The 55,623-nt window shown below is 64.6% G+C and carries 52 protein-coding genes and 3 tRNA genes (1 of these 55 only partly in view); 23 read left to right on the top strand and 32 right to left on the bottom strand.

Annotation, left to right across the window (positions count from 1 at the left end; all coding sequences use genetic code 11):
• From murC to ftsW, 3 genes are all read right to left on the bottom strand, one after another.
• Window positions 1-1,018, bottom strand: the 5' portion of a protein-coding gene (murC, locus tag GBJ34_RS00300) for a UDP-N-acetylmuramate--L-alanine ligase (RefSeq protein WP_151717255.1). Its footprint begins 395 nt before the window's first position; 1,018 of the gene's 1,413 nt are visible here — the first part of the coding sequence; its start codon is at window positions 1,016-1,018; its stop codon lies beyond the left edge, outside the window.
• 85 nt (window positions 1,019-1,103) lie between these two features.
• The gene (locus GBJ34_RS00295) at window positions 1,104-2,198 is read right to left on the bottom strand and encodes a UDP-N-acetylglucosamine--N-acetylmuramyl-(pentapeptide) pyrophosphoryl-undecaprenol N-acetylglucosamine transferase (RefSeq protein WP_151717254.1); all 1,095 of its coding nucleotides are present in this window, start codon (window positions 2,196-2,198) and stop codon (window positions 1,104-1,106) included.
• A gap of 2 nt (window positions 2,199-2,200) precedes the next feature.
• Window positions 2,201-3,367 carry a putative lipid II flippase FtsW gene (gene ftsW / locus GBJ34_RS00290; protein WP_151717253.1) on the bottom strand — a complete coding sequence of 389 codons (1,167 nt, stop codon included), beginning with the start codon at window positions 3,365-3,367 and terminating at the stop codon, window positions 2,201-2,203.
• 347 nt (window positions 3,368-3,714) lie between these two features.
• Between ftsW and murD the strand changes: the two genes are divergently transcribed.
• Complete coding sequence (murD, locus tag GBJ34_RS00285) at window positions 3,715-5,121, top strand: UDP-N-acetylmuramoyl-L-alanine--D-glutamate ligase (RefSeq protein WP_151717252.1); 1,407 nt, start codon at window positions 3,715-3,717, stop codon at window positions 5,119-5,121.
• 122 nt (window positions 5,122-5,243) lie between these two features.
• Here the strand turns inward: murD and GBJ34_RS00280 are convergent, their stop codons facing one another.
• The 10 genes from GBJ34_RS00280 to GBJ34_RS00235 form a co-directional block, all read right to left on the bottom strand.
• Window positions 5,244-5,918, bottom strand: coding sequence for a DUF2161 family putative PD-(D/E)XK-type phosphodiesterase (locus tag GBJ34_RS00280; RefSeq protein ID WP_151717251.1), 675 nt, complete (start codon window positions 5,916-5,918; stop codon window positions 5,244-5,246).
• A 6-nt stretch (window positions 5,919-5,924) separates the two neighbouring features.
• Window positions 5,925-7,007, bottom strand: a complete 1,083-nt coding sequence (gene mraY / locus GBJ34_RS00275; RefSeq protein WP_151717250.1) for a phospho-N-acetylmuramoyl-pentapeptide-transferase — start codon at window positions 7,005-7,007, stop codon at window positions 5,925-5,927.
• The gene (locus GBJ34_RS00270) at window positions 7,007-8,473 is read right to left on the bottom strand and encodes a UDP-N-acetylmuramoyl-tripeptide--D-alanyl-D-alanine ligase (protein ID WP_151717249.1); all 1,467 of its coding nucleotides are present in this window, start codon (window positions 8,471-8,473) and stop codon (window positions 7,007-7,009) included. Before GBJ34_RS00270 ends, mraY begins: the two co-directional genes overlap by 1 nt.
• Before the next feature lies 1 nt (window position 8,474).
• A complete protein-coding gene (locus GBJ34_RS00265) occupies window positions 8,475-9,953 on the bottom strand; it encodes a UDP-N-acetylmuramoyl-L-alanyl-D-glutamate--2,6-diaminopimelate ligase (RefSeq protein WP_151717248.1) in 1,479 nt (492 codons plus the stop codon).
• 80 nt (window positions 9,954-10,033) lie between these two features.
• A complete protein-coding gene (locus GBJ34_RS00260; protein ID WP_226340993.1) occupies window positions 10,034-11,872 on the bottom strand; it encodes a peptidoglycan D,D-transpeptidase FtsI family protein in 1,839 nt (612 codons plus the stop codon).
• On the bottom strand, window positions 11,869-12,222 hold the full coding sequence (ftsL, locus tag GBJ34_RS00255; RefSeq protein ID WP_151717247.1) for a cell division protein FtsL: 354 nt from the start codon (window positions 12,220-12,222) through the stop codon (window positions 11,869-11,871). The genes GBJ34_RS00260 and ftsL overlap by 4 nt, the downstream gene beginning before the upstream one ends.
• Window positions 12,222-13,202, bottom strand: a complete 981-nt coding sequence (gene rsmH / locus GBJ34_RS00250) for a 16S rRNA (cytosine(1402)-N(4))-methyltransferase RsmH (protein ID WP_151717246.1) — start codon at window positions 13,200-13,202, stop codon at window positions 12,222-12,224. Before rsmH ends, ftsL begins: the two co-directional genes overlap by 1 nt.
• Window positions 13,203-13,205: 3 nt before the next feature.
• Window positions 13,206-13,730 carry a division/cell wall cluster transcriptional repressor MraZ gene (gene mraZ / locus GBJ34_RS00245; RefSeq protein ID WP_151717245.1) on the bottom strand — a complete coding sequence of 175 codons (525 nt, stop codon included), beginning with the start codon at window positions 13,728-13,730 and terminating at the stop codon, window positions 13,206-13,208.
• Between the two features lie 403 nt (window positions 13,731-14,133).
• Window positions 14,134-14,382 carry a hypothetical protein gene (locus tag GBJ34_RS00240; RefSeq protein ID WP_151717244.1) on the bottom strand — a complete coding sequence of 83 codons (249 nt, stop codon included), beginning with the start codon at window positions 14,380-14,382 and terminating at the stop codon, window positions 14,134-14,136.
• Window positions 14,383-14,556: 174 nt separating this feature from the next.
• A complete protein-coding gene (locus tag GBJ34_RS00235) occupies window positions 14,557-15,654 on the bottom strand; it encodes an Mrp/NBP35 family ATP-binding protein (protein ID WP_151717243.1) in 1,098 nt (365 codons plus the stop codon).
• Window positions 15,655-15,908: 254 nt separating this feature from the next.
• Between GBJ34_RS00235 and GBJ34_RS00230 the strand changes: the two genes are divergently transcribed.
• Window positions 15,909-16,124, top strand: a complete 216-nt coding sequence (locus GBJ34_RS00230; protein ID WP_151717242.1) for a DUF1127 domain-containing protein — start codon at window positions 15,909-15,911, stop codon at window positions 16,122-16,124.
• Between the two features lie 613 nt (window positions 16,125-16,737).
• Complete coding sequence (locus GBJ34_RS00225; RefSeq protein ID WP_151717241.1) at window positions 16,738-17,880, top strand: benzoate/H(+) symporter BenE family transporter; 1,143 nt, start codon at window positions 16,738-16,740, stop codon at window positions 17,878-17,880.
• Between the two features lie 181 nt (window positions 17,881-18,061).
• On the opposite strand, the gene GBJ34_RS00220 is transcribed toward GBJ34_RS00225, so the two are convergent.
• Window positions 18,062-20,491 carry an ATP-dependent helicase gene (locus GBJ34_RS00220; protein ID WP_151717240.1) on the bottom strand — a complete coding sequence of 810 codons (2,430 nt, stop codon included), beginning with the start codon at window positions 20,489-20,491 and terminating at the stop codon, window positions 18,062-18,064.
• A gap of 345 nt (window positions 20,492-20,836) precedes the next feature.
• Between GBJ34_RS00220 and GBJ34_RS00215 the strand changes: the two genes are divergently transcribed.
• The 6 genes from GBJ34_RS00215 (at window position 20,837) to GBJ34_RS00190 (ending at window position 27,367) form a co-directional block, all read left to right on the top strand.
• On the top strand, window positions 20,837-24,277 hold the full coding sequence (locus GBJ34_RS00215) for a pyruvate carboxylase (RefSeq protein ID WP_151717239.1): 3,441 nt from the start codon (window positions 20,837-20,839) through the stop codon (window positions 24,275-24,277).
• A 559-nt stretch (window positions 24,278-24,836) separates the two neighbouring features.
• Window positions 24,837-24,911: transfer RNA gene (locus GBJ34_RS00210), tRNA-Gly, on the top strand.
• Between the two features lie 31 nt (window positions 24,912-24,942).
• A tRNA-Gly gene (locus GBJ34_RS00205) sits at window positions 24,943-25,017 on the top strand.
• Window positions 25,018-25,137: 120 nt separating this feature from the next.
• Window positions 25,138-25,725 (top strand): imidazoleglycerol-phosphate dehydratase HisB, encoded by a 588-nt coding sequence (gene hisB / locus GBJ34_RS00200; RefSeq protein ID WP_151717238.1) that lies wholly within the window; start codon window positions 25,138-25,140, stop codon window positions 25,723-25,725.
• A gap of 75 nt (window positions 25,726-25,800) precedes the next feature.
• The gene (hisH, locus tag GBJ34_RS00195) at window positions 25,801-26,442 is read left to right on the top strand and encodes an imidazole glycerol phosphate synthase subunit HisH (RefSeq protein WP_151717237.1); all 642 of its coding nucleotides are present in this window, start codon (window positions 25,801-25,803) and stop codon (window positions 26,440-26,442) included.
• A 13-nt stretch (window positions 26,443-26,455) separates the two neighbouring features.
• Complete coding sequence (locus tag GBJ34_RS00190) at window positions 26,456-27,367, top strand: glutaminase (protein WP_151717236.1); 912 nt, start codon at window positions 26,456-26,458, stop codon at window positions 27,365-27,367.
• Here the strand turns inward: GBJ34_RS00190 and GBJ34_RS00185 are convergent.
• Together GBJ34_RS00185 and GBJ34_RS00180 are read right to left on the bottom strand one after the other, a co-directional pair.
• A complete protein-coding gene (locus GBJ34_RS00185; RefSeq protein ID WP_151717235.1) occupies window positions 27,364-28,233 on the bottom strand; it encodes a DMT family transporter in 870 nt (289 codons plus the stop codon). The two genes, GBJ34_RS00190 and GBJ34_RS00185, sit on opposite strands and share 4 nt — an antisense overlap.
• 111 nt (window positions 28,234-28,344) lie before the next feature.
• Entirely contained in the window at window positions 28,345-28,734 is a 390-nt protein-coding gene (locus GBJ34_RS00180) for a DUF2147 domain-containing protein (RefSeq protein WP_151717234.1), read from the bottom strand.
• Between the two features lie 164 nt (window positions 28,735-28,898).
• Between GBJ34_RS00180 and hisA the strand changes: the two genes are divergently transcribed.
• The 3 genes from hisA (at window position 28,899) to GBJ34_RS00165 (ending at window position 30,797) form a co-directional block, all read left to right on the top strand.
• Window positions 28,899-29,618 (top strand): 1-(5-phosphoribosyl)-5-[(5-phosphoribosylamino)methylideneamino]imidazole-4-carboxamide isomerase, encoded by a 720-nt coding sequence (gene hisA, locus GBJ34_RS00175; RefSeq protein WP_151717233.1) that lies wholly within the window; start codon window positions 28,899-28,901, stop codon window positions 29,616-29,618.
• A gap of 94 nt (window positions 29,619-29,712) precedes the next feature.
• Window positions 29,713-30,474: an imidazole glycerol phosphate synthase subunit HisF gene (hisF, locus tag GBJ34_RS00170; protein ID WP_151717232.1), complete on the top strand. Its 762-nt coding sequence runs from the start codon at window positions 29,713-29,715 to the stop codon at window positions 30,472-30,474.
• 11 nt (window positions 30,475-30,485) lie between these two features.
• Window positions 30,486-30,797: a phosphoribosyl-ATP diphosphatase gene (locus GBJ34_RS00165; protein ID WP_151717231.1), complete on the top strand. Its 312-nt coding sequence runs from the start codon at window positions 30,486-30,488 to the stop codon at window positions 30,795-30,797.
• Between the two features lie 65 nt (window positions 30,798-30,862).
• Here GBJ34_RS00165 and GBJ34_RS00160 read toward each other — a convergent pair whose 3' ends face one another.
• Window positions 30,863-31,279, bottom strand: coding sequence for a CoA-binding protein (locus tag GBJ34_RS00160; RefSeq protein WP_151717230.1), 417 nt, complete (start codon window positions 31,277-31,279; stop codon window positions 30,863-30,865).
• 207 nt (window positions 31,280-31,486) lie between these two features.
• A complete protein-coding gene (gene rlmB / locus GBJ34_RS00155; RefSeq protein WP_151717229.1) occupies window positions 31,487-32,275 on the bottom strand; it encodes a 23S rRNA (guanosine(2251)-2'-O)-methyltransferase RlmB in 789 nt (262 codons plus the stop codon).
• 120 nt (window positions 32,276-32,395) lie between these two features.
• Here rlmB and GBJ34_RS00150 point away from each other — a divergent pair.
• Both GBJ34_RS00150 and GBJ34_RS00145 read left to right on the top strand, forming a co-directional pair.
• Window positions 32,396-32,479, top strand: a tRNA-Tyr gene (locus tag GBJ34_RS00150).
• A gap of 116 nt (window positions 32,480-32,595) precedes the next feature.
• Complete coding sequence (locus GBJ34_RS00145) at window positions 32,596-33,393, top strand: arginine deiminase family protein (protein WP_151717228.1); 798 nt, start codon at window positions 32,596-32,598, stop codon at window positions 33,391-33,393.
• 79 nt (window positions 33,394-33,472) lie between these two features.
• On the opposite strand, the gene GBJ34_RS00140 is transcribed toward GBJ34_RS00145, so the two are convergent.
• Window positions 33,473-35,263, bottom strand: coding sequence for a monovalent cation:proton antiporter-2 (CPA2) family protein (locus tag GBJ34_RS00140; protein WP_151717227.1), 1,791 nt, complete (start codon window positions 35,261-35,263; stop codon window positions 33,473-33,475).
• Between the two features lie 3 nt (window positions 35,264-35,266).
• Complete coding sequence (locus GBJ34_RS00135) at window positions 35,267-35,530, bottom strand: hypothetical protein (RefSeq protein WP_226340992.1); 264 nt, start codon at window positions 35,528-35,530, stop codon at window positions 35,267-35,269.
• Window positions 35,531-35,666: 136 nt separating this feature from the next.
• Here GBJ34_RS00135 and GBJ34_RS00130 point away from each other — a divergent pair, with 136 nt between their 5' ends.
• The 3 genes from GBJ34_RS00130 to GBJ34_RS00120 all read left to right on the top strand — a co-directional run bounded on the left by GBJ34_RS00130 (window position 35,667) and on the right by GBJ34_RS00120 (window position 39,826).
• Complete coding sequence (locus tag GBJ34_RS00130; protein ID WP_151717225.1) at window positions 35,667-36,701, top strand: hypothetical protein; 1,035 nt, start codon at window positions 35,667-35,669, stop codon at window positions 36,699-36,701.
• 88 nt (window positions 36,702-36,789) lie between these two features.
• Window positions 36,790-38,409, top strand: a complete 1,620-nt coding sequence (locus GBJ34_RS21125) for a calcium-binding protein (protein WP_151717224.1) — start codon at window positions 36,790-36,792, stop codon at window positions 38,407-38,409.
• A gap of 118 nt (window positions 38,410-38,527) precedes the next feature.
• The gene (locus GBJ34_RS00120; protein WP_151717223.1) at window positions 38,528-39,826 is read left to right on the top strand and encodes an O-acetylhomoserine aminocarboxypropyltransferase/cysteine synthase family protein; all 1,299 of its coding nucleotides are present in this window, start codon (window positions 38,528-38,530) and stop codon (window positions 39,824-39,826) included.
• 79 nt (window positions 39,827-39,905) lie between these two features.
• Here the strand turns inward: GBJ34_RS00120 and GBJ34_RS00115 are convergent, their stop codons facing one another.
• From GBJ34_RS00115 to GBJ34_RS00105, 3 genes are all read right to left on the bottom strand, one after another.
• The gene (locus tag GBJ34_RS00115) at window positions 39,906-41,474 is read right to left on the bottom strand and encodes a trimethylamine methyltransferase family protein (protein ID WP_151717222.1); all 1,569 of its coding nucleotides are present in this window, start codon (window positions 41,472-41,474) and stop codon (window positions 39,906-39,908) included.
• A gap of 132 nt (window positions 41,475-41,606) precedes the next feature.
• Window positions 41,607-42,299: an HAD family hydrolase gene (locus GBJ34_RS00110; RefSeq protein ID WP_151717221.1), complete on the bottom strand. Its 693-nt coding sequence runs from the start codon at window positions 42,297-42,299 to the stop codon at window positions 41,607-41,609.
• 115 nt (window positions 42,300-42,414) lie between these two features.
• Window positions 42,415-42,693, bottom strand: a complete 279-nt coding sequence (locus tag GBJ34_RS00105; RefSeq protein ID WP_151717220.1) for a DUF3572 domain-containing protein — start codon at window positions 42,691-42,693, stop codon at window positions 42,415-42,417.
• A 135-nt stretch (window positions 42,694-42,828) separates the two neighbouring features.
• Here GBJ34_RS00105 and GBJ34_RS00100 point away from each other — a divergent pair, with 135 nt between their 5' ends.
• On the top strand, window positions 42,829-44,220 hold the full coding sequence (locus GBJ34_RS00100; protein ID WP_151717219.1) for a diguanylate cyclase: 1,392 nt from the start codon (window positions 42,829-42,831) through the stop codon (window positions 44,218-44,220).
• Window positions 44,221-44,247: 27 nt separating this feature from the next.
• Here the strand turns inward: GBJ34_RS00100 and GBJ34_RS00095 are convergent, their stop codons facing one another.
• The 4 genes from GBJ34_RS00095 to GBJ34_RS00080 form a co-directional block, all read right to left on the bottom strand.
• Window positions 44,248-44,757, bottom strand: a complete 510-nt coding sequence (locus GBJ34_RS00095; protein WP_151717218.1) for a periplasmic heavy metal sensor — start codon at window positions 44,755-44,757, stop codon at window positions 44,248-44,250.
• Between the two features lie 3 nt (window positions 44,758-44,760).
• Window positions 44,761-45,165, bottom strand: coding sequence for a hypothetical protein (locus GBJ34_RS00090; protein WP_151717217.1), 405 nt, complete (start codon window positions 45,163-45,165; stop codon window positions 44,761-44,763).
• Between the two features lie 75 nt (window positions 45,166-45,240).
• A complete protein-coding gene (locus GBJ34_RS00085) occupies window positions 45,241-45,846 on the bottom strand; it encodes an RNA polymerase sigma factor (RefSeq protein WP_151717216.1) in 606 nt (201 codons plus the stop codon).
• A gap of 168 nt (window positions 45,847-46,014) precedes the next feature.
• Window positions 46,015-46,692 (bottom strand): EF-hand domain-containing protein, encoded by a 678-nt coding sequence (locus GBJ34_RS00080; protein WP_151717215.1) that lies wholly within the window; start codon window positions 46,690-46,692, stop codon window positions 46,015-46,017.
• Between the two features lie 221 nt (window positions 46,693-46,913).
• Here GBJ34_RS00080 and GBJ34_RS00075 point away from each other — a divergent pair, with 221 nt between their 5' ends.
• A complete protein-coding gene (locus GBJ34_RS00075; RefSeq protein ID WP_151717214.1) occupies window positions 46,914-47,333 on the top strand; it encodes a DUF983 domain-containing protein in 420 nt (139 codons plus the stop codon).
• Window positions 47,323-47,985 (top strand): NUDIX hydrolase, encoded by a 663-nt coding sequence (locus GBJ34_RS00070; protein ID WP_192931062.1) that lies wholly within the window; start codon window positions 47,323-47,325, stop codon window positions 47,983-47,985. The genes GBJ34_RS00075 and GBJ34_RS00070 overlap by 11 nt, the downstream gene beginning before the upstream one ends.
• A gap of 41 nt (window positions 47,986-48,026) precedes the next feature.
• Here GBJ34_RS00070 and GBJ34_RS00065 read toward each other — a convergent pair whose 3' ends face one another.
• The 4 genes from GBJ34_RS00065 to pth all read right to left on the bottom strand — a co-directional run bounded on the left by GBJ34_RS00065 (window position 48,027) and on the right by pth (window position 51,132).
• Entirely contained in the window at window positions 48,027-48,563 is a 537-nt protein-coding gene (locus GBJ34_RS00065) for a lipocalin family protein (protein ID WP_226340991.1), read from the bottom strand.
• Window positions 48,551-49,000 (bottom strand): hypothetical protein, encoded by a 450-nt coding sequence (locus GBJ34_RS00060; protein WP_151717212.1) that lies wholly within the window; start codon window positions 48,998-49,000, stop codon window positions 48,551-48,553. The genes GBJ34_RS00065 and GBJ34_RS00060 overlap by 13 nt, the downstream gene beginning before the upstream one ends.
• 273 nt (window positions 49,001-49,273) lie before the next feature.
• Window positions 49,274-50,305 carry an aldo/keto reductase gene (locus tag GBJ34_RS00055; protein WP_151717211.1) on the bottom strand — a complete coding sequence of 344 codons (1,032 nt, stop codon included), beginning with the start codon at window positions 50,303-50,305 and terminating at the stop codon, window positions 49,274-49,276.
• Between the two features lie 71 nt (window positions 50,306-50,376).
• Window positions 50,377-51,132: an aminoacyl-tRNA hydrolase gene (pth, locus tag GBJ34_RS00050; RefSeq protein ID WP_151717210.1), complete on the bottom strand. Its 756-nt coding sequence runs from the start codon at window positions 51,130-51,132 to the stop codon at window positions 50,377-50,379.
• 146 nt (window positions 51,133-51,278) lie between these two features.
• Here pth and GBJ34_RS00045 point away from each other — a divergent pair, with 146 nt between their 5' ends.
• The gene (locus GBJ34_RS00045) at window positions 51,279-51,593 is read left to right on the top strand and encodes an antibiotic biosynthesis monooxygenase family protein (RefSeq protein WP_151717209.1); all 315 of its coding nucleotides are present in this window, start codon (window positions 51,279-51,281) and stop codon (window positions 51,591-51,593) included.
• 71 nt (window positions 51,594-51,664) lie between these two features.
• On the opposite strand, the gene metG is transcribed toward GBJ34_RS00045, so the two are convergent.
• The gene (gene metG, locus GBJ34_RS00040) at window positions 51,665-53,383 is read right to left on the bottom strand and encodes a methionine--tRNA ligase (RefSeq protein WP_151717208.1); all 1,719 of its coding nucleotides are present in this window, start codon (window positions 53,381-53,383) and stop codon (window positions 51,665-51,667) included.
• Between the two features lie 171 nt (window positions 53,384-53,554).
• On the opposite strand from metG, the gene GBJ34_RS00035 reads away from it, so the two are divergent.
• Both GBJ34_RS00035 and nhaA read left to right on the top strand, forming a co-directional pair.
• Window positions 53,555-53,872 (top strand): DUF2834 domain-containing protein, encoded by a 318-nt coding sequence (locus GBJ34_RS00035; RefSeq protein WP_151717207.1) that lies wholly within the window; start codon window positions 53,555-53,557, stop codon window positions 53,870-53,872.
• Window positions 53,873-54,098: 226 nt separating this feature from the next.
• Entirely contained in the window at window positions 54,099-55,280 is a 1,182-nt protein-coding gene (gene nhaA / locus GBJ34_RS00030; protein ID WP_151717206.1) for a Na+/H+ antiporter NhaA, read from the top strand.
• Window positions 55,281-55,623: the final 343 nt, after the last annotated feature.

The following is a 55,623-nucleotide window of genomic DNA, read 5'->3' as shown; positions in this document are numbered from 1 at the left end:
CATAATCGTCGATGATGGTCACGCCATTCACCTCGGCCACTTTGGTGAAACGCCGGTTCACGCCGCCAAATTGCGCCAGCGCCTCGCGGATCTCTTCCTTCTTCATCCCCAGATGGCGCGCCACCGCCACCGCCGACAATGCGTTTGAGACATTGTGATCGCCCGGCATCGGCAGGGTGCAGCCCTCGATCTTCGCGTCATCCCCCTCACTTTGCAGCAGGATGTCGAAATGCGCGACACCGCCCGCATAGCGCAGGTTCACCGCCCGCACATCGGCCTGGGCGTTGAAGCCAAAGGTCGCGACGCGCCGGTCGGTCAGGCGGCCGACCAGCGTCTGCACCTCGGGGTGATCGGTGCAGCAGACCGCCAGCCCGTAAAACGGGATGTTGGAGACGAAATCGAGAAAGCCTTTGCGCAGCGCGTCAAAGCTGCCCCAGTGTTCCATATGTTCGGGGTCGATATTGGTGACGATGGCGATGGTCGCGGGCAGCCGGTTGAAGCTGCCATCAGATTCGTCCGCCTCGACCACCATCCATTCCCCGGCCCCGGCGCGGGCGTTCGACCCATAGGCATGGATCACACCGCCATTGATCACGGTCGGGTCAAACCCGCCCTTGTCCAAGAGGGTTGCAACCATCGTCGTGGTCGTGGTCTTGCCATGGGTTCCCGCGATGGCGATGTTGGAGCGCAGGCGCATCAGTTCCGCCAGCATCTCGGCCCGGCGCACCACGGGCAGCTTGCGGCGGCGCGCCTCTTCCAGTTCGGGGTTGCCCTTCTTGATGGCCGATGAAATCACCACCACCGCCGCCTCGCCGATATTGGCGGCGCTTTGGCCCTCAAAGAACTGCGCGCCGAGGTTGACCAGCCGGTCGGTGATCTTGGAGGCCTTGGAATCCGAGCCCTGCACACGATAGCCAAGCGTGATCAGCACCTCGGCAATGCCCGACATGCCGATGCCGCCGATGCCCACGAAATGGATGGGGCCAAGTTCGAGGGGCAGTTTGGTCGCGGCGTTCATCTGGTTCTTTCCGGGTCAAGTCGCCGGGCCGGGTCAGGTCAAATCAAGACGGGCGGCCGGGCCGTGTCAGGCAACGGGGTCAAGGTCAATCTTCATGCGCCAGACGCTGCACCAGCGCCACCAGACGCTCGGTCGCGTCGGGGCGCCCTTGTGCCAGGGCATTGGCAGCCATCCGCCCGGCAGCCTCCGGGTGCGACAGCACCGCGGCGATGTGCGCCGAGAGCGTCGCGGGGTCAAGGGCAGATTCAGGGATCAGGATCGCCGCATCGGCGGAAACCAGCCCGCGGGCATTGGCCGTCTGGTGATCGCCAAGGGCCGCCGCAAAGGGGATAAGGATCGCGGGCCGCCCGATCACCGAGATATCGGCGATGGAGGACGCGCCAGAGCGCGAGACCACCAGCTGCGCCTCGGACAGACGGCGCGGGATATCGGCAAAGAACGGCTCGACCTCGGCATGGATGCCGGCATTTGCATAGGTCTCGACCACGCGGTCCAGATCCTCGGCCCGCGCCTGATGGGCCACGCGCAGATTGCGGCGCAGCCCTTCGGGCAGGGCGGCGATCGCCTCGGGCACCACATCCGACAGGATGCGCGCCCCCTGGCTGCCGCCGATGACCACAAGGCTCATCGGATAGTCGCCCGGCATGATATAGGGTGCCCCGGCGCGGTCCAGCACGGCCTGACGCACCGGATTGCCGGTATGGATCCCCTCCACCCCCGAAGGCAGGGCGGTGGGCCAGATGCTGCAAGCGACCAGATTGACCCTGCGGGCAAAACTCTGGTTCACCCGGCCCAGAATGCCGTTCTGTTCATGGATCATGCGCGGGCGGCGCAACAGCGTCGCCGCCGCAATGGCCGGGATCGACGGATAGCCGCCAAAGCCCACCACAACCGCTGGCCGGTCACGCAGCATCGCAAGCGCGGCAGAGGCCACGCCGCCGATGATGCGGAACGGCACCAGCAATTTCGCCAGCGCGCCCCCCCGCGCGAAAGTGGCCGAAGACACTTCCTCGATCTCCACCGCTGCCGGAAAGCCCCCGGCATAGCGGGCGCCGCGTGCATCGGTCGACAGCTTCACCCGCCAGCCAAGTGCCAGCATCGCCTCGGCCAAGGCCTGTGCCGGGAACATATGCCCGCCGGTGCCCCCGGCTGCAATCAACAGAAGCGGCGGCTTTGCCATTCTCAGCGCCCCCGCCGGAACAGGATATCCTGCAATTCGCCCTGCGGACGGCTCCGCGTCAACGCCAGCAGCATCCCAACGGTGATGCCCGCAGCAATGACCGACGAGCCGCCATAGCTGACGAAAGGCAGCGTCATGCCCTTGGCGGGCAGCAGGCGCACGGCCACACCCATATTGATCATGGCCTGCACACCAAAGATGCAGGCAAGACCCGAACCCGCCAGCCGCACGAAGGGATCACGCTCTTTCATCAGGCGGAACATCGACCGCACCACGACCACGCCGTAAAGACCCAGGATCATCAGCACGAGGATCAGCCCGTATTCCTCGGCGGCGACCGCGATGATGAAATCGGTATGGGCATCGGGCAGGGTCCATTTCACCTGCCCCTCGCCCACGCCGACACCGAAGAAGCCGCCTTCCTGGATGGCGTTGGTGGCATAGCCCAATTGCGAGCGCGGATCGACATCGGCGGCCAGAAAGCCGTCGATCCGGCGCGCCAGGTGTTCCGACATGCCGTAAAGCATGAAGCCCGCAGCGCCGACCAGCCCGAGAATGGTCACGATCAGCGTCATCGGCGCGCCAGCCACGAAATAGACCACGCACCAGCCAAAAACGATCAGCATGGATTGGCCGAAATCGGGCTGGATCGCCAGCAGCACGACCACGACGATCGCCAGCGCGAAAGAGATGATCCGGCCGGGCGGGCCGCCGATCTCTTGCGCCGAGGCCATCAGCCAGGCGGTGACGATGATGAAGCCGGGTTTCAGAAATTCGGATGGCTGGAACGAGGCAAAGCCCAGCGAATACCAGCGGATCGCCCCCTTGCCGAAATCGGTGCCAAGGAAGGGCAGGAAGGCCAGTGCCACCAATGATACCGCAAAGCCAAGAATGCCTAGGCGGCGCACGGCCTCGGGCGGCAGCATGGAAACACCCAGCATCGCCGCCAGCGCAAGCACACCGAAGAAGGCCTGCCGCTCCACATAGTGGAAGGGGTCAAGGTTGTTGCGCGTGGCCAGCGGGACCGAGGCCGCAAGCCCCAAAAGGATGCCGATGCCGAACAGCACCAGCACCGCTGTCAGCGACCATTTGTCGATGGTGCGCCACCATTTGGGGAAAACCGGCTCCGATACCCGTTCGGGCATCGAGCCATAGACCATCTCAGTCATGGAAACCGCCTGATTTGCCTGCTTGCCTCTGGCCCATGTGATCCCCGAAACGGGGCCCCGAACCTTTCCATTCAGCTTAACGGCAAAATCCCGGTCTGACCAGCGGGAAGTCCGACAGGCATTTGACCTTGCAGTGACCGGCCCTTGCCCTTGCACGAATGCCCCGCCAAAGGCCCTGCCGATTGCAGCACCCGGCAATGACAGCGCGCCCGCAGCCGCAGATCGATCAAGCCACTGTTCCCCCCTTCCCCCCTCTTCTATTCTCAAATATCCCGGGGGCGCGGGGGCTGGCCCCCGCATTGCGACGGCGGGCCGCAAAGCGCGGCCAGCAAATCTAGGGGGCGGTCATGATTGCGGTTCAGGGATATTCCGGTCGGCGGGTTGCGGTTCTTGGCCTGGGTCGGTCGGGCCTTGCTACCGCGCGCGCGCTTGTGGCGGGCGGGGCCGAGACGGTTCTGTGGGATGACAGCGCCGAGGCGCGCCTCAAGGCCGAGGCGGAAGGGTTCACCTGCACCGACCTGATGAAACACGGCGCGCTGGAAGATGTGGCCTGCCTTGTCACTTCGCCCGGCATTCCACATCTTTACCCCGCGCCCAACCGCGTGATTGCCCGCGCGCTGGAACTTGGCATCCCCGTCGACAATGATATCGGCCTGTTCTTCCAGAGCTTTGCCACCCCGAACTGGGACAATTTCGAAACCGCCCCCCGCGTGGTCTGCATCACCGGGTCGAACGGCAAATCGACCACCACCGCACTGATCCATCACATCCTGCTGGAATGCGGACGGCCCAGCCAGATGGCGGGCAATATCGGGCGCGGCGTGCTGGATATCGACCCGCCCGAGGATGGCGCGGTCGTGGTGCTGGAACTGTCCTCCTACCAGACCGAGCTTGCCCGCGCGTTGACCCCCGATATCGCGGTCTTCACCAATCTCTCGCCCGATCATCTGGATCGCCATAACGGGATGGGCGGCTATTTCGCGGCCAAGCGGCGGCTGTTCGCCGAGGGCGGGCCGGATCGCTGTGTGGTCGGCGTCGATGAGGTCGAGGGGCAGTTTCTCGCCAATCAGTTGGGCCAGTCGCCGCAGGATGACCGGGTGATCCGCATCTCGTCGGGGTCAAAGCTGGAAAATTTCGGCTGGTCGGTCTTTGCCCGCAAGGGGTTTCTGGCGGAATGGCGCAAAGGTCGGCAGATGGCCGCGATCGACCTGCGCGAGATCAAGGGCCTGCCCGGCGCGCATAATCACCAGAATGCCTGCGCGGCCTATGCCGCCTGCCGCAGCCTTGGCCTTGCCCCGAAACAGATCGAAGCGGCGTTGCATTCCTTTGGCGGCCTGCCTCATCGCAGCCAACTGGTCGGCGAGCGGGGCGGCGTGCGCTTCGTCAATGACAGCAAGGCGACCAATGTCGATGCCGCCGCCAAGGCCCTGCAAGCCTTCCCCAAGATCCGCTGGATCGCCGGGGGCATGGGCAAGGAGGGCGGGATCGCGGACCTTGCGCCGCATCTGGGATCGGTGGTGAAGGCCTATCTGATCGGCTTTTCCGCCCGCGACTTCGCCCTGCAGATGGGCGAGACCCCGCATGAGATTTGCGAGACGATGGAGGCGGCCGTGACCCGCGCCGCAGCCGAGGCCGAACCCGGCGAAGTGGTGCTGCTGGCACCTGCCGCCGCGAGCTTTGACCAATATCCGAATTTCGAGAAGCGCGGTGAGGATTTCACCGCCCGCGTGCAGGCATTGCTGTCGGGGGCTTGATCCGTAACGGCCAGAGCATCGGCCCCGACAAGGGATAACGGGTCACAGCCCGACCGGCGCGCAATCTGACCGGATCATGGCCTTATCAGATCACAGCCTGACCAGATCATGGCCTGTTCAGATCACAGGGCCGCCAATGCCTCAGCATGGTCCAGAAGCGCGGCCTGACCCTTCGGGGTCAGGACATAGACGCCCTTCGCGGCGCGCTCGAACCAGCCGTAATGGTCGGCGCGCAGCATGACGCCCGCGCGTGCGACGCCGGTCGCAGTCACCAGAACACGCGGCGCGGCGGGGCCATCGCCCAAGGCGCGCAACAGCCGCAGCGCATCCTGCCGATAGGCGGTCATGCGGGCGATGCCGGTGGTGCCGCCGGTATTGGGGTCCCCCACCCGACGCTGGAACTCGCGCAGCAAACGGCCTGCCCGGGCGGTCTGGCGGCGCGGCAAGTAGGGGCCGGGGTCCAGATGCGCCTCCACCCCCTCTTCGCCCACGGCCAGCAGACCAAGACCCAGACGACGGCAAAGCGCGATCATGTCGCGGTAGCGATGCGCCCAGCCCTTCTTGCCGGGCGCAGGCACCGCCAGATAGACCGCATCGAACAGGGTCTGGCGCTGCACCCCCTGCATGACCAAAGCCAGCGTGAAGCCCGTCTTCATCTCCACGATGATCGGGGCCTCATCGCCCCGCACCGCCATCAGGTCGCAGGCGCCGATCTCGGCCTTCACCTCGAACCCCTGCCCCTCCAGATAGGCTTTCAGGGGGGGATAAAGATCAGCCTCGCGCCGTTTGACCGCCATCGGGGATCAGCGCACCTTCAGCGTGGCCAGACCGATCAGCGCAAGGATCAGGGCGATGATCCAGAAGCGGATCACGATCTGCGGCTCGGCCCAGCCCTTTTTCTCGAAATGGTGGTGGATGGGGGCCATCAGGAAGACGCGGCGCCCGGTGCGCTTGAAGTAAGCCACCTGAATGATCACCGACAGCGCCTCGACCACGAACAGGCCGCCAACGATCGCCAGCACGATCTCATGCTTGGTGCAGACCGCGATGGCACCAAGCGCACCACCAAGGGCAAGGCTGCCGGTATCGCCCATGAACACGGCGGCAGGTGGCGCGTTATACCACAGGAACCCTAGGCCGCCGCCGATCAGGGCTGCGGTGAAAACCAGCAACTCGCCTGTGCCCGGCACCGAATGCACGCCCAGATAATCGGCGAAATTCACGTTGCCCACGGCATAGGAAATCACGCCAAAGGCCCCCGCCGCGATCATGACCGGGCCGATGGCCAGACCATCCAGACCATCGGTCAGGTTCACCGCATTCGCAGCCCCCACCACGACAATCATGCCGAAGGGCACGAAGAACCAGCCCAGATTGATCAACGCATCCTTGAACAAGGGCAGCGCCAGTTGATTGGTCAGCGCCGCCGGATGGAATTGCGCCGCCGCATATGAGGCCAATGCCGCAATCAACAGGCCAAGCGCCATCCGCACCCGCCCCGAGACCCCCTTGGTATTCTGCTTGGTGACCTTGGCGTAATCATCGGCAAAGCCGATCAGACCGAAGCCCAGCGTGACCAGCAGAACGATCCACACATAGGGCGTATCCAGCCGCGCCCAAAGCACGGTCGACACCACCAAGGCCGACAGGATCAGCAAGCCCCCCATGGTGGGCGTGCCCGCCTTGGAAAAATGCGAGGCCGGGCCATCGTCGCGGATCGGCTGTCCCTTGCCCTGCTTGCGGCGCAACAGATTGATGAGCGGCCGCCCGAAAAGGAAGCCGAAGATCAACGCGGTAAAGAAGGCCGCACCAGCGCGGAAGGTGATGTAGCGGAACAGGTTGAACAGGTCGCCGCCATCGGAGAACTGCGTCAGGATATACAGCATTACTCTGCCCCTTTGCCTTCTTGTTGGGGGCCTTCCAGCCCCGTTTCGCGCCCGCCCGGGCGCGCCATTTTGCGCAATGCATCAACCAGCAGGCTGACCTTGATCCCCTTGGAGCCCTTGACCAGCACCACGTCGCCCGCATCGACCAGCGCCGGCAGGCGCGGCAGCAGATCGGTCGCGGCCTCCACCCATTCGCCCCGGATGCTGGCGGGCAGCACCTTGTGCAGCGCCTTCATGCGCGGGCCCACGCAATGCACCAGCGTCAGCTTCGCCATGGCGGGGTGATCGGCAATGGCTGCGTGCAGCGCAAGTTCGGTTTCGCCCATTTCCAGCATATCGCCCAGAATGGCGATGCGGCGGCCCTTGCTGATGCGGCCGATATTGTCTTTCGGCTGCAGGATCGACAGCACGTCCAGGCTGGCCGCCATCGAGGCGGGATTGGCGTTATAGGCGTCGTCGATCAGATCGAACCCGGTCTCGTCCACCGGATCGGTGATGATCCGTTCCCGCTGGCCACGACCCACGAAAGGTTTCCAGCGGCCCAGATCCTGCGCCGCAAGCGCCGGATCCAGCCCTAGGGCTGCCGCCACCGCAAGCACCGCCAAGGCGTTGACCGCGAAATGCCGCCCCGGCGATTGCACCCGCAAAAGCCGGATACCCTGCGGGGTTGCAGCCTGAACAACGCTCGCCTCCTCGCCCCATTGGGCGGTGGCGATGTGCCAATCTGCATCCTTGTCGGCAAAGGTCACGGTCTTGACGCCCGCCTTTGCCGCGCGGGCCAGCAGGATATCGCTGACCGGCAGACCGGCGGGCAGGATGGCGGTGCCATTCGCCCGCAAACCGTCGATGATCGCGGCCTTTTCCGCCGCAATCCCTTCCAGGCCGTCAAAGGCAAACAGATGGGCCGCCGCGACCGTGGTGATGACCGCCACATCCAGATCAGCCATGCGCGCCAGTGGCGAAATCTCGCCCGGGTGGTTCATGCCGATCTCGATCACCGCGAAATCGGTGTCTTTGGGCATCCGCGCCAGCGTCAGCGGCACGCCCCAATGATTGTTGTAGCTGGCCTCGGCAGCATGAACACGGCCCTGCCCCGACAGCATGGAGCGCAACATTTCCTTGGTGGAGGTCTTGCCGACCGACCCGGTGACCCCGATCACCCGCGCCGATGTCCGGGCCCGGGCGGCGCGGCCCATGGCCTCCAGCCCCTGCAAGACATCGGGCACGATCAACAGCGGCGCATCCGGTGCCACGCCATCGGGCACGCGTGACACAAGGGCAGCCGCCGCCCCGGCCGCCAGCGCCTGCGCCACGAAATCATGCCCGTCGCGCACGTCTTTCAGCGCGACAAACAGATCGCCGGGCTGCAATGCGCGGGTGTCGATGGATACGCCGGTTGCCGCCCATGCGACCGGGCTGTGCCCACCGGTTGCCGCAACTGCCTCATCCGAGGTCCACAATGCCATCTCAGATCACCCCATCCAGCGCCGCCACCGCGATAGAGGCCTGTTCCACATCGTCAAAGGGGAAAATATCGCCCTTGATGACCTGCCCGGACTCATGCCCCTTGCCCGCGATCAGCAGCGCGTCGCCCGGTTGCAGGGCGTCCACGCCACGCAGGATTGCCTCGGCCCGGTCGCCGACCTCATTGGCCTCGGGGCAGGTCGCCATCACCTCGGCCCGGATCGCGGCCGGGTCTTCGCTGCGCGGATTGTCATCGGTCACGAACAGCACATCGGCATGGGCCGCAGCCGCAGCCCCCATCAGCGGGCGTTTGGTCCGATCCCGGTCACCGCCTGCACCAAAGATCACGATTACCCGGCCCATCACATGCGGGCGCAGCGCCTTCAGCGCGGTGGCGAGCGCATCGGGCGTATGGGCGTAATCGACAAAAACCGATGCGCCATTGCTCCGGGTCGCGGCCAGTTGCATCCGCCCGCGCACGCCCGACAATTGCGGCAAGACTGCAAAGACATCGCCGGGTGCCGTCCCCGCGCCGATCACCAGCCCCGCCGCCAGCGCGACATTTTCGGCCTGGAAACCGCCGATCAGGTTCAGCCGCACCTGATGCGCCTTGCCCTGCCAGAGATAGCGCACGTCCTGCCCTGTCGCGTCAAAACGCTGGCCCGCGATTTGCAGATCGCAGCCCGCATCATGGCCCACGGTAATCACCCGCTGCCCCTGCGCTGCGGCAATGCGGGCCACTTCGGCCCCTTTGGGGTCATTCATATTGATGACCGCCGCCGCATCAGGCGGCAGCACACGGTCAAACAACCCCATCTTGGCCGCGAAATAGGCCTCGAACGTGCCGTGATAATCCAGATGGTCTTGCGTGAAATTGGTGAAGCCCGCCGCTTTCAGCCGCACCCCATCCAGCCGGAACTGATCCAACCCATGCGAGGATGCCTCCATCGCGGCATGGGTGACCCCCGCCGCAGCGGCATCGGCCAGCATATGGTGCAGGGTGATCGGATCGGGCGTGGTATGGGCCGAGGGCGCGGCCCAGGCCCCTTCCACACCAGTCGTGCCGATATTGATCGCGGCATGTCCCAAGGCCATCCAGATCTGCCGGGTGAAGGTCGCCACGGATGTCTTGCCATTGGTGCCGGTGACCGCAACCATGGTTTCAGGCTGCGCGCCGAACCACAGGGAGGCAGCCATGGCCAAGGCCGCGCGCGGCTCTTCCGCCACCACCACCGCGACCTCGGGCGGAATGGTCTCTCCCGCAAGGCGCAGCCCTTCGGCATCGGTCAAGACCGCGACCGCCCCCATGCGCAGCGCAAAGGGGATGAACTCGGCCCCATGCATCTTGCTGCCCGGCATGGCCGCAAACAGGAAGCCGGGCTTCACCGCCCGGCTGTCCACCGCAAGCCCGGTGAGGCGGACCTCGCGGCCAGATTTGGCCGTAAGCCCCAGTTCGGCAAGCGTCGCCACGCGTTCGGCCATCTGTCCCATCCCGCGCCCGTCCTGGCGCTTTCACTCATTCCAGGCGGGCCCCGGCCCGCCCTTCTACCCAAGGGGCCGGATCAGTTGGCCCGGCTGACGGCTGTTACCCCATTCGCGGCGGGAAGTGCAATCTCGGGCCGGACCCCCAGCAGCGGTGCCACCCGGCGCACCACTTCGGCGGCGACCGGAACGGCCGTATAACCTGCGGTCCGGCGCGGCTCTGGCCCGGCGGTATCGACCGGCTCGTCCAGCGTCACCACCAACACATAGCGCGGGTCATCGGCCGGGAACATCGAGGCGAAGGTATTGATCACCTTGTCTTTGTAATAGCCGCCCGTGCGCTTGGGCTTGTCGGCGGTGCCGGTCTTGCCCGCAATCGAATAACCCTTGATCCGCGCATAGGAGGCTGTGCCGTGATCGACCACGCCACGCAACATGGCGACGGAATCATGCGCGACCCGTTCCGACAGAAGCCGGGTGCCCTCGGGCGCGGAATTGCGACGCAGCAGCGTCGGCTGCACCGCGATTCCCCCATTCGCAATGGTGGAATAGGCGGCGGCCAAATGCATCGGGCTGGCGCTCATCCCGTGGCCATAAGAGGCGGTGATGGTCACGATATCGGGCCATCTGGCCGGGATCAGCGGGCGCGAGCTGCGGGCCTCGACCATTTCCAGCGGGGTCGGTTCAAAGAAGCCCAGCGATTTCAGAAAAGCCTGTTGCTTGAGTCCCCCGATCATCAGCGCGATATGCGCGGTGCCGACATTGGAGGATTTCGCGATCACATCCGACACCGTCAGCAACGGGCCATAGTTCTTGCCCTGAAACTCCTTGATACGATGCTTGCCCCAGACCATCGGCGCATTGGCATCGACCATGGAATTCGGATTCACAAGGCCAAGCTCCATCGCCTGCGCGGCGGCAAAGATCTTGAAGGTCGAGCCCAGCTCATAGACCCCCTGCACCGCGCGGTTGAACAGCGGGCTGTCGGCGGGATCGCCCTTCACCAGCGGGTTCGGGCGGTCATTGGGATCGAAATCGGGCAGCGAGACAAGGCTTAGCACCTCGCCGGTGCGCACATCCATCAGGACCGCCGCAGCACCCTTCGCATTCATCATCTTCATGCCGGTGTCGAGCACTTCGGTCACCGTGGCCTGCACCGTCAGGTCCAGCGACAAAACCACCGGCTCTGCCGCCTGTGCGGGATCGCGCAGACGGGCGTCCATGAATTTCTCAAGGCCTGCCGTGCCGATCACCTCGGCACTGTGAACACCTTCGGCCCCAAAGGACGCGCCGCCAAGCACATGGGATGCAAGCCGCCCGTTGGGATAAAGCCGCATCTCGCGCGGGCCGAACAGCAGGCCCGGATCGCCGATCTCATGCACCTTCTGCATTTGTTCGGGCGAGAGCTTCTTCTTGATCCAGAGGAAGCTGCGGCCATCGGTCAGACGGCGCGCCAGATCCTCTTCCTTCAGATCGGGGAAGATCACCGCCAGTTCGCGCGCGACGCGCAGCGGATCAACCATATCTTTCGGCTGCGCATAAAGCGCATGGGTCACCAGATTGGTCGCCAGAACCCTGCCATTGCGGTCAGTGATATCGGCACGCTGCGCAAGGATCGGCGCACCCGGCGCGGCCGAGCGCGGCTCCATCGGCTCGGATGCAGCCAGAAGCCCCATCCGCGCCCCGATCACCGTGAAGGCGGCCAAGAAGGCAAGGCCCAGGAACAGCAGCCGCCCTTCGGAGCGGCGGCGCGACTTTTCGCGCATCACCTCATGGCGGGCATGGCGGTTCTCGCGTTCGATCGTGTCGGGGTTGCCGCCGGTCTCGCGGGCGTGAAGCACCCGCGCCAAAGGCCGCAGCGGGGTGCGTGCGGCCGGTTCCTCGATCATGTCATGCTCATCAGGATGATAGGCGGTCATGGGAACTGCTCCTCCTGATTGGAGACCGAGGTAACCTCGGAGGGTTGCGGGATCTCGATTTCGGGGGCCGGATAGGCGATCTGGCTCGACATGCCGAATTGTTCGGGTTCCAGCGGCAGCAGGCCCAGACGGTCAAAGTTGATCGTCGATAATTCGCGCAGCCGGTCGGGGCGGTTCAGATAGGCCCATTCGGCGCGCTGGATCGACAGTGCCTCGCGCAGATCGGCGATTTCGCTGTTCAGCTTGGACACATCCTTCAGCGCCTGCTGGGTCGCGTAGTTTTCCTTATAGGCCCAGAAGCCAAGCCCGATCACCGCCGCGAAGGTCAGCATATAGATCAGCACACGCATCAGCGACGCCCCCCCTTCCTGCGGATCTGCGGCACATCGATCGCCGCCAGGTCAAGCTTGTGGGCGGGCGCCTCGGTGCGCTGGCCGACCCGCAGCCGGGCCGAGCGCGCGCGCGGGTTCTCAGCCAGTTCCTCATCATCGGGCCCGACGGCCCGACGGGTGACAAGGCTGAAGCTGGAGGCAGGCCCCGCCGCCGAAGGCGCGTAGCGATTGCCTTGAACCTCGGTGCTGCGGGTCTGGAAAAAGCGTTTCACGATACGGTCTTCCAGACTGTGGAAGGTGACAACCGCCAGTTTTCCGCCGGGCTTCAACGCGCGTTCGGCGGCAGCCAGACCTTCGGCCAGTTCCTCGAATTCGGTGTTCACCGCGATGCGGATCGCCTGAAAGCTGCGGGTTGCCGGATGGCTTTGACCGGGCTTGGGGCGCGGCAGGCAGCGCGCCACGATCTCGGCCAGACGCAGGGTGGTGGTGATCGGCTCCTGCTTGCGGGCATCCGAGATGGCGCGGGCGATACGGCGCGAGGCGCGTTCTTCACCATAAAGGTAAAGAATATCGGCAAGGGTCGCCTCATCGGTCTCGTTCACCAGATCGGCTGCCGATGTGCCCGCCTGGCTCATCCGCATATCCAGCGGGCCGTCCTTCATGAAGGAAAAGCCGCGCTCTGCCAGATCCAGCTGCATGGAGGATACGCCCAGATCCAGCACGATGCCGTCCAGATCATGGTCATAGGTATCAAGGCCCGAGAAATTGCCGGCCACCAGCGACAGCCGGTCACCATATTCGCCCGCCCATGCTTGGGCCATTTGCAAAGCCAACGGATCGCGATCGACGCCGGTCACATGGGCGGCACCTGCCGCCAGCAACCCGCGCGTGTAGCCCCCTGCGCCAAAAGTGCCATCGAGCCAGCGCCCGGAAACCGGCGCGCAGGCCGCCAGCAAGGGCCGCAGAAGCACCGGAATATGCGGTGCGCGCGTCTCCACGCCTCAGCCCTCCGCCGGGTCGGGCGGCAGCAGCGACAGCAGGTCCGCACCATCGGTCAGGAAATCGAGGTCAATCTCGGCCTCGGCAGCCAGCGTCGCCTCATAGGCGTCGCGCCGCCAGATCTGGAATGTATCAAGCGTGCCGGCAAAGGTCGCCTCCGCACCCTCTTTCAGCACATCCGCATCCAGACCGATCTTTTCGCGCGCCTTGGGCGGCATGACGATCCGGCCATCATCATCGACCTCGACCAGCTGGGTCAGGGTGATGAAGTTGCGCTCCAGCGCGCGGCGTTGCGGGGTGCCTGCGGGCAGGCGACGGATCTTCGCCTCCAGCTTCTTCATCTCGGCAATCGTATAGCACTCAACGAAATCAGAGTTCGGGCGGCCATAGACCAGAACGAATTTCGGGCGGGTTCCATCAAAGGACGGATCACCGGCTTCCAAGACGCGCCGAAAAGGCGCCGGGATCGAGACCCGCGCCTTCCCGTCAACCTTCTGGTTGAACTCGCCTCTGAATGCCTCTGACACGGTCTGTCCCTGGTCCCGGCTGTGTTGCGCCCTTTGGGCTTTTTGTCGTCCGCCCCGGCCCCCGCGCCGCGGCATGAATGTCTTGGATGATCGGCCAGATCGTCAGGCCGAAATGAAAACGGCGGATCGAGCGGCTGCCACTGCTCGATCCGCCGACTGTCCCATCGCTGGGCAGGCCCGGCTGCGCGTGCCACCTGGGGGAGATGTCTGCTCGCCCGCGCGCCGGTCTAACCGTTGATGTCTAAGTGGGGCCTGTATGAAACCTGCTTATTCGCCTGTGGGGTCTTGCTGCCCCTGTTTTCACTTTTCCCACCGTCATCCGGTAACCAAGGGATGCCATGGGAATGCATGGGACGCAACGGTTTTCTTTGGGCAAAGGGCGGCAGTTTTTACCTAGGAAATGCTACCGGCACAGCATCTGGTAGCGTCTTTTGGCTTGAGCCTGCAAATTCTGGCGAAACACGCTTCCGTGAACCACTAGATATAGGGCGTCAGACAATGCCCCAATCCAGCCCATATTTTCCCGGAAATCTGCACAAACTTTGCCACTCAACCATAGGATATCACGAACAAAACCGGAATATGCCGATTTTCCCGCCAGATTCCATGCCGATTCACGGCGCGGTGATTCGGCGCGACCGGATTTTTCCATGCCGGTCCCATGAGATTCCATGAGTTCCAGACGCGCCCATGCCATCCCGTCCCATGCGATCCCGGAAGGCGGCCCGCCGCACCCCGCCCCTGTGCCCGATCCTGACATCCGGCAGGAACGCAAAACGCCCGGGCGCAGGCCCGGGCGTTTCAAGGGTGAATGATGGTCAAGACCTCAGGCCATGCCGCCTGCAACCAGCCGCGCGGCCAAGCGGCTATAAGCCTCGGCCATCGGCCCGGATCCTGCGGCGATCGGCGTGCCGGCGTCGCCCGCAAGCCGCGTATCCAGATCCAGCGGCAATTCCCCAAGGAAAGGCACTCCGATCTTTGCCGCCTCGGCTGCCACGCCACCATGGCCGAACAGATGCGCCTCATGCCCGCAATTGGGGCATATATAAGTAGACATGTTTTCCACCAGACCGAGGACCGGCACCTTCAGCTTGCCGAACATGTCCAGCGCCTTGCGCGCATCCAGCATCGCCACATCCTGCGGCGTGGAGACGACTATCGCCCCGGTCAGCGCGAACCTTTGGCTGAGCGTCAACTGGATATCGCCAGTGCCCGGTGGCAGGTCGATCAGCAGAATGTCCAGATCGCCCCAGGCCACCTGCTCGATCAGTTGCTGCAGCGCCCCCATCAGCATCGGTCCGCGCCAGATCACCGCCTCCTCCTCTTTCAGCATGAAGCCGATGGACATCACGGTGACGCCATGCGCCTGCAAGGGGATGATGGTCTTGCCGTCCGGGCTGGCCGGGCGCTTGTTCACACCCATCATGCGCGGCTGGCTGGGGCCATAGATATCGGCATCCAGCAGACCGACCCGCCGCCCCTGCCGGGCCAGCGCCACCGCAAGGTTGGAACTGACGGTGGATTTGCCGACACCGCCCTTGCCCGAACCGATGGCGATGATGCGCTCGATGCCGCTGACGCGCTTTGGCCCGCCCTGATGCGGCGCGGGATGACCGCCGATCTTCAGGTTGGGGGCGCCGGCCGCAGGTGCCGGCCTGGCCGCCGGTTTCGCGGCGGGGCCATGCGCGGTCATCACCACCTGCACCCGCTCCACGCCCGGCAGAGCCCGCAAGGCGGCCTCGGCCTCGGCCTGGACCGGACCGAAAGCACGGGCGTCCTCGGGCGTCGGGGCCTCGATCACAAAGCCCACCGTCCCGGCCTCGACGCGCAGCGCCCGAATCAAATCGCGCGATACCAGCGAACCGCCGCCCGGCACCGCGATCTCCGAAAGCGCCTTGAGAACGAGCTCACGCGTGATGTCCATAATCCGGCCTCCTGTTGCCGCGCCAGACTCGTGCAGCACGCCCGAAAGGGCAAGGGCTGGTTTGAACTGCGTCCATATTTGCGGCGAAGTGCCTCATGACGCAGGGGAATTCACAAGCCCTGCCATGCGCGATCCGCATAGCTGCATTGCAGCAGTCCCGGATTGTGCAGATGCAGAAAATGCCCCATCTTCAACTCAACGAAGCAGGGCAGCAAAAGACGCACAGACCTGCTGGATACGGAAAGACGAAGACGATGGCTTTTGTAAACACCACCCGGGTTGCCCATCAGGGTCTTGGCGAACGCTTCGCCACTCTGGTCGCGGATCTGCGCAAGGCGATGGCCCAACGCGCAATCTACCGCAGCACCGTGCGGGAGCTGAAATCGCTGAGCAACCGCGAACTGGCGGATCTTGGCATCCATCGCTCGATGATCACCCGCATGGCCCATGAGGCCGCATACGGGAAGTAAGTTTTCGGCGCGGCCCATCCTCCTCCCCAGGGCCGACGCTTCGCGGTGATCCCATCTCCTCCCCGGGATCGCCGCACCCAATACCGGAAGCCTGACGCTTCCAGATGAATTGCACGGCCCTCTCCTCCTCCCTTGGGCCGGATGCAACGCGGCGATCCCCTCCTCCTCCCTGGGATCGTCGCAATTTCTTCGGGGCCTGCCGGTGCGGGTGGGCCTCAAACCGGATCCTCGGCCCCTCCTCCTCCCTGGGCCTTGGGTTCAGCGGCGGCTCCCTCCTCCTCCCTGGAGCCGCCGCACCCCTTTCGGGCCATCCGGCCCAACATCGATCCTTGGCCCCTCCTCCTCCCTGGGCCATGGAACTTGCGAGCTCCCCCTCCTCCTCCCTGGGGTGCGTCGCAGACAGAACCCGCCCCTCCTCCTCCCTGGGCGGCGACTGACAGAACGGCGGTGCCCCTCCTCCTCCCTGGGCGCCGCCGTTTTCATTTCAATCTTCCCCTTCCCGCCTCCTGCGATCTGGCGCAACCAAGCGTTCTGCCAAGCGATCTGCAGCGCGCGCCCCTTGCATCGTCGCGACCGCCCCGCCATGGTCGCCCGGTTCTGACCGGAGCCAAAGATGCGCGTCTCATTGTTTTCCGCAGCCCTTGTTGCCGCCCTAGTGGGATACGGCTCTACCATCGCGCTGCTGTTGGCCGCCGCCGCAGCCCTCGGGGCCAGCACGGATCAGACTGCAAGCTGGGTGCTGGCGATCTGTCTGGCCAAGGCGGCAGGGTCGGCGCTGCTCAGCTGGCGATCCAAAGTGCCGGTGGTGCTCGCATGGTCCACACCGGGTGCCGCGCTGATCGCCGCAACCGAGGGGATCAGCATGGCCCAAGGCGTGGGTGCGTTTGTGCTGACCGGCCTGCTGATTGCGCTGACCGGTGCCGTCAAACCGCTGGGGCGGCTGGTCGCCTCCATCCCCGACGGTATCGCCGCCGGGATGCTGGCGGGCGTCCTGCTGCCCTTCTGCCTGCGCCTGCCCGACGCGACCACCACATTGCCGGCACTCATCCTGCCGGTGATCGCGGTCTTTGCACTGGTGCGGTTGAGAAATCCCGCATTGGCGGTGCTGATCGCGCTGACGGGTGGCTTGGCTGCGGCTTTTGTCACCGGGCTTGCCCATCTGCCGCAGCTCAGCCTGCCCTGGCCGCAGCTGACCTTCATTGCACCCGCGTTTGACCTTGGCACGCTGATCGGCCTTGCCTTGCCGCTTTATCTGGTCACCATGGCCTCGCAGAACCTGCCGGGCTTTGCCACGATCCGCGCCGCCGGATACGAGCCGCCAGTGCGCGACGGGCTGGTGGTGACCGGCGGATTGTCGGCGCTGGCCGGACTGTTCGGTGCGCATACCATTTCGATGGCCGCGATCACCGCCGCCATCTGCCTTGGGGATGATGTGCATCCCGATCGCCACAAACGCTGGCATGTCGGACTGGTCTATGGCGGCATCTGGCTGATCTTGGGCGTCCTCAGCCCGCTGATTCTGGCGCTGCTGGGGGCCGTCCCGCCCGAACTCATTACCGCCATCGTCGCTCTGGCTTTGCTTGGCCCGTTCATGGGCGCCGCCAGCGGAGCCTTTGGCCCGACAGAGACCCGCTTTGCCGCCGCGATCACCCTGGCCGTCACCGCCTCCGGCACGCCCGCCCTTGGCATCGGCGCGGCCTTCTGGGGCCTGATCGCCGGACTGGGCTTTCACCTGCTGGAGCGGCTGAAACGATAGCAGGCCCGCCCCCGTTAGGCCTGCGGCCGCACCAAAGCAGCAGCCCGTGGCAGAAGGCCAATGAAGACGGGACTCACCGCCTTGGCCCGTTTCATCTGTTCAGAAAATATCCCGGGGGTGAATTGCGCGCAGCGCAAGAGGGGGCTGGCCCCCTCTCAACCCCGTAAACAAGCACCACGCCTCAGAACGGCAGATCATCCGCCTCATGGGCCGCCGTGATGAAGCCCGCCACCACCCGCTTCACCCCAGCCTTGTCAAAGTCGATCTCCAGCTTGTCGCCTTCGATCCCGGTGACCGAACCATAGCCGAACTTCTGGTGGAATACCCGGTCGCCTTCGGTGAATCGTGCCACCGCATCCAGATCGATCACCGGCCCGTGCCCGCTGCGCGGCTGGGCCATGGGACGTTCGGCGCTGCGATCCTGCATCCGCCGCCACCCCGGCGAGTTGTAGACATCGGCCTTGGTCGCGCGCTCCTCGACCCGGCTGGTGCCGAAACTGGCCGCCGCCCCATAGCCGCCGCCATGCAGGCCCGGCGGGATCAGCACCTCGACATGGCGGGCGGGCAATTCGTCGATGAAACGCGAGGGCAACTGGCTTTGCCACTGACCATAGACCCGGCGATTGGCCGCAAAGCTGATGGTGCAGAGCCGCTCCGCCCTTGTGATGCCGACATAGGCCAGACGGCGCTCTTCCTCGAGGCCCTTCTTGCCGCTTTCATCCATGCTGCGCTGGCTGGGGAACAGCCCGTCCTCCCATCCCGGCAGGAAGACCACCGGAAATTCCAGCCCCTTGGCGGCGTGCAGCGTCATGATCGTGACCTTTTCCACCGCGTCTTCGGTCTCATTATCCATGATCAGCGCGACGTGTTCGAGGAAACCTTGCAGGCTGTCGAACTGCTCCAGCGCCTTCACCAGCTCCTTCAGGTTTTCCAGCCGCCCCGGTGCCTCCGGCGTCTTGTCGTTCTGCCACATCGAGGTGTAGCCCGATTCGTCCAGGATCACCTCGGCCAGCCGGACATGGCCCATATCGCTTTGCGGCGCGGTTTCGGGCAAAAGCGGCTCCACCACCGCATCGGCCAGTTGCGGGCGCGCATTCAGGATTGCGGCGTGCCAGCGATCCACCCCTTCGACAAAGGCGCGCAACTGTCCCGCGCCCTTGCCGCCGATGCCGCCAGCGGCCAGCAGTTCCCGCGCGCCTTCCAGCAGGCTGACACCCGAGGCCCGCGCCATGCGCTGGATCTCGGATTGCGCCTTGTCACCCAAGCCCCGCTTGGGCGTATTCACAACCCGCTCAAAGGCCAGATCATCGTCAGGGCTGACCGCAAGCCGGAAATAGGCCATGGCGTCGCGAATCTCGAGCCGCTCGTAAAACCGTGGTCCGCCGATCACCCGATAGGGCAAGCCGATGGTCAGGAAACGATCCTCAAAGGCGCGCATCTGGTGGCTGGCGCGCACCAGGATCGCCTGATCGTTCAGGCTGACAGGATCCAGACCGCGGGTGCCCCGTTGCAGCGCCTCCAGCTCGTCACCGATCCAGCGCGCCTCTTCCTCGCCATCCCAATGCCCGATCAGGCGCAGCTTCTCGCCGCCCTTGGCCTCGGTCCAGAGCGTCTTGCCAAGACGGTCCGAATTGCCCGAAATCACGCCCGAGGCAGCGGCAAGGATATGTTCGGTGGAGCGATAGTTCTGCTCCAGCCGGATCACCTCAGCGCCAGGAAAATCCTTTTCAAACCGCAGGATATTGCCGACCTCTGCCCCACGCCAGCCATAGATCGACTGGTCATCATCGCCCACGCAGCAGATGTTGCGATGGCCCTGCGCCAGCAGCCGCAGCCACATATATTGCGCGACGTTGGTGTCCTGATATTCGTCCACCATGATATAGCGCAGCCAGCGCTGATACTGGCTCAAGACATCCGTATGCGCCTGAAAGATCGTGACGCAATGCATCAGCAGATCGCCGAAATCGCAGGCGTTCAGGTTGCGCAGCCGTTCCTGATAGCGATCATAAAGTTCGGTGCCGCGATTGTTGAAACCGCTGGCCTCGGAGGACGGCACCTTGGCCGGCGTCCAGGCCCGGTTCTTCCAATGGTCGATCAGGCTTGCCAGCGCGCGGGCGGGCCAGCGTTTTTCATCCATATTGGCCGCAACGATCAGCTGCTTCAGCAGGCGCAGCTGGTCATCGGTATCCAGAATGGTGAAATTCGGCTTCAACCCCACCAGTTCGGCGTGCCGCCGCAGGATCTTCACACTGATCGAATGGAAGGTGCCCATCCAGGGCATCCCCTCGGCATGACCCATCATCCGCGCGACGCGTTCCTTCATCTCGCGCGCGGCCTTGTTGGTGAAGGTCACCGCCAGAATCTCGTTCGGGCGCGCCTTGCCGGTGGCCAGCAGATGCACGATGCGGCTTGTCAGCGCCTTGGTCTTGCCCGTGCCCGCCCCCGCCAGCATCAGGACCGGCCCATCCAGCGCCAACACCGCCGCGCGCTGCGCCGGGTTCAGGTCATCCAGATAGGGCTGCGGTCGCGCGGCCATCGCGCGCTGCGACAGGGGAAGTGCTGCCTCGAAGGCGTCACCATCATCAAGGGAGTCGTCATAGCCGGTCATGCCCGGCAGGATAGCCGATCCACCGCGCGAGGGAAAGCCCGTGCGTTCGCGCTATGTTCACTGCACGACAGGTGCCCTTCCCATCGTATTGTTCTTGCGCAAACGATCAATCGCCTGCCCAAATGCCATGCGAATGCCCAATATGTTAGCGGTAACGAACATTTAGCGCTAACGCTTCTTGGGTTTATCGCTAACGTGAATTTGCAGTTGCAAACTTCGCCTGAATATTTCGCAAAACTTCGCAGATTTGCGCATTGCAGCACTTGCGCTGCATCGCAGCACCCCTAGAGTGGTCAAAATTCAGGACCAACCTGACCCCTTCCACCACTCTGATGCGGGACCGCCATGACCGAATTTCGCAAGATCCTGATCGCCAATCGTGGCGAGATCGCCATCCGCGTCATGCGGGCCGCAAACGAGATGGGCAAAAAGACCGTCGCGGTCTATGCCGAGGAAGACAAGCTGTCGCTGCACCGTTTCAAGGCCGATGAGGCCTATCTGATCGGCCAGGGCCTGTCGCCGGTTGGGGCCTATCTCTCGATCCCGGAAATCATCCGGGTGGCCAAACTGTCCGGCGCGGATGCGATCCATCCCGGCTATGGGCTTTTGTCGGAAAATCCCGATTTCGTCGAGGCTTGCGAAAAGGCGGGCATCACCTTCATCGGGCCGCGCGCCGAGACCATGCGCGCACTTGGCGACAAGGCAAGCGCGCGCCGCGTGGCGATTGCTGCGGGCGTTCCGGTGATCCCTGCCACCGAAGTTCTGGGCGACGATTTCGACGCCATCCGCAAGGAGGCCGCCGAGATCGGCTTTCCCCTGATGCTGAAGGCCAGCTGGGGTGGCGGCGGGCGCGGGATGCGCCCGATCAATGGCCCCGAAGAGCTGGAAACCAAGGTGCTGGAGGGCCGCCGCGAAGCCGAAGCCGCCTTTGGCAATGGCGAAGGCTATCTGGAAAAGATGATTCTGCGCGCGCGACATGTCGAGGTGCAGATCCTGGGCGACAAGCATGGCGAGATCTTCCACCTGTATGAGCGTGACTGCACTGTGCAGCGCCGCAACCAGAAGGTCGTCGAACGCGCGCCTGCCCCCTATCTGACCGATGCCCAGCGGGCAGAGATCTGTGAATTGGGCCGCAAGATCTGCGCCCATGTGAATTACGAATGCGCCGGCACCGTCGAATTCCTGATGGATATGGATGACGGCAAGTTCTACTTCATCGAGGTGAACCCGCGCGTGCAGGTCGAACATACCGTTACCGAACAGGTGACCGGCATCGACATCGTGCAGGCACAGATCCTGATCGCCGAGGGCAAGACGCTGGCGCAGGCCACCGGCGTGGCGCGGCAGGAGGATGTCAGGTTGATGGGCCACGCGCTGCAATGCCGCGTGACCACTGAAGACCCGCAAAACAACTTCATCCCCGATTATGGCCGCATCACCGCCTATCGTTCGGCCACCGGCAATGGCATCCGCCTTGATGGCGGCACCGCCTATTCGGGCGCGGTGATCACGCGCTATTATGACAGTCTGCTGGTCAAGGTCACCGCCTGGGCACAGACGCCGCAACTGGCAATCAGCCGGATGCATCGCGCGCTGTCGGAATTCCGGATTCGCGGCGTCTCGACCAATATCGCCTTTGTCGAAAACCTGCTGAAGCACCCGACCTTCCTTGACGACACCTATACGACAAAATTCATCGACACGACGCCCGCGCTGTTCCAGTTCCGCAAACGGCAGGACCGCGCGACGCGGATCCTGACCTATATCGCCGATATCACGGTCAACGGTCACCCCGAGACCGCAGGTCGCCCGAAACCCGCCGCAGAGGCGCGCACGCCCAAGCCACCGGCACCGAAGGCCGAACCTGCCATGGGCACCCGCAACCTGCTGGAACAGAAGGGCCCGCAGGCCGTTGCCGACTGGATGCGCGCGCAAAGCAAGGTGCTGCTGACCGATACCACGATGCGCGATGGTCACCAGTCGCTGCTGGCGACGCGGATGCGCTCCATCGACATGATCCGCGTGGCACCGGCCTATGCCGCGAACCTGCCACAGTTGTTCAGCGTCGAATGCTGGGGCGGCGCCACCTTTGATGTGGCTTACCGCTTCTTGCAGGAATGCCCGTGGCAACGCCTGCGCGACCTGCGCGCGGCCATGCCCAATCTGATGACCCAGATGCTGCTGCGCGCCTCCAACGGGGTAGGCTACACCAATTACCCCGATAATGTGGTGCAGGCCTTCGTAAAACAGGCGGCCGAGACCGGGGTGGATGTGTTCCGCGTCTTCGACAGCCTGAACTGGGTCGAGAACATGCGCGTTGCCATGGATGCGGTGATCGAGGCGAACAAGGTTTGCGAAGGCACGATCTGTTACACCGGCGATCTGCTGGACCCGGAACGGTCCAAGTATGATCTGAAATATTATGTCGGAATGGCGAAAGAGCTGAAATCGGCCGGCGCGCATGTCCTTGGCCTGAAGGATATGGCCGGGCTGCTGAAGCCCGCCGCAGCCCGCGTGCTGATCAAGACGCTGAAGCAGGAGGTGGGCCTGCCGATCCACTTCCACACCCATGACACCAGCGGTGCGGCGGCGGCTACGGTGCTGGCGGCCTGTGACGCTGGCGTCGATGCGGTGGATGCGGCAATGGACGCATTTTCAGGCGGCACTTCGCAGCCCTGCCTTGGCTCCATCGTGGAGGCGCTGCGCCATACCGACCGCGATACCGGCCTCGATATTGCCGCGATCCGCGACATCTCCACCTATTGGGAACATGTGCGGGCGCAATATGCGGCCTTTGAATCGGGCCTCGCGGCGCCGGCCTCCGAAGTATATCTGCACGAGATGCCCGGCGGACAGTTCACCAACCTCAAGGCGCAGGCGCGTTCCATGGGGCTTGAGGAACGCTGGCCCGAAGTGGCGCAGAGCTATGCCGATGCCAATCGCATGTTCGGCGATATCGTGAAGGTCACGCCCTCGTCAAAAGTGGTGGGCGACATGGCACTGATGATGGTGGCGCAGGGCCTGAGCCGCGCGCAAGTCGAGGACCCGGCGGTCGAAGTGGCCTTCCCGGAGTCGGTCGTCGACATGATGAAGGGCAATCTCGGTCAGCCGCATGGCGGCTGGCCCGCGGGAATCCAGAAGAAGGTGCTGAAGGGCGAGGCCCCGCAGACCACGCGCCCCGGCCTTGGCATGGCGGCGGTCGATCTGGAGGCCACGCGCGCAAAGCTGTCGGCCGAGTTGAACGGCTTCATCGTCGATGACGAGGATCTGAACGGATATCTGATGTATCCCAAGGTTTTCCTCGATTACATGGGGCGGCACCGCCAATATGGCCCGGTGCGCACCCTGCCGACCCGGACCTTCTTCTATGGTATGGAGCCAGGCGACGAGATCGCCTGCGAGATTGCACCGGGCAAGACGCTGGAAATCCGTCTGCAGGCGGTGGGCGAAACCACGGATGACGGCGATTGCAAGGTGTTCTTCGAGTTGAACGGCCAGCCCCGCGTGATCCGCGTGCCGAACCGCGCAGTAAAGGCCAAGACCGCCGCGAAACCCAAGGCTGTGGATGGCAATGCCGCCCATATCGGTGCGCCGATGCCCGGCTCCATCGCATCCGTCGCGGTTGGCGTCGGAGCCAAGGTGCGTGCGGGTGATCTGCTGCTGACCATCGAGGCGATGAAGATGGAAACCGGCCTCCATGCCGATCGCGAGGCGACCGTCAAGGCCATCCATGTCAGCGCCGGCAGCCAGATCGACGCGAAAGACCTGCTGATCGAGCTGGAATAATTCGCCCGCCGCGCGCAACTGCCGCCCCGGTTGGCGCGGCAGTTGCGCATGACCGGCAGCACCGAAATCGGCTCCAGACACGCGCCGCCCCGACCGGGCGGCGCGTGCCATTCGTGGTGGCGTTTTTCCCCTCAATCGCGCCCAGTTGTGAGATGAGCGGGGAGACACCCCCATTCGCTGCGCATCCGGGCCCAAACCATCACGGCGGCCTGGGCAGAGGCAGGCCCGGACTTTGTCGCATCCGCGTCCTGGTCCTGGCCCCGGCAGGGTGCATCCGGCGCGACTCGCGCAATGGCGATCACCTGCGCCACATCGCGCATATCAACCGCCCTGTCAGAACCAACGTCCCGAGCAGAACTGCGAACAGGATCAACAACATCGCGGCCCTCCCCCGAAAATCCCTTGTTCTCAAGGCCAGATTGCGCGCCAAGGGGTTAAGGCCGGGTTGACGCCGATGGCCCCGCCCTGACATCCGGCAAAGTTTTTCGTCTGCCGATGCGTTTTCCCCCTTGCGGCCCGCCGCCGCCCCGACTAAATCCCCCCTCACTGAATTGGCAGCGCGGGCGTAGCTCAGGGGTAGAGCATAACCTTGCCAAGGTTAGGGTCGTGAGTTCGAATCTCATCGCCCGCTCCAGTTCAGCGAATGGTTGCAAGACCATACGGATGCGGGCGTAGCTCAGGGGTAGAGCATAACCTTGCCAAGGTTAGGGTCGTGAGTTCGAATCTCATCGCCCGCTCCAAATGAAAAGAGGCCGCCTTCGGGCGGCCTTTTTCATTCCGCGTCTCCTCCCGCACGCATACCCTTCCCACATAGGCCGCCCCACCCTATAAGGCGGCAGAACCGTCAGCGGAGAAGCCCGATGCGCAAGGCCGAAGTCACCCGTCGCACCGCCGAGACCGAGATCTCGGCCGCCCTCGATCTTGATGGTAGCGGCCGTTATGACATGCAGACCGGCGTTGGCTTCTTCGATCATATGCTGGACCAGTTGTCGCGCCATTCGCTGATCGACATGCGGCTGCGCTGCAAGGGCGACCTGCATATCGATGACCACCACACGGTCGAGGATTGCGGCATCGCCTTGGGCCAGGCCCTGACCCGCGCGCTTGGCGACAAGAAGGGCATCCGGCGTTACGGCGAATGCAGCCTTGCGATGGATGATGCCCAGGTGCATTGCGCGCTGGATCTGTCGGGGCGGCCCTTCCTGGTCTGGAACGTGCCCTTCCCGACCCAGAAGATCGGCACCTTTGACACCGAACTGGTGCGCGAATTCTTCCAGGCGCTGGCGACGCATGGCGGCATCACGCTGCATATCGACCTGCGGCACGGCGTGAACAGCCACCACATCGCCGAGGCTGCCTTCAAGGCGGTCGCGCGCGCTCTGCGCATGGCGGTGGAGACCGATCCGCGCAAGGCAGACGAGATCCCCTCGACCAAGGGCGCCCTTTAACCCGCCTGCGCGATTTTTCGACGAATAATCGAGACCGGATTTTCGGCGAAAATCCGAACCCCGAAAGGATGCCAGATGGCCCTCACAGTGTTGGTCGATTACGATAGCGGCAACCTGCATTCCGCCGAAAAAGCCTTTCAGCGCATGGCGGTGGAAACTGGCGCAGGCGAGATTCTGGTAACATCAAACCCCGAAGACGTGGCGCGCGCCGACCGGATCGTCTTGCCAGGCGATGGCGCTTTCCCGGCCTGCCGCCGGGCGCTTGGCGAATATGGCGGTCTGTTCGACGCGATCTCGGAGGCCGTGCGCCAGAAGGGCCGCCCCTTTATGGGCATCTGCGTCGGGATGCAGATGATGGCAACCTGGGGCCGCGAATATGAGGATACGCCCGGCTTCGACTGGATCGGCGGCGAGGTGACGCGGATCACCCCCGCCAACCCGGCGCTGAAAGTGCCGCATATGGGCTGGAACGATCTGGTCGTCGACCATCCGCACCCGGTGCTGGAAGGGGTCGCGACCGGCGATCACGCCTATTTCGTCCATAGCTATGCCTTCCGCGTCGACAAGCCATCAGAGCGGCTGGCCCATGTCGACTATGCCGGTGATGTCACCGCCATCATCGGCACCGGAAACATGGTCGGCACCCAGTTCCACCCCGAAAAATCGCAGGCCGTGGGGCTGCGGCTGATCGGCAATTTCCTGCGCTGGAAGCCCTGATGGAGAAGTCCTGATGGATCTGGCCCGAATCCTCGACCGCATCGGCGAGGAGATGGCCGCGGCCCCCGATCGCGGCCGGGTCGCCGATTACATCCCTGAACTGGCCGGGGTGTCCGTCGATCATTTCGCCATGGCGGTCTGCACCGCCGATGGCCAGACCTTCACTTGCGGCGAGGCCGATCAGGCCTTTTCCATCCAGTCGGTCAGCAAGGTCTTTACCCTCGCCATCGCGCTTGGCCGTCTGGGCGATCAGCTTTGGCGCCGCGTCGGGCGCGAGCCTTCGGGCCTTGCCTTCAACTCCATGGTCCAGCTGGAACACGAGCAGGGCATCCCGCGCAATCCCTTCATCAATGCGGGCGCGCTGGTGGTCACCGATGCGATCCTTGCCGGCCACCAGCCACGGGAATTGCTGGGCGAGATCTTGCGCTTTCTGCGCGAGGCTGCGGGCGATGATGACATCCATATCAACCGCGCCGTTGCGGCATCGGAACAGGCGACCGGCCATCGCAATCTGGCGCTGGCGCATTTCATGGCGGCGCATGGCAATCTGCTCCATGCCCCGGATCTGACCTGCGGCACCTATTTCCACCAATGCGCCATCGAGATGAGCGCGCGGCAATTGGCCCGCGCCGGGCGCTTTCTGATGGCAGCCCCCGGCCTGCCCCGTATGCTGTCGCCCGCCCGCACCCGCCGCATCAACGCGCTGATGATGACCTGCGGCCATTATGACGGATCGGGCGATTTCGCCTATCGCGTGGGCCTGCCCGGCAAATCCGGCGTGGGTGGCGGCATTCTGGTGATCGCGCCGGGCCGCGCCTCCATCGCGGTCTGGTCACCGGGGCTGAATGCACAGGGCAATTCGCAGCTTGGCACCCTGGCGGTGGAGCGGCTGGCCCGCACCACAGGCTGGTCCGTGTTCGGCTAGGCGGGTTTCACCCGCGCCTCGGGCCTGCGCACCACCGCCCAAAGCCCAAGCGCGATCAGGCCAAATCCCATAAAATGCGCGGGCCCCAGCCGGGTGCCCAGAAACAGCGCCCCCAGTGCCGCCGCCGAAACCGGGATCAGGAAGGTGACCAGCGCCAGATTGACCGCCCCCGCCGTAGCCAGCAGCCGGAAATACAGCGCATAGGCCAAGGCGGTGGACAGAACGGCGATCCCCACAAGCGCGCCCCAGACCTGCGGCGCGGGCATGGCAAGGCCCCATGGCCGGTCAAACCACAGCCAGAGCGGCAGCAGCAATACTGATGCCATCAGCACTTGCCCGAAGCCCGCCTGCAAGGGCCGCACGCCCATGCGGGCCAGACGCCGCCCCCAGACACCCGCCACCGCATAGCAGAGCGCGGCCCCCATGCAGGCCAGCAGCGCAGGCGGCGATCCGACGCCGCCCCCCGCCATCACCACGACACCGGCAAAGCCGAAACCAAGCCCCGCCAGACGCCGGGCCGTCAGCGCCTCGGCCCCCGCCAGATGTGCCACCAGCACAGTCCAGAGCGGCGTGGTGGCATTCAGGATCGCGGCCAGCGCGCCGCTGATCTCGCCTTGTGCAAAGGCCAGTAGCGAAAACGGCACCGCGCAGTTCAGCAGGCCCATCCCGGCCAGCGCCCGCCAGACCGCCGCCCCGCGCGGCCATTGACCGCGCAGCATGACGGCAAGGCACAGGGCACCAAGCGCCACCCGCCCCCAGACCACGCTCAGCAAGGGCAACCCGGTCAGCGCGATCTCGACAAAGAAGAACGACCCGCCCCAAAGCAGGGACAGGGCGAACAGGCGGCTCCAATCGGCAAGGGACATGGGCGGGGCAACTCCGGCGTTCACATCCCGCCATCTGGGGGCAGCGGGCCGCGCGGGGCAACCCGGTTTCTGCGCAATGTGCCGCCCATGTCATGCCACCGGATCGCGGTATTACTTCACCCGGGACCAGGTCTGCGCCTTGCAGATCAGCCCGCCCGCCACGCAGCCCGACAGAGCCATGGCATTGCCGGAAACCTGGGCCTTGCCGGAATAGATCTTGTTGTTGGATGGCCGCCAGACCTTGCCAGTATAGGCCCCACCGCCGCCGGGCAGCATGTCGATCACGATGGTCTTGCCGATATTGTCCGTCTCGACGGACTGACCCCCCTTGAAGGCCGTGGTGATCTTGCCACAAAAGGCCGGGCCGCAAGGCGCGATGGTCACATGGGCATAGGCACCATCATCCTCCTGCGTTTGCCAGACCCCCTCGATCGGATCGGCCAGCGCAGCACTTGCGCCAAAGCCGCAGGCCAGCACCAACATTCCTGTCACGCTCCGCATGGGTTCCTCCCTCCCCTGAACCATGCGGCGATCATCCGCCCGGCTGCTGGATTCCTGCAAGCGTGACGTGACGGCGGCGCAGGGGCCTTGCCGTCACGTCGCCTCCATGCGAAACCGCCTCCGTAATCCGCCCCAGCATCCCGAACCCGACCGGAGGCCCGCCGATGATCCTTTACCCCGCCATCGACCTCAAGGACGGCCAATGCGTGCGCCTGTTGCGCGGCGAAATGTCGGCCGCCACCGTTTTCGGGGATGATCCCGCAGCCCAGGCCGCGAAATTCGAGGCCGCCGGCTGCGAATGGCTGCATCTGGTCGATCTGAACGGGGCCTTTGCCGGTCAGCCGGTGAACGCGGCTGCGGTGGAGGCGATCCTTGCCCGCTGCAAGGTGCCCGCACAGCTTGGTGGCGGCATCCGCGACATGGCCACCATCGGCATGTGGCTGGAAAAGGGTCTGGCCCGTGTCATCCTCGGCACTGTCGCGGTCGAAAACCCCGATCTGGTGCGCGAGGCCGCAAAGACCTTCCCCGGTCAGGTCGCGGTCGGCATCGATGCGCGCAAGGGCTTTGTCGCGACCAAAGGCTGGGCGACAGAAACCACCGTCCAGGCGACCGACCTTGCCCGCAGCTTTGAAGACGCGGGCGTTGCCGCCATCATCTATACCGACATTGACCGCGATGGGGCGATGCAGGGCCCGAATATCGAGGCGACCGAGGCCCTGGCCCGCGCCGTCTCCATCCCGGTCATCGCCTCGGGCGGTGTCTCGCGCATGGAAGACCTGATCGCGCTGCGCGATACCGGCGTGATCGCCGGCGCGATCTCGGGCCGCGCGCTTTATGATGGTGCCATCGACCTCGCAACCGCGCTGCAGAACCTTAAGGCCTGATTTCATCTGTTCCCAAATATCCTGGGGGTGTGAGCCGCTTGCGGCGAGGGGGCAAAGCCCCCTATCCTTCCCCCGATCCACCAAGGCCGCATCCATGCTGAAAACCCGCATCATCCCCTGTCTCGACGTGGCCGATGGCCGCGTGGTGAAAGGCGTGAACTTCGTGAACCTGATCGACGCGGGCGACCCGGTCGAGGCCGCCAAGGCCTATGACGCGGCGGGCGCGGACGAGCTGACCTTTCTCGACATCCATGCCACGCATGAAAATCGCGGCACCATGTTCGATCTGGTCACCCGCACGGCCGAGCAATGCTTCATGCCGCTGACCGTGGGGGGTGGCGTGCGCACGCATCACGATGTGCGCGCGCTGCTCCTGGCGGGGGCCGACAAGGTCAGCTTCAATTCCGCGGCGGTTGCCGATCCGGATGTGGTGGCCGAGGCGGCCGACCGTTTCGGCAGCCAATGCATCGTGGTGGCGATTGACGCGAAAACCGTGTCCCCTGGCAAATGGGAGATCTTCACCCATGGGGGGCGCAAGCCCACCGGCATTGACGCGGTGGAATTTGCCCGGCTGGTCGCCGCCAAGGGCGCGGGCGAGATCCTGCTCACCTCGATGGATCGCGACGGCACCAAGGGCGGCTACAACTTGGCCCTGACCCGCGCAATCGCTGACGCCGTCACCATCCCGGTCATTGCTTCGGGCGGGGTCGGCAATCTTGACCATCTGGTGGAAGGCGTGACCGAAGGCCATGCCTCGGCGGTGCTTGCCGCCTCGATCTTCCATTTCGGCGAATACACAATCGGCGAGGCCAAGGCGCATATGGCCGCCGCTGGCATCCCCATGCGCCTGCAATGAACGGGGCCGCCATGAGCACGATCCACACCCTTGCCGCCACCATCATGGCCCGCAAGGGCGCCGATCCCGACAGCAGCTGGACCGCCAAGCTGTTCGCCAAGGGCCCGGAGAAATGCGCCGAGAAATTCGGCGAAGAGGCGATTGAGGCCATCATCGAGGCGGTGAAGGGCGATCGCGCCCGCCTCACCTCAGAGGCCGCAGATGTGATCTATCACCTGCTGGTCATGCTGACCGCCCGTGACGTCACGCTGGCCGATGTCGAGACAGAACTTGCGCGGCGCGAAGGCACCTCCGGCATTGCCGAGAAAGCCGCGCGGGACTGATACGCGCCCCTCCCGCAAAGACCCCGATTTTTCGACGAAAAATCGGGGCTTTCAGGCCAAACTGTTCAAAGGCCCAGGCGCGGGATCTCGATGGCGGGGCAGCGATTCTGCACGACCTTCATGCCCGCAGCCTCGGCCCGCGCTGCAGCTTCCGGGTGCGCGATGCCAAGCTGCATCCAGATCACCTTCACCCCGTCCAGGGCCAGTGCGGCCTCCACCACCTCCGGCACATCCTCCGAGCGACGGAAGATATCGACCATGTCGACCGCATCGCCAATCTCGGACAAAGAGCCGCGCACCACCTCACCCAAGGCCTGCGCCCCCGCGACACCGGGATTGACCGGGATCACCCGATAGCCTTTTGACTTCAGGAAAGCCGCCACCCGGTGGCTCGGCCGATCCGGCTTTGGCGACCAGCCCACCACGGCAATCACCTTGGTCTCCTGCAGGATCTCGCGGATCTCGGCATCTGTTTCGGCCATGTCACGCCCCCTTATGCGGATTGCAGATAAAAAAGCGCCCGAGGCAGAGGCCCGGGCGCAAGGTGTGGAACGAGGGACAGTAAAGGAAGGGACGGGGGTTCCAGACCCGCTCCGTCACCCTGATATGGGAAACTTGCGAAAACCTTAAAGCGGTGGTCGCGACACTGTGACCTGTCGCGATCCGCAGAACATCCCATCCCTGCCCGCTCAGCGTTGCGACACCGCATAAAGCGCCACCGCCGCCGCATTGGAGACATTCAGCGAGCCGAACCCGCCCGGATAGGGAATGCGCACCAGGTGGTCACAGGTCTCGCGGGTTTTCTCGCGCAGGCCCGGCCCTTCGGCCCCCATCACCAGACCGATGGGGCGGCTGCCGGCCTCGGCCACCGCCTCGGCCACCGTCATCTCTGCCTCGCCATGCAGGCCCAGCAGGATATAACCCATCTCGCGCAGTTCCTGCATCGCATCGGCCAGATTGGTCACCTGCAGATAGGGCTGACGCTCCAGCGCACCGCTGGCCGTCTTGGCCAGCGCGCCGGTCTCAGGCGCAGAATGGTGGCGCGGCGCGATCACCGCCCGGGCACCGAACACCTCGGCCGAACGCAGCACCGCCCCCACATTATGCGGATCGGTCACCCGGTCCAGCAGCACGACCAGCGGCGCGCCCTCGCCCGAAATCGCCACATCGGCCAGTTTGCCCCAGTTCAACGGCTTCACCTCAAGAGCAGCCCCCTGATGCACGGATCCCTCATCGATCGGCACGGAAAACTTGCGCGGATCGACAATCTCCGGCTCCATCCCTGCCGCATCGACCGCGTCCGCCAGCTTGTCATAGGCATTCTTGGTCAGCACCAGCCGCAGCTTCTGCCGAGCCGGGTTCACCAACGCATCGCGCACGGCGTGCAGCCCGAAAAGCCAGACGGTTTCCTTCTCGGAGGCGCGCCGCGCACGTTCCTTGTCGATCACCCAGGCCGGTTTCTTGGCGCCGCCGCTCATGCATTCCATCCTTTTCATCGTGGCGCGGACAATGCGCCGGGCAGCCCGACAGGTGCAAGCAAAAATCCTGACATTTCACCCTTGACGCCCCCGCCCCCCCCGGATACATCCCCCGTCAGTGGGCGACGTGCTGCAAGGTGCGGCAGCGGACTGTAACTCCGCCGAGGCGACTCGTGCCTGGTTCGATTCCAGGGTCGCCCACCATCTTCCTGAAATGCAACGATTTAAGCGAAGATCCCCGCTCGGGGGCGACATCTCATGTCGTGTCTGGTCCGTCACCTTGGTTCCTGCCGCGCTAGCCTGCGGAAAAGGAGACCGCAATGACCGACCGTTCCTTCCGCTTTACCCATGCGATCACGCGCAGGCCCGCAACCTCGATCATCGCGGGGCTGCGGGCGGTGGATACCGGCAATCCCGATCTGGCGCTGATGCAGGCCCATCATGCCGACTACATCACGACGCTGCGCGCGGCTGGTGCCACGGTGATCGAACTGGCCGCGCTGGAGGAATATCCTGACAGCGTCTTTGTGGAGGATACCGCGCTTTGCTTGTCCGAAGGCGCGGTGATCATGCGCCCCGGTGCGCCCAGCCGCTTGGGCGAGGCCGCAGAGATGGCCCCAAATCTGGCGAGCCTTTACGGCGATCTGCGGGTGATCGCCGAACCCGGCAGTTTCATCGAGGGCGGCGATATCCTGATGACCGAGACAGAGATCCTCGTGGGCCGCTCTGCCCGCACCAATGCGGCGGGCATTGCCGAGCTTGCGCGCCTGACCGCCGATTGGGGCGCGGTGGTGCGTGAGGTGCATACCCCGCCGGGCGTCCTGCATTTCAAGACCGACTGTTCGCTGATGGATGCAGAGACGATCCTTTCCACAAAACGCCTTTCCGATTCGGGCTGTTTCAATGGCTATCGCCTGATCGATGTGGCCGAGGGCGAGGAGGCCGCGGCCAACGCGATTCGCTTCAACGATCTGGTGCTGATGGCGGCGGGATTTCCGCGCACCCGCGACCGGCTGCTGGCCGCCGGGTATGATGTGCGTGAGATCGGCAACAGCGAATGTGCGAAGATCGATGGCGGCATGTCCTGCCTCAGCCTGCGCTTCACGCCAAAGGCTTAAGACGCAAGGGGGCAGAAGAGAAAAAAGGCCGGGCAAACCGCCCGGCCTTTTTCAGTTTATTGCGACAGTCGGACCGGGATCAGTGCCCTGCCCCGGCCTGCCCGATATTGCCATGGATCAGCGCCTTGCTGGCATCTATGCCGCCGGCCTGTTCCAGCACCATCCGCTCGGCATCCTGGGCGCGGACGGTGGCAATCACCTCCTCCACCACCTCGGGATCCTCACCCATCTGCAACAGCGCCTCGCGGCCCATGACCATCGCGGATTCGTAGGTCTCGCGGATCTGGTAGGCCGCGCCATGTTGCAGCAGTTCCTGCGCGTGTTGCCGCGAAACCGCGCGCGCCAGCACCGGCACCAGCGGGAATTCATGCCGTGCCAGTTCCACGATATGCGAGATCGTGTCGCGCCCAGAGGCCGCGACCACGATCAGGCTGGCATTGGCCGCCCCCGCGGCGTGCAGGATATCCAGCCGCGCCCCATCGCCGTAATAGACCTTGAAGCCGAATTCCTCGGCCATGCGGATCGACCCCGGATCGGTGTCGATGATCGACAGCGAATGCCCGCGCGCCAGAAGCGGCTGGCTGACGATCTGGCCAAAGCGGCCAAAACCGATCAGCAGCACCCGGCCCGACAGGCCATCAACCGCGTCCACCCCATCCATCGACGGCACGGGTTTGGGGGCCAGGCGGTCATGGACGATGACCATCAACGGCGTCAGCACCATGGAGATGATGATGATCGCGGTCAGGTTGGCGTTCCATTCCGGGGTCAGGATGCCGAATTGCGTGGCACTGGCATAAAGCACGAAGGCAAATTCGCCGCCCTGCGCCATCAGCACCGTGCGTTCCAGCGCCTCGGCCCGGTCGGCCTTGGTCAGACGCGCCACGCCATAGATCACTGCCATTTTCAGGATCATGAAGGCCGGGACCGAAATCACGATCACCACCCAGTTGGCGGCGATGATGTTCAGATCCAGCGCCATGCCGACGCCAAGGAAGAACAGGCCCAGCAAAAGCCCCCGGAAGGGCTCCACATCTGCCTCAAGCTGGTGGCGGAAGGTGGATTCCGACAGCAGCACCCCGGCAAGGAAGGCCCCCATCGCCATGGACAGGCCACCCGCCTGCATCAGCACGGCCGCGCCAAGCACAACCAGCAGCGCCGCCGCCGTCATCACCTCGCGCGCGCCGAACCGCGCGAGCAGCCGGAACATCGGATCTAGCAGATAGCGCCCCGCCAGCACCAGCGCGACGATGGCCGCAAGGCCTATGCCCACGCTTTGCAGCCGGTCCATCAGCGTGGCATCCGCCCCGCCCGGTGCAAGGAAGGCCACCGCCGCCAGAAGCGGCACGATGGCCAGATCCTCCAGCAGCAGGATCGCGATGATGCGCCGCCCCTTGGGCTGCGCCATCTGCCCCCGCTCATCCAGCATCTGCATGACGATGGCGGTTGAGGTCAGCACAAAGCCGGTGCCCGCGACAAAACTTGCCGCCACCGGATAGCCCAGCAGGATGCCGACCCAGATCAGCGCCGCAATCGCAAGACCGACCTGCAACAGACCAAGGCCAAAGATTTCGCCCCGCATCGACCAAAGACGCGAGGGCTGCATTTCCAGCCCGATCACGAACAGGAACAGCACCACCCCCAGCTCGGCGACATGGATGATGGATTGCGCGTCATGAAAGAAGCCAAGGCCGTATGGCCCGATGGCCAGACCCGCCGCCAGATAGCCCAGAACCGAGCCGAGCCCGACGCGCCGAAACAAGGGCACCGCCACCACCGCGGCCGCCAGAAGCACCACGATCGCGGTCAGATCGACCCCGCCTGCATGATGGGCCGCGGCCTGCGCAGCCTCCGTTGCCGTGCCTGCCATGGCTCAGGCCCTCCCCATCTGCCAGATTGCCAGAACGGCAAGGGCTGCGGGCACCAGAAAGACCACGGCAAGGATCGGCGTCTCTTGCGCGACGCTATAGCCCGCCTTGGTCACGCCGACCCACATATTCACCAAGGCAACCCCGGCCCAGACCGGAATGAACCAGCGCAAGCCCTGCACCAGCCCGGCCATGTCATGGCCCCAAAGCCTGCCAAACAGGGCAAAAACGGCCGCCAGCATCAGGCCGCCGCAAATCACGAGTATCATATGCACGTTTTATCACACCTTTCAAAACCGCCAGCGCCCCTTGGCTGCGGCAAATCCCCGACCCGGTCACGAAAATTTTGACGCCCCTGTCCTGCACCTGTAACCTGCGGCAAAGCAGAAAACAGGCCTTGCCATCATGTCAAAAGTCACCGCCCCCGCGCAAGCCTCAGGGACAATTCCTGCGCCTGCGGGGCAAAAATTCAACATTCTTGCCGTGGTCCAGGCTGGTCGGCTGCAATATGAGGCCGTGTTGCTGGCGGCGTCCCTGCGGCAAAGCAATCCCGATTTCGCAGGCAAGCTCTATCTGGCAGAGCCGCAACCCGGCCCGCGCTGGTCGGGCGATCCGCGCCTGACCGACCAGACCACCCGCGATCTTCTGGCCCATCTGGGGGCCGAGTTTCTGCCCTTCGACAATCAGGTCTTTGGCGAACATTACCCCTATGGCAACAAGATCGAGGCGCTGACCGCCCTACCCGATGAGCCTTTCCTGTTCCTCGACACCGATACGCTGATCTGTGGCGACCTTGGCAGCGTGGGCTTTGATTTCACCCGCCCCTCTGCCTCGATGCGGCGCGAAGGGACCTGGCCCGAAATCGAGCTGTATGGGCCGGGCTATGGCGAGATCTGGAAATCGCTCTATGACCGCTTCGGTCTGGATTACGAAAGCAGCCTCGATCTCAGCCAGCCCGACGAATACTGGAAGCGTTACCTTTATTTCAATGCGGGCTGGTTCTTCCATGAAAGCCCGCGCGCCTTTGGGGAACGCTACCTGTCCTATGCGCGCGAAATCCGCAACAACCGCCCCTCTGCGCTGGAATGTCAGGTGCTGGACCCTTGGCTGGATCAGGTGGCGCTGCCGCTGGTGATCCATTCCTTTGGCGGCGGACGGCCAGGGCCGGAACTGGCGGGGCTGGACGCCGATGTGACCTGTCATTACCGCAGCCTGAGTCTGCTTTATGCCCGCGAAAGCGATGCGGTGGTGGCCGCGCTGGAAGCCGCCTGCGCGCCCAATGCGGTGAAGCGCGTGTTGAAAGAGCACGAGCCGATCAAGCGACTGGTCTACCAGCCCAAAGGTGCCAAGGCCCGCGCCCTGTTCGACCGCAACGACCTGCCCCGGCGCGAGCAGGTCATTCGCAACATGCTGAAAAAAGAGGGATACTGGTTCCGCTGAGCGGCGCGCCCCCCTGCCGCAAGGTTTGGGGGTGCATCCATCGCCAAGGGCCGTTATCTTGCAGGCGCAATAAGCACGAGGATCAACGATGGCGCTGTTCGTTCCCAGCCAGAACCTGACCGGCCGCAAGACCCTGCTGGTCCTGCAAAATGGCGATGATGCGCTGATCCCGCGCGCGATCTCGATCACCTCCGATTCCGGGTCAGCCATCTCGGGTCTGGGCAGCAACCACCTTGTCCGCGTCACGGGCACGCTGTCGGGCACCCAGCACGGGGTCGAGCTGGGATCAAAGGTGACCAGCACCGGCAACCGGCTGGAAGTGCTGGAAGAAGGCAATATCCTTGGCAGTTTCACCGCCGTCATGCTGCGCGGCAGCGCCACGCTGAGCAATCGTGGCGAGATCATGGGATCGGCCTATGGCATCAGCCTGCGCACCGGCAGCAACGGGTTCGTCTGGATGCAGAACGAATACCGCATCGGTGGCGGCGATATCGGCATCGTGCGCCACAGCCAATCCGATACGGGGCGCGTGGAGTTCATCAATCGCGGCCTGCTTTGGGGCGATGTGGCCTATGACGGTCTGGACCGCTCGAGAGGCGTCGATTTCATCGTCAATGAAAGCCTGATCACCGGCAATGTCTTGCTGGGTGGCGGCAATGACATTTTCGACAATCGCATCGGCTGGATCGAGGGCGAGGTGCGCGGCGAAGGCGGCAACGACACCTTCCGCCCCGGCTATCAGGCTGAACGCTTCCATGGTGGCGCGGGCTTCGACTGGGTCGATCACAGCGGCACCGAGGCCGTGACATTGTCGCTGGCCAACAGCTTTGCCGGCACTGGCCGCGCCGAGGGCGACCGGCTGATCTCCATCGAAGGGGCCATCGGCTCTGACGCGGATGACCGGCTGCAGGGCAGCAATGTCGCGAACCAGCTTTGGGGCGGCAAGGGCAATGATCTGCTGCAAGGCATGGGCGGCAATGACACGCTGCTGGGCGGTGATGGCAATGACACGCTGGATGGCGGCACCGGCAATGACCGTCTGAAAGGCGGCACCGGCAACGATGTGCTGCGCGGCGGGAATGGCCATGACCTGCTGCAAGGCGGCAGCGGCAATGACACGCTGGACGGTGGTATCGGCAATGACCGGCTGGAGGGCGGCGCGGGCAGCGACCTGCTGCGCGGCGGGGTCGGCAATGACTTGCTGCAAGGTGGCAGCGGCAATGACACGCTGGAAGGCGGCAGCGGCAATGACCGGCTGGAGGGCGGCGCGGGCAACGACCAGCTGCGCGGCGGGGTCGGCAATGACATCCTTCAGGGGGGCAGCGGCAATGACACGCTGTGGGGTGATGCGGGCAATGACACATTGCAGGGCGGCACCGGCGCGGATCTCTTGACTGGTGGTGCGGGTGCCGATGCCTTTGTCTTTGGCGCGCTGTCGGAGGGCGGCGATATCATCACCGACTTCATCAGCGGCACCGATACGATCCGCATCAGCACAGCCCTTGGCGGTGGCTTGTCGGTGGGCGTGTTGCCGGGGGCGGCCTTCCATATCGGCCCCGTCGGCCATGCCTCCGACCGGATCATCTGGCATCCCAGCGATAACACCGTCTGGTTCGATGTGGATGGCACGGGTGCTGCGGCCCCGGTGCTGCTGGCCACGCTGCAACCTGGTGCCACGCTGACCACGCAGGATATTATCGTCTTCTAGGCCCGGCCCCACGCAGACAATCTTCTGAAACCCGGCATTGGACGCGGAATGGCCGCGTCCCCCATTGCCTGCCCCTGCGCACCGGCCTAGGCTCCCGCCCGCAACGGAGGAGCTTTCCATGACCGATAAACAACCTGGCTTCGACACGCTGGCCATTCATGCCGGCGCAAACCCCGATCCTGCCACCGGCGCGCGCCAGATCCCGATTTATCAGACCACCGCCTATGTGTTCCGTGATGCCGATCACGCGGCCAAGCTCTTCAATCTGCAAGAGGTTGGCTACATCTATTCCCGCCTGACCAACCCGACCGTCGGCGCGCTGGCCGAGCGTGTCGCGGCGCTGGAGGGCGGGGTGGGCGCAGTCTGCTGCTCCTCGGGCCATGCGGCGCAGATCATGGCGCTGTTCCCGCTGATGGGGCCGGGCTGCAATGTCGTGGCCTCGACCCGGCTCTATGGCGGCACGATCCAGCAGTTTTCCAACACGATCCGCAAATTCGGCTGGTCGGCCAAATTTGTCGATTTCGATGATGCCGATGCGATCAAGGCGGCGGTTGACGACAATACCCGCGCGATCTTCTGCGAGACGATCGCCAATCCGGGCGGCGTCATCACCGATCTGGAGCTGGTCGGCAAGGTCGCAGCCGAGGTCGGCCTGCCATTGATCGTCGATAACACCACCGCCACCCCCTATCTGTGCCGCCCGATCGATTTCGGCGCGACGCTGGTTGTGCATTCGGCCACAAAATACCTGACCGGCAATGGCACCGTCACCGGCGGCGTGGTGGTCGATAGCGGCAAGTTCGATTGGTCGGCCTCGGGCAAGTTCCCCTCGCTGGCCGCCCCCGAACCCGCCTATCACGGGCTCAACTTCCATGCGGCGCTTGGTGGCATGGCCTTCACCTTCCATTCCATCGCGGTCGGTCTGCGCGATCTTGGCATGACGATGAACCCGCAAGGCGCGCATTACACGCTGATGGGAATCGAGACGCTTGGCCTGCGGATGGAACGCCATGTCGCAAACGCCAAGACCGTCGCCGAATGGCTGGAGGCCGATCCGCGGGTGGAAGGCGTGACCTGGGCGGGGCTCGCCTCGTCACCCTATCATGATCGCGTGGCGCGGATCGTGCCCAAGGGCGCGGGTGCGCTGTTCACCGTGGGCGTGAAGGGCGGCTATGAGGCCTGCGTGAAGCTGGTCGACAGTCTGAAACTGTTCAGCCATGTCGCAAACCTTGGCGATACCCGGTCGCTGATCATCCACCCGGCATCGACCACCCACCGTCAGCTGGATGAGGCGGCGCAGGTCAAGGCCGGCGCCGCGCCCAACGTTGTGCGCATCTCCATCGGGATCGAGACGGCAGCCGATATCATCGCGGATCTGGATCAGGCGCTGACGGCGGCAACCGGCAAAAGCCGCTGATCCCAGCCACGCATTCACGAGGAAACGGGCCGCAGATCCCTGCGGCCCGTTTTCCATTTCGCGCACGCGGCGCGTTCTTTCAAACCAGCCGGGCGGCTGCCTCGAACCGCGCCAATGCCTCCTGGGCTGCGTGATCCAGCGGGGGATCCTGCGCCTCATCCAGCAAACGCGCGGCCAGACGATGCGCGCGTTCCGAGGTCCAGATGCCGCCCTCTTGCTGGCGCCCCTCATAGGGGCGCAGATCGGCCAGAAATCCGGTGCCGCCCGGATGGGGGCCGCTTGCGGCAAAGCCCGCGACGCCGCGCACCGCCGCCTCGATCTGCGCCACCGCAAGCGAGACCGGGTCGGTTGCGGTCAGGTCCGGGTCTTCGTAACGAGCCATGCGTTGCAAGATCTCGCAATCCATCAGGAATTTCTCGGGGCTGGCGGTCAGGCCACCCTCCAGCCACCCCGCCGCATGATAGACCATCGTCGCCCCCGACCGTTGCGCGGCCTCCAGCGCCTGCGCCCCTTCCCAGATGCTCTGGCCATCGGGGATCGCTGCCGTGCAGCCGCCGGAGGCCCGAAAGGGCAGCCCGAAGCGGCGGCACATCTGGCCGATCATTTGGATCATGCGGGCCGAGGCGGGCCCACTGTAGACTTGTGCCCCGCTCAAGCCATCTGCGATCGGGATCAGAGCCCCCAGCATCACCGGCGTCCCTGGCACCAGCCATTGCAGCGCGACCACCGCCGACAGCGCCTCTGCCAAGGCCAGCACCACCGCACCGGCTGTTGAGGCCGGGGCGGTGGCACCCGCCACAGCAAAGGCGGTCACGCAAACCGGCTGGCCATTGCGGGCAAAGCGCAGCGCCGCCTCCATCACCGCAGCCTCCTGCCGCAGCGGCGAAACCGGATTGATATTGGTGAACATGCGCGGGGCCGCGGCAAACTCACTGGGCGACAGATTGGCCGCCAGCCGCACCATCTCCATCGACTCTTCGGCCTGTGCCGGGTTCAGCGCATAGGCATGACAGGTCTTGTCGGTCAGGCGAAGCATTTCCGCCATACAGCGCAGATGACGTTCGGGCACGGGGATATCGGCGGGCTCCACCGGATAGCCCCCCATGAAATGCACGCAGTTGAACATCTGCGACAGGCGGATCATGTCGCGGAACGCGGCGAAATCGCCGATCCGCTTGCCACGCTCCAGATCCCAGACATGGGTCGCCGACGAGATCGGGCCGAAATGGATCTGCCCCTCGCCCAGATGAAGGGCGCGCGCCGCGTTGCGCGGGGTGATGGTAAAACGGGCGGGCACGCGGCCCAACATCTCTGTCACGAAGTCTGCTGGCATCCGCACATGGCTGCCGGTCACGCGACACCCCGCCGCGCGCAGCTGGCGCGCCAGATCGGTGCTGCCAAAATCAACGCCGGTTTCCGACAGAAGGTGCAACACCGCCGCAAGGATCGCGGCCTCGCCCTCGGGTGACAGCGGCGAAAGCGGCGGGTCGCTCAGTCGCGCGGGGCCCCATGGCCGCTGGTCAAGCCCCGGATCGCGGACGGGTGGACGGGCGCGGCGCTCGCCCCGGCCAGCCTCGGCACCGTCATCCCCGGTCCCGCCCGCAACTGTCGATCCCCCAGTTGTCGATCCCACCACCGCCTGTGTCATTTCTTGCCCCTTCAGATCGCGCGATCCGCAGCCCCGACAGGGCCAGAATGCGCGGGACGCATTGTGATGAATACAATTTTTACGACAAAATCCGTCGCAAATGCAATATGCGACACAGGGCCGCGCCACGCCTCAGACGGATTGCCGATCCAGCCAGCCGGGCAAATGACCAATATCGGCCAGCACGACATCGGCATGACGCTCCAGATCGGCGGCTGTGGCGATGCCGGTCAGCACCGCGACCCGCGCCATGCCCGCCGCACGCCCGGCCTCCAGGTCATGCAGACTGTCGCCGACCATCGCCACTTCTGCCCCCCGCAAGCCAGTTGCAGACAAGAAGGCCAGAAGCTGGCCCGGACCAGGCTTGAAGCCATGCCCGGAATCATATCCTGCAACGAAATCGAACAGATCGCGCACACCATGCGCGGCAAGATGTGCCTCGGCCGGGGCCTCGGTATCATTGGTGGCAAGGCCGATCCGCAGGCCCCGCGCGCGCAGATCCTCCAGAAGCGCCCGCAGCGGCACCGCCTCCTCCATCCGCGCGCCTGCCGCCGCCTGATTGATCCGCGCAATTACCGTTGCCGCATCATGGCCCGGCAAATGGGGCAGCATCGCTTCGGCCACTTCGGGTGCGGTGCCCGCAATCGCCGGGCTGTCGGGATGAAAATCCATCGTCTCGGGCAGAAACCCGATCGAAGCGGCCAGATCGGCGCGCCGCGCCGGATCATCGCTCAGCGCCTCCAGCACGCGCAGAGCCCAGCCGCTCCAGCTGCGGCGGAAATCGAACAATGTGCCGTCCTTGTCGAAGATCACACCCCGGATCATTCGTCTCTCCCGCTTGGTGCCCCTGTTCGGGCCTGGGGTCAGCATAGCGGCAAGCCCTGCCCCGGCAAGGTCCGGCGCCGACATCGCAGGCGCCGTCCCCGTCATGTGACGCGCCTCAGGTCCAGTGCGGACCTGCCCCTCCCGGCAGCGCCATGCGCGCCTGCAACGGCTGTTCCGGCGGGCAGTTCAGGGCCGCGCTCAGGCCCAGAACAAGGGAATCATCCCCCAGCAGGAAATCGAGCACAGCCCCCAGAAACACCGGATCCTGCGCCAGATCGCGCAGATCCTGCGGCGCGGCGCCGCTGGCAGACAGGAATTGCGGCAACAACTCGTCCTGTGTCAGCAGCCAGCCCAAGGCCTGCAGGGCAAAGGTTTCAGCGGATTCCTGCCGCATCGCGCATCCTTTCCGGCAAAATCGGCCCGAAGGCCGCGCTCATCGCCCGCATCCTTAACAAACCGAAAGCATTTCTTAACCACTTAAGGGAAGAATGTAGTCTAACGTAAAGCAGATAACGCGACGGATCGGCTCATGACTGGCAGAATACTCATCGCCGACGATGTCGCGACCGAACGCATCGTCGGCAAGGCGCGTCTTGCCGCAGCCTGTTACCATCCGATGACCGCGGCGGATGGCCAAAGCTGTCTTGCGCTGGCCCGCGACATGCAGCCAAATCTGATCCTGTTGAAGTTCGACCTTCCCGATATTGACGGGCTGGAAGTGCTGCGGCGGCTGCGCGCCGACCCACTGACCTGCACCATTCCGGTGGTGATGCAAAGTGATCGCAACGACCCGCAAAGCCGCATTGCGGCGCTCTCCGCCGGGGCGGTAGATTGCCTTGTCCGCCCCGTCCCGGATGCGATCCTGATGGCGCGGTTGCGCAACCTGATGCGGGCAAGGGAATCGCTGGCCGAACTTGGCCAGCGCGACGACACATTGCAAACGCTGGGATTGGCGGAAGCCGGTGCCCCCTTCACGCCTGCCGGTCATATCATGCTGGTCACCGAACGGGCCGAAGTCGGAATGCGGCTGCGCAAAGAGCTTGCGCCGCGTCTGTCGCATCGCCTGCAGGTGCTGAACCGGGCCGAGGCGCTGTCTGACAGCCTTATGTCGGTCAATGCCGCGGTCCCCGATCTGTTTCTGATCGATATCGAGCCCGGTTATGCCGGGCTGCGCCTGATGTCGGAACTGCGCTCGCGCTCAAGCACCCGCCATGCCGGGATCGTGCTTTTGCAATGCAATGCGACCACCGACGACATTGCGATGTCCTATGACATGGGCGCGCATCTCGTCCTGCATGGCCAGGTCTCGACCGAAGAAGTCGCGGTGCATCTGAACAACCTGATCCGCACCAAACAATCGGATGATCGGTTGCGCGCCTCGGTGCAAAGCGGATTGCGGCTCGCCGTGATCGATCCGTTGACGGGGCTATATAACCGCCGCTACGCCCTGCCCCGCCTGGCAAGCATTGCCGGGCGCGCCTTTGCGACCCAAGGCAGCTTTGCCGTGATGGTCATCGATCTGGATCGCTTCAAGGCCGTCAACGATGCCTATGGTCATGGGGCGGGTGACACTGTGCTGGTCGAGGTGTCGCAACGGCTGACCGACAACCTGCGCGCCTCAGATCTGGTCGCGCGCATCGGGGGCGAGGAATTTCTGGTCGCGCTGCCCGATGCGGGCCTGACCGATGCCAAGCGCACCGCCGAACGGCTTTGTGAGGTGGTTCAGGCGCACCCGATCCAACTGCGCAATGGAGTTGCGCTGACGGTCACAGTTTCGATCGGGTTGGCTCTGGCCCGGCCCGGCCTGCCGGATGCGCAATCCGAGGCGATCACCGCCGTCATCGAACGCGCCGACCGGGCGCTGCTCTTGGCCAAGGCGGGGGGCCGCAACCAGGTGCGGCTGAGCGGCGCGCAGCCCTGAAGGGCCGCACGCCGTTGCCATCGGCCATCAGGGTTTGGGGCCGCCCTTGCGGCCATCGCCATGGCGCTTGAGGCTGTCCTCAAGGCGTTCGGCAAAGCGCAACCGCGCCTCGGGCGTCATCGCCACGATCCGGTCACGCAGCAATGTGCGACCCAGGGCCATCTGGTCGGAAAAGCGGCTGCCCTGCTGCGCCATCGCGGCATCAAGTGTGGCCGGATCGAAGGGCTCGGCGCGCAGGGCCTGCAAGACCGCCTCCATATCGGCGCGCATCCCTGCGCGAAATGCCGCGCCACCATTGCTGCGCTCTATGAAGTCGCGCCGCAATTCCTTGCGATCCGCCTCGTCCAGCGCACCGGCAAAGGGACCAAATCCGGCATCTCGGGTTTTATCCCTGGGCTCGGGCGGGCCTTTCAGCAAGGCCCCGCCAATCACGCCCAGCACCAGCAGATTCACCGCCAGCGAGGCAAGGAAGGCACGTTTCCAAAACTTGGCCCCGCGCGGGCCTGAAGGCTTCGTCGCTGTCACGTCACGCGCCATGCCTCAACCCTCCGCAAGCCAGCCGTCAAAGCTGGGAATGAGTTCCACCATATCCGCATCCTCGCCGTCGATCGCGTCATCGCCTGCGCCCTGCAGCACCGCGCTGACCGCCTCGACCGGGGTGGCCAAGGGTGCCGGCTGGGCAAAACCAAGCCAGATCCCGGCAAGGCCAGCCGTGGCCAGCCCGGCACCAGCCGCGCCAAAGCCGCTGAACAGCGCCAGGATCTGCATCAGCACACCGCCGCGCATTGACGGGCGGGGCACCGGCGTCAGTGCCGGTTGCGGCTGCATTTCGCAGGCGTCCTGCATGACCCGCGCCAGAAGTGCAGGCGAGGGCTGCAGGTTCTGCAAGCGGGCGGCCTCCAGCAATGTGTCGAGCTGCATCCCATCAAGTTCCCGTGGCGTCATCTCACACCTCCAGCCTGCAGGGCGCGGCCCTGCCCGCGGCGCGGCGGCAGGCACAGCCCCCGAAGCAATGTCCCGTCACGCCACATCCGCCTCATCCTCATATCCCAGTTCGGGCCGCTGTCCGGCAAGCAGCGCGGCTAGGCCGCGCTTGCCACGCGCAGTCAGACTTTCGACCGCCTCGACCCCGATTTCCATCACCGTGGCAATCTCGGGGTTGGTCATCCCCTCCAGATGGCGCAGGATCACGGCTTGGCGCTGCCGGTCCGGCAGTTGCGCCAGTGCCTGATCCAGCGCCGCCATCCGGTCGGCCTCGATCAATCGTCCCACCACGCCGGGGCCCGGATCGGCAATTTCGGGGGCGTCATCCAGTGCCGCCGCGCCGCGCCTGCGCCGCGCCCGATGGCGATCCGTCACCAGATTGGTCACCACCCGGAACAGCCAGGTCAGCACCTGCGCCTCACCGCGCCGCCAGTCCGGCGCGATCCGCCACAGCCGCAACAGCGCCTCTTGCGTCACGTCCTCGGCCTCGGCCCGGTCACCCAGCAGCCGCGCCGCATAGCCCAAGACCCTCGGCGTCAACCGCAGCACCAGCACCCGCGCAGCCATCGGCTCGCCCTGCGCATAGCGGGCAAGCAGATCCTCGTCGGCAAGCTCGGCCAGATCATCAAGCGGCATTGTCATCGCGGTCCAGAATTACCCTTCGGGCCGTGCCCCGGCAAGCCATGCGCCCTGCCGAGTGTCGTCGTGCAAGGCAGGCGAGCAAGCGGCCTGCCGAAACGTTCAGGTTCAGACCGGATCGCCCGACCTGACGGGTTGGCGGGCCGGATCTCCAGCCCGCCAAACCTTGCCTCAGTTTGCGCCTTCAGCGGGCGGCGGCGGGGCATCCGGGCCATCTGCCGGGCCATGATCGGGGCCATGGTCCGGCCCGGGGCCACGCTTCTTGCCATGCGGCCGGTGTTCATGATCGTGGCCGGGGCCATGGTCACGATCCCAGCCGGGGCCGCCGCGCTTGCCCTTGCCGCGCTCAGCCATCCGGGCCTTGGCGGCATCGAGCTCGGCCTTGGAAATGGCACCATCTCCATCGGTGTCGATCCGCTGCAACATCTTGCCACCGATGCGCGGCTCCGCCCCGCCGATCAGCTCGGCCACGCTCACCGTGCCATCGCCATCGGCATCCAGATCCTGCATCCGGCGGTCTGCCCCGGCGCGCAGCCGCGCCTCGATCTGCTTCAACTGCGCGGCGACCAGTTCATCGGCCGAGATATTGCCATCGCCATCGATGTCGATCGCCTTCAACTGGGCCGCGCGATAGGCCTTGATCTCTGCCGGGGTCAGTTTGCCATCCTTATCGGCATCGACCGCGTCAAAGTCGAAATCCGGCCCCCCGAACGGGCCACCAAACGGCATCATCATCATGCCCATCGGCGGGCGTGCATCGCGGGCGCGATCCGCCAAGGCGGCCGATCCCAACCCGCCCACGAGAATGAGCCCAAGCGCCACCGAATATCCAAGCGTCCGTTTCTGCATGGTGCGTGTCCTGTGTTGCGAAACCTGCGGCCGCTCCTTGCGACCGTCACAGCATCAACGCAGCAGCCCGCGCTTTCCGTCGCGCCTGCCGGGATTTTCCGCAGACCGTGCCCAAATGCGACTTTAGCGCGCATGTTTGTGCTGCCCCCTATCCGTGCCGGGGCGGGATGCCTATGATCTGTGACAGCGACAGGAACCGTTTACAGGATTCAGAGGCCAAGATGGATTCGAACCTCAGCACCGCTTTGTCCGGCAATGCCCTATCCGGGCAGGGTGAAGAACGTCCGATCTGGCCCGCAGTGCTGCGCGGCTGGCAGCGCTGCTGCCCCAATTGCGGGTCCGGGCCGATGCTGCGTGGCTATCTGAAGGTGCGCGAGACCTGCCCCGCCTGCGGCGAAGAGCTTTATCATCAACGCGCCGATGACGGCCCGGCCTATATCACCATTCTGGTCGTCGCCCATATCGTGATCCCTGCGATGATGTGGGCGTTTCTGGGCTTCCGCCCCGATCCCTTCATCCTGATGGCGGGGTTTTCGGTCCTTTCGGTGGGGCTGACGCTGTGGCTGCTGCCCCGCATCAAGGGGGCGTTCGTCGCGCTGCAATGGTCGCGCCGGATGCATGGTTTCGGCAATGACGGCTGATCTGCCGATCCGCCCTGCCGCCACTGTGATCCTGAGCCGCAAGGGGCCGCAAGGCCCCGAAGTGCTGATGGGTCAGCGTGGCGCAGGTGCGGCTTTCATGCCGTCGAAATACGTCTTTCCGGGCGGCGCGGTCGATGCGGGCGACGCCCATGTGCCGCTGGCCGCCGGTCTGCCTGGCCCCTGTGCAGCCCTGCTGGCCGCAGATGCCCCCGGCCCCGAGGCCCTTGCCGCCGCCGCCATCCGCGAGGTGTTCGAGGAAACCGGACTTGCCTTGGGCCGCCCCGGTGCCTGGCCCGGCACCGCCCCTGCCGGATGGGCAGGCTTTGCCGCGCGTGGCCTTGTCCCCGAGGCGTCGGGATTGCGCCTGATCTTCCGCGCCATCACCCCGCCGGGGCGCCCGCGCCGCTTTGACGCGCGGTTCTTTCTGGCCGATGCGGCAGCGATTCATGGCGACAGTGATGATTTCTCGGGGGCCGAGGACGAGCTGTCACATCTGCACTGGATCGCCTTGTCGGAAGTGCGGCGGCTGGACCTGCCCTTCATCACCGAGGTGGTGCTGTCAGAGGTTGCGCTGATCCTGTCGGGCGGCAGCCAGCCCGGCGTGCCCTTCTTCGACAATGCGACGCAAAGGCCGACATTCCGCAGACTTTAGGCCGCAGACTTTGAGGGGCCGCTGACTTTTGGCAGCAGGCTTCAGAACAGCTGCAACCGGCCCAGATCGTAGCCGTTCCAGTCCAGGATCTCGCGCGCGGCGGTCAGGCGGTCGGCGGGCAGACGACCGCTGCGCTCCAGAATGAACCCCATTTCGCCGGTGGGGGTGCCGATGACCAGCGTGCGCAGATCGACATCTGCCCAGATGATCCACCAGGGCTGGGTGATGCCCTGTGGCGTGGCCGTCTCCGGGATCAGTCGGCCCGGCACCGGCAGCGCGGCTTGACCCGCAAAGCGTTGCCGCGCCCCGCCAAGGCAAAGATCAGCCTGCAAGGGGATGCTCGCCCCCTGCGGCGCGCCAATGCGCACCCCGCCGGGTTTGCAGCCCCCCGGGCTTGCGGCAAAGCTCGCGACCTGGTGCCAATCCCCTTGCAGCCGTGCCGGGTCCAGCACCGCATTCGAATAGATCGGCTGGCCCTGATTGCGATAGGCTTGGCGGATCTCGGGTTTGGGCGCGCCACAGGCGGTCAGCGCCAGCAGCGCGAGGGTGGCCAATTTCAACACGGTCAATCGATACACAATGTCACCTGACGGCCATCGGCCTGAAGAATGTCGTTGCAGCCAAACAGCGGCTTGAGCGGCGCGCAAGTGCCCGAACGCGCAAGGCAGGCCCCGTCACAATCGCTTTCCCGGCGGCAGGATTTGCCGCCATCGCGGGTGCTGAAGACACAGGATTTGATGCCCTTGCCGCCCGTGTCACGCCATGTGCCGCGTGACTTTTCGCAGGCAAGTTGCATCGGCGATTTTGGCGCGGCGGGTGCGGCCTCCTCCTCCGGGGCGGGTGCCTCTGGCGCGGTCGCCTCCGCTGTGGCGGCATCGGATTTCGGGGTGACCTCGGGCGCGGACGGCGTGCCTTTGGCGGCGATGGTGCCGGCAGGGATCGCAGGGCCTGCGGTCAGGTCCCCCGGTTTAGCGGCCGGCTTTGCGACGGCGGCACCTGCGGTGGCAGATGTCACCGCAACAGGTGCCGCAGAAATCGGGCCGCCAGTGATGGGCCCCCCGGTGATTGTGCCGGGCGCGGCAGTCACGCCAGCGGCGGCAGCACTTGGCGCTTCAGATGCCGGGGCTTCGGATTTGCCAAAAGGCAAACCCAGCTGGCACCCTGCCAAAACCCCGCAAAGCAGAAGTCCCACCGCGAACCGCATCATCCCCCCAAAGCCCGATCCCTGCGCCCCAGATGGCCGAAACGCCGCTGATTTGGCAAGTCACGAACCCGCGTCACGCCGCTCTCAGAACGGGGCCGGATGTTCGCGCCAGATCGCCGCGATCCCGGCCAGAACCTCGTCCGACAGGCGCAGATCGGCCGCCGCAATATTGCTGCGCAGTTGGTCCATGGTCGTGGCGCCAATGATCGGAATGCAGGGATAGGGCCGGGTGCGGCAGAAGGCGAGCGCCATCTGGCACGCATCCAGCCCATGATCGCGGGCAAGCCCCAGATAGGCCGAGATCGCAGGAAAGACCTGCGGGGTGACCCGTCCGCCCAGGGTCGGGTTGACGCTGCGGCGGGTGCGGTCGGGGATCACGTCTCCGGCGTATTTTCCCGAAAGCAGCCCTGCGGCCAGCGGCGACCATGCCAGCAGCGGCATATTCTCCATCGCGGAAAGCTCGGCCCAATCTGTGTCGAACCCGCGATGCAGCAGCGAATATTCATTCTGGATCGTGGCCATGCGCGGCAGGCCCATCTCATCGGCCAGCCGCAACCATTGCGCCGTGCCCCAGACGGTTTCATTGGACAGGCCAATGGCGCGGATCTTGCCTGCCTTCACCGCCGCCTGTGCGACCTCCAGCACCTCTTGCATATGCGCAAGCGTGCCCGCGCGGTCGGTCTTGGGCACATAGGCCCAGTTTTCGCGAAAGTGATAGCTGTCGCGATTGGGCCAGTGCAATTGATAAAGATCGATGTAATCGGTCTTGAGACGGCGCAGCGATGCCTCAAGCGCCTCGGTGAAGGATGTGGGTGTGATGCCGTCTTCGCGCAGATTGCCTGCGCCCACGATCTTGGTCGCCAGCACCACCTTGTCGCGCCCGCCTTGGGCGGCAAACCAATTGCCGATGATCGCCTCGGTATTCCCGGCAGTTTCAGGCTTTACCGGATTGGTCGGATACATCTCGGCGGTGTCCCAGAAACCGACGCCCTGCCCCAAGGCATAGGCGATCTGTTCATGCGCCTCGGCCTCGGTGTTCTGGGTGCCCCAGGTCATGGTGCCAAGGCAATACTCGGAAACGGTCAGGCCGGTCTGGCCCAGCGGGATCTGTTGCATAGGGGGTCTCCTGTTGCGGGCAGCCTAGCCAGCAAAGCGGCAATGGCAACCCCTGGCGAGGCACGGGCGTTTCAGCGGAAACGATCTGCCAGCTTTTGCAGCGCGCTACGGGTATCGGGGGTCTCTGCCTGCGGTGCGAGCTTCGGCGCGGGCACCGCATCAGCCCTGGGCGCGGGTTTGGCGGGCGCGTCAGCCTTGCTCTCTTGCGGAGCCTTCCCGCGCGGCCCCCCCTCACGCTGCTGCCCGGTGGAGGCGCGTGGTGGCGCGGTGCGCAAGGCAACCGCGTTGAGGAACCGCGCCGCATCATCCGCCGCAAGCGCCGCAGCCCCGTCGCCGATGCCGCGCAGCAGATCATCCAGCCAAGCCTGATCGGCCTTGCCGAAATCATGCAGCACATAGCCCGCCACTGCATCCTTGTGGCCCGGATGGCCGATGCCAAGCCGCACGCGGTGATAGGCCTCGCCGATATGGGCATGGATGGAGCGCAAGCCGTTATGGCCCGCGTGCCCGCCGCCGGTCTTCACCCGGATGCGCCCCGGCGCAAGGTCCAGCTCGTCATGGAACACTGTTACGTCATCGGGCGTCAGCTTGTGAAATCGCATCGCCTCACCCACCGATTGGCCGGACAGGTTCATGAAGGTCTCGGGCTTCAGCAGCACGATCCGTTCCGATCCGAACCGCCCCTCGGAGACCAGCCCCTGAAAGCCGCGCTTCCAGCCGGAAAAGCCGTGATCCTGCGCGATCAGATCCAGTGCCATGAAGCCGATATTGTGCCGGTTGCCCGCATATTTCGCGCCCGGATTGCCAAGGCCCACCCAAAGTTTCATTGCGACATTTCCCCCCTGAGGACGGCAGGCCCTTGACCTTGCGCCTTATTGCCCCGATTTTCGCCGGGAAGCCAGACAGAGCGCAAGCGTCCCCCTCTCCCGTTGCGCGCATCCAGCGATTTCCGATCTGGCCGAAGGGGGATGCCATGTATCTGACGATGAACCGTTTCCGCATCAAGCCGGGGCATGAGGCGACCTTCGAGGCGATCTGGAAGGCGCGCGACAGCCAGTTGCCGCAGGTGCCGGGTTTCGTGTCCTTCCATCTGGTGAAGGGACCTGCGCGCGAAGATCATACGCTTTACGCCTCGCATACTGTCTGGGAAAGCGAGGGTGATTTCCAGGCCTGGACGCAATCCGAGGCCTTCCGTGCCGCCCATAAAGGCGCGGGCAGCCACCGCGAGATCTATGCAGGCCCGCCGGAGCTGGAATTGTTCACCTCGGTCCAGCATATCGCGAACTAGGCACTGAACGACAAAAACCGCCAAGCAAAAGGGGCCTCGCGGCCCCCTTTGTCGTTTTGGTCTGCCTGATATCAGGCCCGTGTCCCGGCAAAGCGTTGCTGCCAATCGGCGCGCTCTTCATCGGTGATCTTGCGGAACAGGTTTTCCGGCACGCTGAAGGCGTGACCCGGGGCAAGCGCCGCGATCGCGGCGGGCACATCCTCGGGCCATGTCCAGTCGCTGCTGCCCATCGCGTCCATCATGGTCTGCGCTGCATCCGGGATGAAGGGGCGCGACAGAATCGCATAGATGCGGATCAGGTTCAGGCTGAGACGGATCATCGCCTCGGCCCGGGCCGGATCGGTCTTGATCGCGCTCCAGGGCGCCGCCGATTGCAGATATTCGTTGCCGATCACCCAGATCGCGCGCAGCTCAGCCGCGGCCTTGCGTACCTCGATCTGGTTCATGAAGGTTTCGTAATCGCGGATCCGGGTCGTCAGATCGGCAATCAGCGCCTCTTCCTGCGGGCCGAAGGTGCCGCCTTCCGGCACCGCCTCGCCCAGTTTGGACTTGGCGAATTTGGTGACCCGGCTGACGAAATTCCCCAGCACATCCGCCAGATCCTTGTTCACCGAAGCCTGGAAGTTTTCCCAGGTGAATTCTGCATCCGAGGATTCCGGGGCGTGGCTCAGCAGCCACCAGCGCCAGTAATCCGACGGCAGGATCGACAGCGCCTGATCCATGAACACGCCGCGCCCGCGCGAGGTCGAGAACTGGCCGCCATCATAATTCAGGTAATTGAAGGACTTGAGGTAATCGACCATCTTCCACGGCTCGCCCGATCCAAGGATCGTCGCCGGGAAGCTGAGCGTGTGGAACGGCACATTGTCCTTGCCCATGAACTGGAAATAGGTGACGTCGGACGCCCCCTTGTCGGTGCGCCACCAACGCTGCCAGTCGGCATCATGCTTGCCATTGGCATCGGCCCATTCCGCCGTGCCCGCGATATATTCGATCGGCGCATCGAACCAGACATAGAAGACCTTGCCTTCCATCCCCGGCCAGGGCTGGTCGCCCTTCTTCACCGGGATGCCCCAATGCAGATCGCGGGTGATGCCGCGATCCTGCAGGCCATCGCCGTCATTGAGCCATTTCTTGGCAATCGAGGTGGTCAGCAGCGGCCAGTCGGTCTTGCTGTCGATCCAGGCCTCGATCTTGTCCTTCAACGCGCGCTGCATCAGGTAAAGGTGCTTGGTCTCGCGCAGTTCCAGATTGGTGGACCCCGAAATCGTCGAATGCGGGTTGATCAGATCGGTCGGGTCCAGCTGCTTGGTGCAATTGTCGCATTGATCGCCGCGCGCGGAATCGTAGCCGCAATTCGGGCAGGTACCTTCGACATAGCGGTCAGGCAGGAAACGGCCATCATCGATGGAATAGATCATCTTTTCAGATACTTCGCGGATCAGGCCGTTCTCGGCCAGCTTGCCCGCGAAATGCTGGGTCAGCAGATGGTTGCGCTCGCTGGAGGAACGCCCGAAATGGTCAAAGGACAGCCGGAAGCCCTTTGCGATCTCGGCCTGAACCCCGTGCATCTCGGCGCAATATTCCGCAACCGGCTTGCCGGCCTTTGCCGCGGCCAGTTCGGCCGGGGTGCCATGCTCATCGGTGGCGCAGATGAACATCACCTCATCGCCGCGCCCGCGCTTGTAGCGCGCAAACAGATCGGCGGGCAGCTGCGAACCGACAAGGTTCCCCAGATGCTTGATCCCGTTGATATAGGGAATCGCCGAAGTGATGAGAATCCGAGCCATGCGCCTGCCCCCTATGTCGTGCCCGCGCTGTTTAACGCCAAGCACCCGCAGGGGAAAGGGGGCGCGGTGCCCCTGCCCCGATGCAACGGGCGCAAACGCCGCATGGCATCTTGCCACCAGCCCGGGCTAAGGTTGCGCCGACTATCGCATAGCGTGAAGGAAAGAACCCCGATGACCGTCAAACGTTTCTACCTGCTTATGGCGGTGATCGGCACCCTGGTGCCATGGCTGTTCTTTGGCCGTTTCTTTGCCCTGAACGGATTGGATATCCCATTGTTCATCACATCATTGTTCGCCAATGGGGCCGCGGGCGGCTTCTCCGCGGATGTGCTGATCGCCATCCCGGTCTTCTGGTTCTGGTCCTGGCGTGACGCGGCCGAACGCGGACTTAGACATTGGTGGCTGGTTCTTCCGGCGGGCTTCTGCGTTGGCCTCTCGCTGGCGCTGCCGCTTTATCTTTATCTGCGCGAACCTTCTGCCAAGGCGTGACCAAGGGCTGGGATCTGCGCCGGTGCCCCGCCGCATCCTGACCAAAGCGCCGGTCGCGACGCAGGCCATCTGAAAACGGGCAATCCGAAAATCTGGCCCGCCGAACCGGTCTTGACACCTTACGGTCTGGTCCTATCTTGGGCCCAAGGCGTGTGCTGCGTGCGCCCGGGGATGCCTTCCTCGAATACGGAGACTGGTTGAAACCCGTTTCTGGAAGGAGGGCGTCATGCGTGGGCGCATTCAGAATACAATCCGGCATTTTCTCGACAGTGAAGCCGCAGGCGGCATCATCCTGATGGCGGCAGCAGCGCTTGCGCTGATCACCGCCAATTCGCCGCTATCGGCGGCCTATTTCGACGCGCTCCACATCTATCTTGGCCCGCTCTCCGTGCAACACTGGATCAACGATGCGTTGATGGTGGTGTTCTTCCTGATGGTCGGACTGGAGATCAAACGCGAGATCGTCGATGGCCATCTGTCCTCATGGCCGCGCCGGATCCTGCCGGGCGCGGCCGCCGTCGCAGGTATGGGCGTGCCGGCATTGCTCTATCTGCTGATGACGCGTGACACCGGGGCCGCCCATGGCTGGGCCATCCCCTCGGCCACCGATATTGCCTTTGCGCTTGGCGTTCTGTCGCTGCTCGGGCCGCGGGTGCCGGTCTCTCTCAAGGTGTTTCTGGCGGCCCTTGCCATCATCGATGACCTTGGTGCCGTGATCGTCATCGGCATCTTCTATACCGACGGTATCTCGCCGATGGATCTTGGCCTTGCCGCCTTGGTTCTGGCAGGGCTCATTGCACTGAACCGGTCTGGCCAGATGCGGCTTTGGCCCTATCTGGCTCTTGGCGCGCTGCTTTGGTTTTTCACGCTGCGCTCGGGCGTCCATGCGACCATCGCGGGTGTCCTGCTCGCGCTCTGTGTTCCGCTGAAACGGACACCCGGCACCCCCGAGGCTGCGCCGCATGAAAGCCCCCTGCACCGGCTGGAACATGCGCTGATCCGCCCGGTCGCCTTTGTCATCGTGCCGATTTTCGGCTTTGCCAATGCCGGGGTCAGCTTTGCAGGCATGGGCCTGGAGGCGCTGACCGCCCCGGTCACCCTTGGTGTCGCGCTTGGCCTGGCGGTGGGCAAACTGATCGGCATTTTCGGCGCGGTCGTGCTGCTGGTGCGCAGCGGGCTGGTCGACCTGCCTGCCGGGGCAAGTTGGATGCAGGTGCTGGGCGTCGCCTTGCTCTGCGGGATCGGCTTCACCATGAGCCTCTTCATCAGCCTTCTCGCCTTTGCCGATCCGCAACTGCAGAATGAAGCGAAGATCGGCATCCTTCTTGGTTCCTTCGTGGCGGGTCTGGCGGGGTGCGTGATCCTGCGTTTTGCCAAGGGCGATTCCGCTCCGGCAGAGCGGGGCTGAACAGGGCTTTTGGATCGATGTTTCAGGGGGCCTTCACGGCCCCCTTTTCCCGGCTACAAGACGCACTCCGGGGCAAAACTGCTCTGCTGCAGTTTTCGGTGTAAAACTCTGCAGTTTTTGCCGTCGCGCTACAACCGGTGTTGTTTGACACCAGTTCCTGCAGAGATGCGGGAATAAGTGGGAACAGGCGGTTACACCTGAAAATCGCTGTGATTACGGGGCTTTATGGCGATACTGGCGGGGCGGCACGGCTTTGTTGCAGAAGTCCCCAGGGAGCAGGATTCACACGGGGAATCCATGGGGTTAATGGTCTGAGATGACGAGACCTGATCCTGCCCGCTAT

It is taken from the genome of Gemmobacter serpentinus, assembly GCF_008973825.1.
GTDB classification, from domain to species: domain Bacteria; phylum Pseudomonadota; class Alphaproteobacteria; order Rhodobacterales; family Rhodobacteraceae; genus Gemmobacter; species Gemmobacter serpentinus.
Note: the sequence above shows the minus strand (reverse complement) of the source record. Positions and strands in the feature narration are given on the sequence as shown.

What these genes read in the sequence shown, in the direction of transcription:
- GBJ34_RS00095 (WP_151717218.1), bottom strand. Translation starts at nt 44,757, where the DNA reads ATGGCGCGTGACGTGACAGCGACGAAGCCTTCAGGCCCGCGCGGGGCC.
- mraY (WP_151717250.1), bottom strand. Translation starts at nt 7,007, where the DNA reads ATGCTGTATATCCTGACGCAGTTCTCCGATGGCGGCGACCTGTTCAAC.
- GBJ34_RS00135 (WP_226340992.1), bottom strand. Translation starts at nt 35,530, where the DNA reads ATGATACTCGTGATTTGCGGCGGCCTGATGCTGGCGGCCGTTTTTGCC.
- GBJ34_RS00180 (WP_151717234.1), bottom strand. Translation starts at nt 28,734, where the DNA reads ATGCGGAGCGTGACAGGAATGTTGGTGCTGGCCTGCGGCTTTGGCGCA.
- GBJ34_RS00295 (WP_151717254.1), bottom strand. Translation starts at nt 2,198, where the DNA reads ATGGCAAAGCCGCCGCTTCTGTTGATTGCAGCCGGGGGCACCGGCGGG.
- GBJ34_RS00185 (WP_151717235.1), bottom strand. Translation starts at nt 28,233, where the DNA reads ATGTCCCTTGCCGATTGGAGCCGCCTGTTCGCCCTGTCCCTGCTTTGG.
- GBJ34_RS00280 (WP_151717251.1), bottom strand. Translation starts at nt 5,918, where the DNA reads ATGGCGGTCAAACGGCGCGAGGCTGATCTTTATCCCCCCCTGAAAGCC.
- GBJ34_RS00230 (WP_151717242.1), top strand. Translation starts at nt 15,909, where the DNA reads ATGGCTTTTGTAAACACCACCCGGGTTGCCCATCAGGGTCTTGGCGAA.
- GBJ34_RS00085 (WP_151717216.1), bottom strand. Translation starts at nt 45,846, where the DNA reads ATGACAATGCCGCTTGATGATCTGGCCGAGCTTGCCGACGAGGATCTG.
- GBJ34_RS00260 (WP_226340993.1), bottom strand. Translation starts at nt 11,872, where the DNA reads ATGACCGCCTATCATCCTGATGAGCATGACATGATCGAGGAACCGGCC.
- GBJ34_RS00160 (WP_151717230.1), bottom strand. Translation starts at nt 31,279, where the DNA reads ATGGCCGAAACAGATGCCGAGATCCGCGAGATCCTGCAGGAGACCAAG.
- GBJ34_RS00035 (WP_151717207.1), top strand. Translation starts at nt 53,555, where the DNA reads ATGACCGTCAAACGTTTCTACCTGCTTATGGCGGTGATCGGCACCCTG.
- GBJ34_RS00055 (WP_151717211.1), bottom strand. Translation starts at nt 50,305, where the DNA reads ATGCAACAGATCCCGCTGGGCCAGACCGGCCTGACCGTTTCCGAGTAT.
- GBJ34_RS00240 (WP_151717244.1), bottom strand. Translation starts at nt 14,382, where the DNA reads ATGGAAAAATCCGGTCGCGCCGAATCACCGCGCCGTGAATCGGCATGG.
- GBJ34_RS00120 (WP_151717223.1), top strand. Translation starts at nt 38,528, where the DNA reads ATGACCGATAAACAACCTGGCTTCGACACGCTGGCCATTCATGCCGGC.
- GBJ34_RS00045 (WP_151717209.1), top strand. Translation starts at nt 51,279, where the DNA reads ATGTATCTGACGATGAACCGTTTCCGCATCAAGCCGGGGCATGAGGCG.
- rlmB (WP_151717229.1), bottom strand. Translation starts at nt 32,275, where the DNA reads ATGAGCGGCGGCGCCAAGAAACCGGCCTGGGTGATCGACAAGGAACGT.
- metG (WP_151717208.1), bottom strand. Translation starts at nt 53,383, where the DNA reads ATGGCTCGGATTCTCATCACTTCGGCGATTCCCTATATCAACGGGATC.
- GBJ34_RS00115 (WP_151717222.1), bottom strand. Translation starts at nt 41,474, where the DNA reads ATGACACAGGCGGTGGTGGGATCGACAACTGGGGGATCGACAGTTGCG.
- GBJ34_RS21125 (WP_151717224.1), top strand. Translation starts at nt 36,790, where the DNA reads ATGGCGCTGTTCGTTCCCAGCCAGAACCTGACCGGCCGCAAGACCCTG.
- GBJ34_RS00075 (WP_151717214.1), top strand. Translation starts at nt 46,914, where the DNA reads ATGGATTCGAACCTCAGCACCGCTTTGTCCGGCAATGCCCTATCCGGG.
- pth (WP_151717210.1), bottom strand. Translation starts at nt 51,132, where the DNA reads ATGAAACTTTGGGTGGGCCTTGGCAATCCGGGCGCGAAATATGCGGGC.
- ftsW (WP_151717253.1), bottom strand. Translation starts at nt 3,367, where the DNA reads ATGACTGAGATGGTCTATGGCTCGATGCCCGAACGGGTATCGGAGCCG.
- GBJ34_RS00110 (WP_151717221.1), bottom strand. Translation starts at nt 42,299, where the DNA reads ATGATCCGGGGTGTGATCTTCGACAAGGACGGCACATTGTTCGATTTC.
- GBJ34_RS00265 (WP_151717248.1), bottom strand. Translation starts at nt 9,953, where the DNA reads ATGGCCGAACGCGTGGCGACGCTTGCCGAACTGGGGCTTACGGCCAAA.
- GBJ34_RS00140 (WP_151717227.1), bottom strand. Translation starts at nt 35,263, where the DNA reads ATGGCAGGCACGGCAACGGAGGCTGCGCAGGCCGCGGCCCATCATGCA.
- GBJ34_RS00145 (WP_151717228.1), top strand. Translation starts at nt 32,596, where the DNA reads ATGACCGACCGTTCCTTCCGCTTTACCCATGCGATCACGCGCAGGCCC.
- GBJ34_RS00105 (WP_151717220.1), bottom strand. Translation starts at nt 42,693, where the DNA reads ATGCGGCAGGAATCCGCTGAAACCTTTGCCCTGCAGGCCTTGGGCTGG.
- hisH (WP_151717237.1), top strand. Translation starts at nt 25,801, where the DNA reads ATGGCCCTCACAGTGTTGGTCGATTACGATAGCGGCAACCTGCATTCC.
- murD (WP_151717252.1), top strand. Translation starts at nt 3,715, where the DNA reads ATGATTGCGGTTCAGGGATATTCCGGTCGGCGGGTTGCGGTTCTTGGC.
- GBJ34_RS00225 (WP_151717241.1), top strand. Translation starts at nt 16,738, where the DNA reads ATGCGCGTCTCATTGTTTTCCGCAGCCCTTGTTGCCGCCCTAGTGGGA.
- hisA (WP_151717233.1), top strand. Translation starts at nt 28,899, where the DNA reads ATGATCCTTTACCCCGCCATCGACCTCAAGGACGGCCAATGCGTGCGC.
- GBJ34_RS00165 (WP_151717231.1), top strand. Translation starts at nt 30,486, where the DNA reads ATGAGCACGATCCACACCCTTGCCGCCACCATCATGGCCCGCAAGGGC.
- GBJ34_RS00100 (WP_151717219.1), top strand. Translation starts at nt 42,829, where the DNA reads ATGACTGGCAGAATACTCATCGCCGACGATGTCGCGACCGAACGCATC.
- hisB (WP_151717238.1), top strand. Translation starts at nt 25,138, where the DNA reads ATGCGCAAGGCCGAAGTCACCCGTCGCACCGCCGAGACCGAGATCTCG.
- GBJ34_RS00130 (WP_151717225.1), top strand. Translation starts at nt 35,667, where the DNA reads ATGTCAAAAGTCACCGCCCCCGCGCAAGCCTCAGGGACAATTCCTGCG.
- GBJ34_RS00215 (WP_151717239.1), top strand. Translation starts at nt 20,837, where the DNA reads ATGACCGAATTTCGCAAGATCCTGATCGCCAATCGTGGCGAGATCGCC.
- GBJ34_RS00080 (WP_151717215.1), bottom strand. Translation starts at nt 46,692, where the DNA reads ATGCAGAAACGGACGCTTGGATATTCGGTGGCGCTTGGGCTCATTCTC.
- GBJ34_RS00235 (WP_151717243.1), bottom strand. Translation starts at nt 15,654, where the DNA reads ATGGACATCACGCGTGAGCTCGTTCTCAAGGCGCTTTCGGAGATCGCG.
- GBJ34_RS00190 (WP_151717236.1), top strand. Translation starts at nt 26,456, where the DNA reads ATGGATCTGGCCCGAATCCTCGACCGCATCGGCGAGGAGATGGCCGCG.
- ftsL (WP_151717247.1), bottom strand. Translation starts at nt 12,222, where the DNA reads ATGCGTGTGCTGATCTATATGCTGACCTTCGCGGCGGTGATCGGGCTT.
- nhaA (WP_151717206.1), top strand. Translation starts at nt 54,099, where the DNA reads ATGCGTGGGCGCATTCAGAATACAATCCGGCATTTTCTCGACAGTGAA.
- GBJ34_RS00220 (WP_151717240.1), bottom strand. Translation starts at nt 20,491, where the DNA reads ATGACCGGCTATGACGACTCCCTTGATGATGGTGACGCCTTCGAGGCA.
- hisF (WP_151717232.1), top strand. Translation starts at nt 29,713, where the DNA reads ATGCTGAAAACCCGCATCATCCCCTGTCTCGACGTGGCCGATGGCCGC.
- GBJ34_RS00270 (WP_151717249.1), bottom strand. Translation starts at nt 8,473, where the DNA reads ATGGCATTGTGGACCTCGGATGAGGCAGTTGCGGCAACCGGTGGGCAC.
- GBJ34_RS00090 (WP_151717217.1), bottom strand. Translation starts at nt 45,165, where the DNA reads ATGACGCCACGGGAACTTGATGGGATGCAGCTCGACACATTGCTGGAG.
- GBJ34_RS00070 (WP_192931062.1), top strand. Translation starts at nt 47,323, where the DNA reads ATGACGGCTGATCTGCCGATCCGCCCTGCCGCCACTGTGATCCTGAGC.